Below are 54,803 nucleotides of genomic sequence, written 5' to 3'. Positions count from 1 at the left end.
AGATGTGTATAAGAGACAGCCCGCCGATCGGCGAATCGGTGGACAACCGCCCCCTCCACAGCCCTGTGTAGACGGCACGCCGTTCCTCCCGTTCACCTGGTCCGAAACACGGCGTACCGTATTCATCGCCGGTTGCTCGACGAGGCCATCAGCCTCGGGAGGCGCCGGTGGACGACAACCGAAAAAGGGATGACATGTCTGAACAACGCAGCAATCGCCTGACGAGTGAGAACGACCACGTACCGACGCCGACACCCGCGATGAGGCGTCGAGTCCTCGGATTGGCGATCGCGGCGGCGGTCGGCGGCTTCCTCTTCGGCTTCGACTCGTCGGTGATCAACGGTGCTGTGGACTCCATCCAGGAGCACTTCGCGCTGAATGCGTTCGTGAAGGGCTTCGTCGTCGCGATCGCACTGCTCGGCTGCGCCCTCGGCGCCTACATCGCCGGCCGCCTCGCCGACCGGTGGGGGCGGCTCAAGGTGATGCTGCTCGGAGCGGTGCTGTTCCTCGTCAGCTCGATCGGCGCCGGGCTGGCGTTCTCGGTGTGGGACCTCGGCCTGTGGCGCGTCGTCGGCGGCCTCGGCATCGGCATCGCGTCCGTCGTCGCGCCGGCGTACATCGCCGAGATCTCGCCGAAGCAGTCGCGCGGCGGTCTCGCCTCGCTGCAGCAGCTCGCGATCACGATCGGTATCTTCATCGCGCTGCTGTCCGACGCGCTGCTCGCGGGGGCGGCCGGTGCGGCCTCCAATCAGCTCTGGCTGGGCTTGGAGGCATGGCGGTGGATGTTCCTGGTCGGCGTGATCCCCTCGGTCGTCTACGGCATCCTGGCGCTCACGCTGCCCGAGTCGCCGCGGTACCTGCTCACCACGGGCAAGCGGGACGAGGCGAGGAAGATCTTCACCACCCTCGTGCCCGAGGAGGACGTCGACCGGCAGATCTCCGACATCGAGCACGCCATCGCGGAGGACGAGCAGGGCGCCAAGAGCACCCTGCGCGGCAACAGCTTCGGGCTCAAGCCGATCGTGTGGATCGGCATCATCCTCTCGGTGTTCCAGCAGTTCGTCGGCATCAACGTGATCTTCTACTACTCGACCTCGCTCTGGCAGGCGGTCGGGTTCACCGAGGGCAGCTCGCTCCTCATCACCGTCATCACGTCGGTGACCAACGTGGTCGTGACGATCATCGCCATCCTCCTCGTGGACCGCGTCGGCCGGCGGCCGATCCTGCTCACCGGCTCGATCGGCATGGCGCTCTCCCTGGCCCTGATGGCTCTCGCGTTCACCTTCGCGACGAAGTCCGGCGATGCGGTGTCGCTCCCGAACCCGTGGGGGCCGATCGCCCTGATCGCCGCCAATGCCTTCGTCGTCTTCTTCGGGGCATCGTGGGGCCCGCTCGTGTGGGTGCTGCTCGGCGAGATCTTCCCGTCCCGCATCCGTGGCGCGGCGCTCGGCGTCGCGGCCTCTGCGCAGTGGATCGCCAACTTCCTGGTGACCGTGTCGTTCCCGCCGATGTCGGACTTCTCGCTGCCGTTCACCTACGGCATGTACGCGGTGTTCGCGGCCCTGTCGTTCTTCTTCGTCTTCTTCAAGGTCCCGGAGACGAAGGGCATGGCGCTCGAGCAGGCGGAGACGCTGTTCACGAACGCACGCGGACGTCAGCGCGGCCCGCAGGTGCGGTCGAGCGGGGACTCCGTCTGACCCTCCGGGGCGGGCGGCAGCGTCCGCCCCGGAGCACGCCGTCGCCTGGTATGCTTTCCGAAGCACTCCGCTCGTCGGAGTGACTACGCGTGCCCGGACGCCCCCGAGGGTTCACCCCAGGGGCGGGGCGCGCATCCACCGGTCTCCCTTCCACGCCACGCGGTTCCTCCGCGCGGGGCGAAGGGGAGCGGATGCGCGCGGGGCACCAGGTGCGACGGCCGCCGGCCGCCCGCAGATCAACCGCAGAAATCGCCTCCCGTGCCGTGCGCCGGCGCGGAGGCAGGAGAAGGAGAACGGCAATGGCCGTCGTCACCATGCGCCAGCTGCTCGACAGCGGCGTCCACTTCGGACACCAGACCCGCCGCTGGAACCCGAAGATGAAGCGCTTCATCCTCACCGAGCGCTCGGGCAGCTACATCATCGACCTCCAGCAGTCGCTGGCGTACATCGACAAGACCTACGACTTCGTCCGCGAGACCGTCGCCCACGGCGGCACCATCCTCTTCGTCGGCACCAAGAAGCAGGCCCAGCAGGCGATCGCCGAGCAGGCGACCCGCGTCGGCCAGCCGTACGTGAACCAGCGCTGGCTGGGTGGTCTGCTGACCAACTTCCAGACCGTGTCCAAGCGCCTCGCCCGCATGAAGGAGCTCGAGGAGCTCGACTTCGAGGGCACCACCAGCGGCTTCACTAAGAAGGAGCTGCTGATCAAGAAGCGCGAGCTCGACAAGCTCCACAAGTCGCTCGGCGGCATCCGCAACCTGTCGAAGACCCCGAGCGCGATCTGGGTCGTCGACACCAAGAAGGAGCACCTCGCGATCGACGAGGCGAAGAAGCTGGGCATCCCGGTCATCGCCATCCTCGACACGAACTGCGACCCCGACGAGGTGCAGTACCCGATCCCGGGCAACGACGACGCGATCCGCTCCGTCTCGCTGCTGACCCGCATCGTCGCCGACGCGGCCGCCGAGGGCCTCATCCAGCGCCACCAGAAGCCCGAGGAGGGTGCCGAGCAGGCCGAGCCGCTCGCCGAGTGGGAGCAGGAGCTGCTGCAGCAGTCGGCCGGCGAGGTGCAGTCCAGCGCCGAGACCGAGAAGAACGCGGACGCCGACCTCGCCGAGGCCAAGGCGGACTCCGCCGAGGCGATCGCCGAGGGCGAGGCCGACGCGGACGCGGACGCCGAGTCCAAGTAATCCCGCGAACCACGACACTTCACACGAAAAGGTTCCAGTCAGAACATGGCAAACATCAGCATCGCTGACATCAAGGCCCTGCGCGAGCAGCTCGGCACGGGCATGGTCGACACCAAGAAGGCGCTCGAGGAGGCCGATGGCGACATCGAGAAGGCCACCGAGATCCTGCGCCTGAAGGGTGCCAAGGGCAACGCGAAGCGCGCCGACCGCTCCACCAGCGAGGGCCTCGTCGCCGCCAAGGAGAACGGCAACGGCACCGCGACGATGATCGAGCTCGCGTGCGAGACCGACTTCGTCGCGAAGGGCGACAAGTTCATCGCCCTCGCCGACAAGGTCCTCGACGCGACCGCCGCCGCGGGCGCCACCACGGTCGAGGAGGCGCTGGCCGCCCCCGCCGGTTCGCAGACCGTCGCCGAGCTCATCGGCGACGAGGCCGCGATCCTCGGCGAGAAGGTCGAGCTCCGCCGCATCGCCGTCGTGAACGGCGAGCACTTCGCGATCTACCTGCACAAGACCTCCAAGGACCTGCCCCCGCAGGTCGGCGTGGTCGTCGGCTACACCGGCGACGACGCGGAGACCGCCCGCAGCATCGCGCAGCACATCTCGTTCGCGAACCCGACCTACCTCAGCCGCGAGGACGTCCCGGCCGACGAGGTCGAGAACGAGCGTCGCATCGTCGAGGAGATCTCGCGCAACGAGGGCAAGCCGGAGGCCGCGCTCCCGAAGATCATCGAGGGCCGCCTCGGCGCCTACTTCAAGCAGGTCGCCCTGCTCGAGCAGGAGTACGCCCGCGACAACAAGCTCACGATCAGCCAGGTGCTCAAGGAGTCGGGCCTCACGGTCACCGGCTTCGCCCGGTTCAAGGTCGGGGCCTAGCCCATCGAGAAGGAGTCCGGATCGTTTCGATCCGGACTCCTTTTCTGTGCGCGAGGGTCCGCACGCGGTCCCGCCACGCACTAGCGTTAACGAAACACACGGAAGGACTCACATACGCATGTCGGCAGCAAACTCGAGGCGCAGGGTCCTCCTCAAGCTTTCCGGTGAGGCCTTCGGCGGTGGCCAGCTCGGCGTCAATCCCGACATCGTCAGCAGCATCTCGCGTGAGATCGCGCAGGCCGCGGAAGACGTGGAGATCGCGATCGTCGTCGGCGGCGGCAACTTCTTCCGCGGCGCCGAGCTGTCGCAGCGCGGCATGGACCGCGGCCGCGCCGACTACATGGGCATGCTCGGCACGGTGATGAACTCGCTGGCCCTGCAGGACTTCCTCGAGCAGGCCGGCGCCGAGACGCGCGTCCAGTCGGCCATCTCGATGACCCAGGTCGCCGAGCCCTACATCCCGCGGCGGGCGGAGCGCCACCTCGAGAAGGGGCGCGTGGTCATCTTCGGCGCCGGCGCCGGCCTGCCGTACTTCTCGACCGACACGGTCGCCGCCCAGCGTGCGCTGGAGATCAACGCCGACGTGGTGCTCGTCGCCAAGAACGGCGTCGACGGCATGTACGACGACGACCCGCGCACCAACCCGGCCGCCCGCAAGATCGACCAGATCTCGCACCAGGAGGCCCTCCAGCAGAACCTGAAGGCCGTGGACTCCACCGCGCTCAGCCTCTGCATGGACAACGGCATGCCCATGCGCATCTTCGGCATCGAGCCGGCCGGCAACGTCACGGCGGCGCTCCTGGGCGCAGAGATCGGCACGCTGCTCGGCTGAGGTGCCGGGCCGTAGACTAGACACCACCCATCGATCTGAAGGAGAAACCGTGATCGCGGATGTGATTTCCGATGCCCGCCAGCGCATGAGCAAGACCGTGGACGCGGCGAGGGAGGACTTCGGCACCGTGAGCGCGGGCCGGGCGAACCCGGCTCTCTTCCAGAAGGTGATGGTCGACTACTACGGCTCGCCGACGCCGCTCGCGCAGCTCGCCGGGCTGCAGAACCCGGAGGCGCGCGTCCTCCTCGTCACGCCCTACGACAAGTCGGCCCTCAAGGACATCGAGAAGGCCATCGTCAACATGCCGAACCTCTCGGCCAACGTCGGCAACGACGGCGAAATCGTGCGCGTCACGCTCCCCGAGCTGACCGAGGACCGCCGCAAGGAGTTCGTCAAGATCGTCCGCGGCAAGGGCGAGGATGCCAAGGTCGCGCTGCGCAACATCCGGCGCAAGGCCAAGGACGACCTCGATGCGCTCAAGGGCGAGGTCGGCGACGACGAGGTGGCTCGTGGCGAGAAGGAGCTGGAGTCCCTCACGCGCACGCACGTCGACGCCGTCGACGAGGCGCTCAAGCGCAAGGAAGCCGAGCTTCTCGAGGTCTAGCGGATGACCGAGGGCACTGGTCCCGGAGCACCGAACCCCCCGGTGCCGGAGGCCACGCCGACAGCGAGGCGGCGGGGGAAGCCCCGTTCGCGCGAGGAGTTGCGCGCCCAGGTGCAGGCGACCCGCGCCGACTTCGAGCGCCAGGTGCTCGCCAGGAAGGCGCAGCTCGACGCGACGAACGAGAAGATCGCCGCGCGCACGGGCCGCAACCTGGTGCTCGCGATCCTGATCGGGCTGGTGGCCGGCGGGCTCGTGCTGCTGAGCCTGATCTTCATCAAGCAGCTGTTCCTGCCGTTCGCGATGGCGATCGCCGGGTTCGCGGCGTTCGAGCTCGCCCAGGCGTTCCGCGACGCCGGGCGCCGGGTCCCGCGCATCCCGACCGTCGCGGCGGCGCTGGCGATCATCCCGGTGACGTTCTTCCTGCACGCGGGCGGCCAGCTGGTCGCACTCTCGGCGGGCGTCGTGCTCGTGGTGCTGTGGCGGCTGGTGGAGGAGCTGGTCGTGCCCCCGGGTCGCCGTCGCCGTGCCGGCGGCGCCGCGCTCGGCCGCGACCTCACCTGGAGCGTCTTCGTCCAGCTGTACGTGACGCTGCTGGCCAGTTTCGCCATCCTGCTGCTGGCCGAGCCGGGCGGCGAGTGGTGGGTGCTCGCGTTCCTCATCCTGGTCGTCGCTGTCGACACGGGCGCGTACGTGAGCGGGCTGTCGTTCGGCAAACACCCGATGGCGCCGACGATCAGCCCCAAGAAGACCTGGGAGGGTTTCGCGGGGGCCGCCGCCGCCGCGGTCATCGCCGGCGTGCTGCTGTCGGTGTTCATGATCGGGCAGCCATGGTGGTTCGGCGTCGTCTTCGGCATCGTGCTGCTGCTCACCGCGACCGCCGGCGACCTGGTGGAGTCGCTGATCAAGCGCGACCTGGGCATCAAGGACATGAGCTCGTGGCTGCCGGGGCACGGCGGCTTCCTCGACCGGCTGGACTCCATCCTCCCGTCGGCGGCGGCCACCTACGTGCTGTTCCTGATCTTCCGATGACAGAATGGGGGAGTGAGCACCTTCCCCCGGAGCCCCAAGTCGAAGCTCGGATACGACGTCGAGCAGGTCGACGCCTTCCTCGAGTCCGCGCGCACCGCCTATGACGACTCGAGCTCGTCGAGGCTCACGGCGGCCGACATCCGCCACACCGCGTTCTCGATGCAGAAGGGCGGCTACTCGACCACGCACGTCGACGCGGCCCTGGAGCGGCTGGAGGACGCCTTCGCGGCACGGGAGCGGGAGGCCGCCCGCGGCGCCAAGGGCGAGTCCACCTGGCTCGAGGAGGCGCGCACGACCGCGCAGGTGATCCTCAACCGTCTCGACCGGCCGGTCGGCCAGCGCTTCGACCGGGTCAGCATCCTCACCCTGGGCTACAACCGGCAGGATGTCGACCGGTTCGCGAACCGGCTGGTGAAGTACTTCCAGGACGGCCGTCCGATGAGCGTCGACGAGGTGCGCACGGTCACGTTCCGGGAGCAGCGCGGAGGCTATCGGGAGGTCCAGGTCGACCTCCTGCTCGACAGCGTGACCGACGTCATGCTGGCCGTGCGCTGACCTGGCGATTGCCTGAGTGCCGTGACGGTTGCTTTGGAAACTCGGCCGATCTCCGTTATCGTCTTGTGATCGTGGGTAGACCAGCAGCAGAGATCGTTCCGCTGACCCCGGCCAACCCGGTCGGAGTCGCCTTCAAGCGTCCCCGCCGCCCGCACATCCGTTCGCGGGCGGCGATCTACGGCTTCGCGTTCACCGCGGCCGTCGGCTTCGCGCTCGTCAACGTCGTCGACCCGTACTCCGGGTCCGCCGCGACGCCCGCCTACGCGGAGGCGATGCCGCAGCTGCCGACCACCTCACGGTTCGGCGACGCGCCCGTGCAGAGCCTCACCGCCCCCGACTCCTACACCGCCACGGTCACCCGCGAGGAGCTGACCGTGAAGCCGAAGCCCACGCCGACCCCCACCCCGACGCCGACGAAGGCGCCGGTCGCGGAGGAGAGCGACGACGAGTCGGGTTCCGTCTCGGCCGCGCCGCCCGCCGGCACCCCCGACCCGGGTTCTGCGAAGGCGATCGCGTACGAGATGCTGCAGGCGCGCGGGATGGGCGACGACGAGTACAGCTGCCTCGTCTCGCTCTGGAACCGCGAGTCCGGCTGGAACGTCTACGCGCACAACTCCTCGAGCGGCGCGTACGGCATCCCGCAGGCGCTGCCCGGCAGCAAGATGTCGTCGGCCGGCCCCGACTGGGAGACGAACGCCGCCACCCAGATCACCTGGGGCCTCGGCTACATCACCGGCCGCTACGGCACCCCGTGCGGCGCGTGGAGCCACTCGGAGTCCTCCGGCTGGTACTGAGCCGCTTCAGCCCGTCGCGCGCTCATCCGACGCGCTCGTCGGGCCCGTCCGAGGTGTCCAGCGGCCGGTAGTGCCGCCACATCCCCAGGAACGTGCGGTTGCCCAGGATCACCGAGACGGTCGCGTAGGCGATCGCGGCGACGCCGCCCAGCATCAGGCACGGATCGACGGCCACGCCCGCGGTGAACAGCACCGCGCCGACCAGGACGCCCACCAGCGCGGCGTTCACCACGCTCATGAACAGCATGCTGCTGCCCAGGAACTGGCTGGCACTCCGCCGGCCGAGGAAGTAGTAGGTGTGCTGGATCCCGGCACGGTCGTCGTGCCGGGAGGCCATGAGGTACGGCTCGATCTCGGGGGCGATCGACACGTAGGCGCTCCGGAGGCGGTTCATCGCGATCACGTACATGAGGTCGTCCATCCCGGCGTTGAAGACGCGGATCTGCGTCATGACCCCGACGACGGTCACGAGCCCGAGGAGGACGTCGGCGAAGACCGGGAAGAAGCCGGAGAACCCCGTGGCCTGCCCGACGAGGGCGATGCTGACGAGCACCGCCGACATCAGCGTGAGCAGCATCCCGATGCGCACCAGCACCTCGCTCTGCGTCGTGGAACGGGACGCGAGGAGGCTCCAGTGCTCGGTGGCGAGCAGCTGGGCCTGCAGGGCAGGATCGGTGCGAGCGTCGTCGCCCATGCGGCGATGGTAGCGCTGCCTCGACCTAGACTGGAGACATGCCTCGCTCCAACCGTCCCCGTGGCCGCCACGGGCGCACGCAGCGCGAGGAGGAGCAGGAGACCGGGTTCGACCGCCTGCTGACCGGCTGGCGCCGGACCGAGGTCAAGCGCGGCGGCACGTGGAACGTGCAGCCCGTCTCCGCCGCCCAGGCGCAGAAGGCCTACGTCTGCCCCGGCTGCGGCGGAGACATCGAGCCGGGCGTCGCCCACGTCGTCGCGTGGCGCGCCGACGGCGTGCTCGGCGACGCCGCCGACCTGGCGGCCCGCCGACACTGGCACGCCGCCTGCTGGAAGATCGCCTGACGGCTGCGGACGCAGCTCGACGAGCACGACGAGGAGAACCCGTGATGACGACCACCGAGATCCGCGGCGGCGTGGAGCTGCCCGCCCGGCGCGAGGACATCGAACTGCACACGCAGGACGGCCTCACCCTCGTCGGGGAGCTGGCGGCGCCGCTCGACCGGGAGCCGGTGGCGACGCTCGTGACGCTGCACCCCCTGCCGACCGGGGGCGGGTTCATGGACTCGCACATCCTCCGCAAGGCCGCCGGCCGCCTCCCGGCGCTGGCGGACATCGCGGTGCTGCGCTTCAACACGCGCGGCACGTCGTCGCCGCGCGGACGCAGCCAGGGGGAGTTCGGCCACGGCATCGACGAGCGCTACGACGTGGAGGCCGCGATGGCCTTCGTGGCCGAGCGCGGCCTCCCGCACCCGTGGCTGCTCGGCTGGTCGTTCGGCACCGAGCTCGCGCTGATGTACGGGAGGGAGTGCCCGGTCGACGGCGTCATCCTGCTGTCACCGCCGCTGCACCGGGCGAAGCCGGAGCACCTTGCCGCGTGGGCGGGGGACCGCCGTCCGATCGTCGCGCTCATCCCCGAGCACGACGACTACCTGCGGCCCGCAGAGGCCGCCCAGCGCTTCGCACCGCTGCCGCAGATCGAGCTGATCGACGTGGCCGGTGGCAAGCACCTGTGGGTGGGGGAGAACCAGACCAGGACGGTCCTGAACGAGATCGTCGCGCGGCTCAACCCGGCCGCGCTGCCGCTGCCGACGGAGTGGCCGCCGCCCGCGGCCTCCTGAGGCGCCGCCGCTACAGCTCGTTCTGGCGCGGGATGACGACCTGCTTGACGATGAGCAGGATCGCCGCCGCGAACGGGATGGCGACCAGCGCGCCGAGGATGCCGAGCAGCGTGCCGCCCGCCAGGGCCGCGACGACGACCAGCGCGCCGGGCACCGAGACGGCGCGGTTCATGATGCGCGGGCTGAGCACGTACGCCTCCACCTGCATGTACACGAGGTAGTAGATCGCCGCGGCGATCGCCGTGGGCGGGCCGGAGAGGAAGCAGACGGCGACGATGATCACCGAGCCCGTGATCGTGCCGACCAGCGGGATCAACGAGAAGAAGAAGGCGATCGACGCGAGCAGGATGGGGAACTTCGCGCCGATGACGGTGAGGAAGATCGCGCTCAGGAGGCCGTTGACGAGCGCCAGCGCGACCTGACCCATGACGTACTTGCCGACGGAGTCCGTGATCTGGTCGCCGAGGTCGGCGACGCGGGCCCGGCGTGAGGCGGGCACCAGCTGGTAGGCGGCGCGCTTGATGCTCGGCAGGGACGCCGTGAAGTAGATCGTCAGGATGACGACGATGATCACGCCGAACGCGCCCTGCACGATGCCGATGCCGGTCTGCAGCACCTTCGAGGTGATGTCCGGGAGGTTCTGCTGCAGCCACTTGGTGACCGCGTTGATGTTGGTGTCGTTGATGACGCCGGGGAACTGGTGCTGGAGGCTGAGGAACCACTTCTCGGCGTCGCCGTCGTTGACCCAGTTGATCGTGTTCTGGACCAGCTGGCTGGCCTGGTCGACGGCGACCGGGACGATGGCCCAGACGAGGCCCACGAAGGCGCCGATGATGATCACGAGCGTGACGATCAGGGCGAGCCAGCGCGGGAACCGGCGCCGCTCGAGGAACGCGATCAGCGGCTCGATGCCGAGCGCCAGGAACAGCGCGGCGCCGATGTAGGTGATGATCGTCGACAGGCTGACGATCGACGTCAGGATGAGGACGCCGAGCCCGACTCCGAGGGTGCCGATGAGGCCGAGGCGGAACGGGTTCTGGATCTTCATCGGTGCCCCCTTTGCGCCGGAGCGCGTGGTCGGTCAGTCGTCAGTCTTCGTGCGCGGTCACCTTCTCGGCCTGCTGCAGGACTCCGCGCAGATTCTCGAAGTAGCCGGCGACGGCCTCGCGCTCAATCCTAATCTGGGCCAGCCGCTCCTCCGCGTCGGCCACCAGGCGTTGCGTGCGCTGCTCCGCCTCCTCGACGAGGGCCGCCGCGCGCTCCTCCGCGTCGCGGACGATGCTCGCGGCCGTGCTCTCGGCCTCATTGCGGGCCCTCTTGACCGTCTCGCGCGCCTCGGTCTCGAACGTCTCGGCGTCGGTGCGGGCCTGCGCGGTGCGCTTGACCGCGTCGGCCAGCTGGACGTTGGCCTCGTCGAGGTACTTCTGGGTCTGCGCGACCGCCTCCTGGTGCCGGGTGAGGTACTCCTGCTCGGCCTCGTCGCGGCGGGCCTTGAGCTCGACGTCGAGGTCGATGCGGGCTTGCTCGATCTCGTGGCGGCGCGTCTCCAGGTCTTCGAGGGTCGTGGTGCGCAGGTCCGAGAGCTCGCGGTCGAGGGCGGCGCGGCGCTGGGCGGCCTCCTGCTCGAAGGCGGCGGTGCGCTCGGCGATCTCGGCCTCGAGCGCGGTGCGCGCCTCGGCGGCCTCGGCGGCCAGCGCGGTGCGGACCTCCGCCGCCTCCTTCTCGAGCGCCAGGCGGGCCTGCTGCGTCTCGTCGGCGAGGGTGACGCGCGCGGTCTCGGCCTCGCGCTCCAGCTCGATGCGCTGCTGCTCCCGGTCGTCGGCCAGCTCGTTGGCGGTGGAGGCGCGCTGGGCCGCGAGCTCGGTGGAGGTGCGGCGCACGTCCTCCTCGAGGGTGCTGCGGGTGCGCTCGGTCTCCTCCGCGAGCCGCGAGCGGGTCTGCTCGGACTCGGCGGCGAGGGCGGACTTCGTCTGCTCCACTTCGGCGGCGAGGGCGGCCTTGGTGGTGGTGACCTCGGTCTCGAGGGCGGACTTGGTCTGCTCGACCTCGGCGGCGAGGGCGGCCTTGGTGGTGGTGACCTCGGTCTCCAGGGCCGACTTCGTCTGCTCGACCTCCGCGGCCAGGGCGGCCGTGGTCGACTCGACCTCGGCCGCGAGCTGCGCCCGCGTCTCGGTGACCTCGGCGGCGAGGGCGGTGCGCTCCCTGGTCAACTCGTCGTCGAGCGCGCGGCGGGCGGCGTCGACCTCCGCGGCCAGCTCGGCGCGCAGCTCGGTCGCCTCGGCGTCGAGCTCGCGGCGCTGCCGGTCGGCCTCGGCGGCGAGCCGCGCGCGCGTCTGCTCGACCTCCGCGGCCAGCTCGCCGGCGGTGCGCTCACGGTCGGCGGCCAGGCGGGCGGCGGTCGCCTCGCTCTCGGCCTGGAGGGTGCTGCGGGTCTCCGTCGTCTCGCGCTCCAGCGTGGTGCGCGTCTGCACGATGTCGTCGGCGAGCTCTGAGCGGGTGCGCTCCTCCTCCTCGGTGAGGGCGGACCGGGTGCGGGTGACCTCGTCCTCCAGCTCGGCTCGGGTGCGGGTGACCTCGTCCTCGAGGGCGGAGGTGGTGCTCGCGACCCGGTCGGCGAGCTCGGCGGTGGTGCGCTCCACCTCGTCCGCGAGCCCGGCCCGGGTGGAGGTGACCTCGTCGGCCAGCTGCGCACGCGTCTGCTCGACCTCGGCGGCGAGGGAGGCCCTGGTCTGCTCGACCTCGGCGGCCAGCGCCTTCGTGGTCTGCTCGACATCGGTCGCGAGCTTCTGACGGGTGGTGACGTCCTCGTGGGAGAGGTCGGCGCGCACCTGCGCGGTCTCGGCGGCGAGGGCGGCGCGCTGGCGCTCGACCTCGTCCGCCAGCTCGGCGCGCGCCTGGGCGATCTCGGCGGTGAGGGCGGCGCGTGCGGCCGCCTCCTCCGCGGCGAGGCGGTCGGCCGTCTCGGCGACCTTCTTGTCGAGCTCCAGGCGGGTCTGCGCGGTCTCGCGCTCGAACGCGGCCCTGTCCTCGGCCAGGGCGTTCTCGAGCTCGGCGCGGCGCGCGGCGATCGTGCGGTCGAGGTCGGCGGCCTCGGTGCGGGCCGCCTCGGCCTCGCGCGACGCCACGGCCTTCAGCTCGGCCGCCTCGCGGTCGGCCTCCGCGCGGACCGCCGCCGCCTCGCGCCGGCTGGTCGCGCGCAGCTCGGCGGCCTCGGTGGCGACGGCGCCGCGGATGGCGGCCGCCTCGCGCATGGCGTCGTTGAGCAGGGTCTCTTTGTCGGAGCGGGTCTTGGCCAGCAGCTCGGTCGACTCGATCTGCGCGTCCTCGAGCATGGTGGTCGCCCTGGCCGTGGCGTCGGCGATGATCCGCTCGGCCTGCTGGGCGGCGCTGCGCTTGACCTTCTCGATCTCGGCGGAGACGCCGGCGCGCAGCTTCTCCGCGTCGATGTCGGCCTGCGCGATGAGGCGGGTGGACTGCTCCTCGGCGACGCGCAGGGTGTTCTCGAGCTTGGTGCCGAGGCCGGAGTAGGTGGGGCTGCCGACCTCCTCCAGCTCGGCGTCGAGCTCCTCGATGCGGGCCTGCAGCCGCTTGATCTCCTTGGACGCGTCGGCCGCCTGCGTGTTCGCCTTGATCAGGTCTCTGCGCAGCTCCTGGAGGGTCTTGTCGACCTCGTCCTTGTCGTAGCCGCGGAAGACCTGGGTGAAGTTCGTCTCATCGGTCGCCACTTGAAGTCACTCCTGGGATGTCTCGGCGAGCCGCTCGCGCGCCGCGGACAATCTTACATTTGGACCCCGATCACCCGCATGGGGGACTACGGTGGCGTGCAGATAACGGTTAGATGCCTTTCAGGGTGCTCCAGTATCGTTGTGTGATCTGTGCCGGACCCCCATCCCGGCGCACAAGGAGTTTGCTTGCGTTTCGTCCTCGCCATCGTCGCCTTCGTCGTGGCCGCCGTCATGATCGTCGCCGGGATCGCCCAGCGGACGGTCTTCGCACCCCCCTCGCAGCTGACGGCGAGCGCCACGATCCCCGGCGACGCCAAGTACGTGGTCATCGCGGGCTCCGCGCTCAACGCGAACCCCGGCCAGCAGACGCTGACGCTGGGCGATGCGCCGGACCCGTCCAAGCAGGTGGTGGCCCTCGGCCGCACCGCCGACGTGACGGCCTGGCTGAAGGGCGAGGAGTACGTGGCGGTCCGCTGGGACGCCAAGACCGGCACGCTCGTCACGCGCACGGTGGGGGCGGGCGACTCGTCGTCCGGCTCCACCGCGACACCGGCGCCGACCGACGGCGCCACCGGAGACGCGGGCGGCGGTGACGCGACCGCGCAGAGCGCGAACCCCGCGGGCTCCGACCTCTGGCTCGAGGAGTACGACGGCGCCGACGCGACGAAGACCAGGATGAACATCCCGGACGACGTCAGCGTGCTCGTCGCCTCCGACGGCGCCTCGCCTGCGCCGAGCTCGATCGTCCTGACCTGGCCCGTCGACACCAGCACCCCCTGGGCCTTCCCGCTGATCATCGCGGGGCTCGTGCTGCTGGTGATCGGCATCGCCCTCTACCTCTGGGGGCTCTACACTCACCGCAGGTCCCGTGGACCGCGGAGGAAGAGCGGACCGAAGATGCCCAAACTGCCCAAGGCTCCGAAGTACAAGCCGACCGCGGCCGTCGAGGCCACCCCGCGCGGGAGGCGCTCGTCGCGCCGGGCGCGCGTCATGGTGCCCGCCGTGCTCGCCGGCGCCCTCACGCTGAGCGGACTCGGCACCGGCGCGGCCGTCGCCGACCAGACGCCGGCGCCGACCCCGTCGCCGACCGCGACCGGCGGCCAGGCCGCCGACCAGCTGCCTCCCGCGGTCACCGTGCCGCAGCTGGAGCGGATCGTGAAGCGGATCTCCGCCGCGGCCGCGGACGCCGACGCGAAGGCCGACCCGAACCTCGCCGCGCAGCGCTTCACCGGCCCGGCCCTCCAGCTGCGCCAGGCGAACTACGCCATCCGCGCCAAGAAGTCCGACGAGCCGGCGCTTCCCGCCATCCCGGCCAGCCCGATCGTGCTCTCGCTCCCGCAGGCGACGGACACCTGGCCGCGCACGGTGATCGCCGTCGTCGAGACCCCGAAGGACGCGCAGGGCAACGCGCAGGCGCCGCTCGCGCTCACCCTCGTGCAGGACAACCCGCGCGCCAACTACATGGTGGAGTACGCGATCTCGCTGGAGCCGAAGGCGAAGGTGCCGAACCTCGCGCCGGCCAGCATCGGCGCCGCGGTCGTCCCGCCGGACTCCAAGCTCCTCAAGCTGCCGCCGGAGAAGGTCGCGGCTGCCTACGGCGACGTGCTCATGAACGGCGACGCCAGCCAGTACGCCTCGCTGTTCAGCAAGGAGGGCGACACCCTCCGCACGGCCGTCGGCGCGGAGTGGAAGGCGAAGCAGATCGCCGACCTGCAGGCCAAGTACGGCGCGACCTCGTCGCTGACGTTCACGTCGGCCGTCGGCCAGGGCCGCGACACGGCCATGGCGACCAACGACTCGGGCGCCATCGTCTGGACCGACCTGCAGGAGTCGCAGGTGCTGAAGGTCGTGGAGGCCGGCGCCGAGGTGAACGCGGGCAACACCGCGGCCGCGCTCAGCGGCGTCGCCACGTCGAAGACCGGCATCGAGTCGACGTTCGGCTACCAGCTGGCCTTCTACGTGCCCCCGGCGGGCTCCGACGCCGAGATCACGCTGCTCGGCTTCGCCCAGGGCATGGTCTCCGCCAAGGAGATCCCGTAGTCGCGATCCGCGCGATAGCCGCGATGCCGTCCACACCCGTACAGGAGGACCGATGAGCAACATCCCGCCCACGCCCACGAACCTGCGTGGCGCCGTCGACCTCAGCGCGCTCGTGAGCCGCCCGGCGCCCGGTGCGGCGGCCCCCGGTGCCGGCTCGCCTGCCGACGCTCTGGGAGGCGCAGGCGAGGCGCTCGCGCTGCCCAGCCTCTACTTCGAGGGCACCGACGCGAACTTCAACGACTTCATCGAGCTGTCGATGCGGGTGCCGATCGTGGTCGACCTGTGGGCCGAATGGTGCGAGCCGTGCAAGCAGCTCTCGCCCATCCTGGACCGCGTCGTCGCCGACTACGCGGGCCGGCTGGTGCTCGTGAAGATCGACGTGGACGCCAACCCGCAGCTGTCCCAGGCGTTCCAGGCGCAGTCCATCCCCACGGTCGCCGCGATCGTCGGCGGCCGGCCGGTGCAGCTGTTCGTCGGCGCCATGCCCGAGCCGCAGGTGCGCGACGTGTTCGAGCAGCTGCTGCAGCTCGCCGCGCAGAACGGCGTCACGGGCACGGTGTCGGTGGACGCCGACGCGGGCCTCGTCGAGGGCGAGGAGGCGGAGCCGCAGCCCGAGCCGCTGCCGCCGCATCACCAGGCCGCGTACGACGCCATCGATCGCGGCGACTTCGACGCCGCGATCGCCGCCTACAAGACCGCCATCGCGCAGGATCCGCGCGACACGATGGCGGTCGCCGGGCTCGCCCAGGTCAGCCTCCTGGCCCGGCTGGCCGGCAAGTCCCTGGACGAGCTGCGATCGGCCGCCGCCGCGAACCCCCGCGATGCGGACGCGCAGCTCGGCGTCGCCGACCTGGACCTCTCCGGCGGGCACGTCGAGGACGCCCTCGACCGCCTCCTCACGCTCTTCCCGACGCTCGACGCCGCCGGCAAGGACACGGTCCGCGCGCGGCTGCTGGACTATTTCGAGATCGTCGGCGTGGACGACCCGCGGGTCGTGCGGGCGCGGGCTAGGCTCGCGTCGCTGCTGTACTGAGTCGCCGGACCAGCTGAGCCACTCCCTCTGAGCGCGGTGCGGCGGCGACACCCCACGTCAGCCCCGAAAGGCCCGCCATGTCCCGTGTGCTCGTCGTCGGCGGCACCGGCCTCGCCGGTCGCGCCGTCACCGCAGAGGCCGTCGATCGCGGCCACGACGTCGTCGTGGCCTCCCGGCGAACCCCCGACGACGACGCCGACGCCTTCGTCCCCGGCGCCGCCTACGTCACGACCGACCTCGTGACCGGGCTGGGACTGGAGGAGGCGGTGGACGGCGCCGACGTCGTGATCGACGCGAGCAACGGCGTCGGGCGGCAGGCGGCGCATGTCTTCGCGATCGGCGCCCAGAACCTCCTGCACACCGCGGCGCGGTTCGGCGTGAATTCGGCGGTGCTGCTGTCGGTCGCCGGGATCGACGGCTCCGGCTACGCGTACTACCGGGCGAAAGCGGCGCAGGAGCGCGCCTACCTCGACTCCCCGCTGGAGACGCGGATCGTGCGGGCAACGCAGTTCCACGACTTCGTCACGGCGATCTTCGAGCGCGGCCGGCCGTTCGGCGCGCTGCTGGCGCCGTCGCGCACCCGGTTCCAGCCCATCTCCGTCGCCGATGTCGCCCGCGTGCTCGTGGACGCCGCCGAGGGCGCGGGGGAGCCGGGCATCCGCACGGTCGCCGGACCCAGGATCGAGTCGGCGCGCGAGCTCGCCGAGCAGTGGAAGCGGCACAGCGGCAGCCGTCGGCCGGTCGTCCCCGTGCGGCTGCGCGGCCCGCTCGGCGCGACCTGGCGAGCGGGCCACCAGCTCGCGCCGGAGCACGCGATCGACGGCGTCGGCTACGGAGCCTGGCTCAGCTCGCGCGCGGCTTGAGCCACAGCGCGCCCAGCGGAGGCAGGTTCACCACCGCCGAGGCCGGGCGACCCATCCACGGCTCATCGGCCGCGGTCACCTGGCCGAGGTTGCCGACACCCGAGCCGCCGAACGCCTCCGCGTCGGTGTTGAGCAGCTCCTCCCACTCGCCGGCGAGCGGCAGCCCCACCCGGTAGCCCTCGTGCGGGGCGCCCGAGAAGTTCAGCAGCACGGCGATGGGGGAGCCGTCGCGGTCCTTGCGGAGGAAGGCGATGACGTTGCCCGCGGCGTCGGAGCCGTCGAGCCACTCGAAACCGGCGGGGTCGTTGTCGAGCGCCCACAGCTGCGGGTGCTCGCGGTACAGCGCGTTGAGCTGCGCGACGAGGTCCCACAGGCCGCGATGGGTCGGCTGGTCGAGGATCCACCAGTCGAGCCCGCGCTCCTCGCTCCACTCGGACGGCTGGCCGAACTCCTGACCCATGAACAGCAGCTGCTTGCCCGGGTGCGCCCACATGAACGCGAGGAACACCCGCAGGTTCGCCAGCTGCTGCCAGTGGTCGCCGGGCATCTTGCCCAGCAGCGAGCCCTTGCCGTGCACGACCTCGTCGTGGCTGATCGGCAGCAGGAAGTTCTCGCTCCACGCGTACACGAACGAGAACGTGAGCTCGCTGTGGTGGTAGCTGCGCCACATCGGGTTCTCGTGGATGTACTGCAGCGAGTCGTGCATCCAGCCCATGTTCCACTTGAAGCCGAAGCCGAGGCCGCCCGACGCCGTCGGCTGCGTGACGCCGGGGTAGCTCGTGGACTCCTCGGCGATCATCACGGTGCCCGGATTGCGCTTGTAGGAGGTGGCGGTCACCTCCTGCAGGAACGAGATCGCCTCGAGGTTCTCGCGGCCGCCGTGGATGTTCGGCTCCCACTCGCCCTCGTTGCGGGAGTAGTCGAGGTAGAGCATCGAGGCGACGGCGTCGACGCGCAGGCCGTCGACGTGGAACTCCTCCAGCCAGTACAGCGCGTTGGCGACGAGGAAGTTGCGCACCTGCGAGTTGCCGTAGTCGAAGATGTAGGTGCCCCAGTCCTTGTGCTCGCCGCGGCGGGGGTCCGAGTGCTCGTACAGCGGCCTCCCGTCGAACCGGGCGAGCGCCCAGTCGTCCTTGGGGAAGTGGCCGGGCACCCAGTCCATGATCACGCCGATGCCGGCCTGGTGGAGGCGGTCGATCAGGTAGCGCAGGTCGTCGGGCGACCCGAAGCGGCTGGTCGGGGCGAAGTAGCCGGTCACCTGGTAGCCCCACGATCCGCCGAACGGGTGCTCGGCGAGCGGCAGGAACTCGACGTGGGTGTAGCCGAGCGCTCCGACGTAGTCGATCAGCTGGTCGGCGGCCTCCCGGTAGCCGGTGCCCGGCCGCCAGCTGCCCAGGTGCAGCTCGTAGACGCTCATCGGGCCGCTGTGCGGGTCGGTCTCATGGCGGCGGCGCATCCACTCGTCGTCGCCCCACTCGTGGCGGCTGACGGTGATGCGCGAGGCGGTGGCGGGCGGGGTCTCCGCCAGCTGCGCCATCGGGTCGATCTTGCGCACCCAGCCGCCGTCGGGCGTGAGGATGTCGTACTTGTAGATCTCGCCCTCGCCGAGCCCGGGGACGAAGAGCTCCCAGACGCCGGAGCCGCCCATGCTGCGCATCGCGTGCAGGGTGCCGTCCCACCCGTTGAAGTCGCCGACGACGCGCACGGCGCGGGCGTGCGGCGCCCACACGGTGAAGGCCGTGCCCACGACGCCGCCGAGGTCGCGGACGTGCGAGCCCAGCGCCTCCCACAGCTGCTCGTGCCGGCCCTCGCCGATGAGGTGGAGATCGAGGCTGCCGATGGTGGGGGCGAACCGGTACGGGTCGTCCGCCGTCCAGGTGCTGCCGTCCTGGTAGCGCGCCTCGATCAGGTAGGCGCCGGGGCCGACGATGTCGATGCCCTGCCAGATGCCGTGGGCGAGGTGGGCGAGCTCGATGTGCGCACCGTTCGGGAGCACGGCGAAGACCGCCTCCGCGAGCGGCCGCAGGGCGCGGATGACCGTGATCGGGTCGGCGACCCCCGGCGCGTTGACCTGGTGCTGGCCGAGCACCGTGTGCGGGTCGTGGTGGGCGCCGGTCGCGACCGCGTGGAGCGTCGCGTCGTCGAGCTCTGGCAGGGCGACGGCGGCTGCGCCTTCGGGGATCGGGGTCATCGGATTCCTTTCGAGGGCGGTGCGGTGGGACGGGTGGTGCGTGCGGCCGGCGTCGCGGGCGTCAGAGCGGCTTCACCACCAGGATGTGGACCGGCTGATCGAACGCGTCGAGGCGGACGTAGTCGTCGGCGCCCCACACCCAGCGCTGGCCGGTCACGGCGTCCTTCACCTCGAAGCTCGCGCCCGGCTCGATGCCGAAGGCCGTGACGTCGAGGTGGACGATCGTCTCGCGCACCGAGTGCGGGTCGACGTTGGCGACGACGATGACCGCGTCCGGCTTGCCGCTGCGGGTGAACCGGCCGGGCAGGTACTTCGAGTAGACGAGGATCGCGTCGTCCTCGCTGGAGTGGATGCGGAGGTTGCGCAGCTGGCGGAGCGCCGGGTGTTCGCTCCTCGTACGGTTGAGCATCGTCAGGTAGGGCGCGAGCGAGCGGCCGAGGTTCTGAGCCCTCGCGTAGTCGCGCGGGCGGTACTCGTACTTCTCGTTGTCGATGTACTCCTCGGCGCCCGGGCGCGCGACGTTCTCGTACAGCTCGAAGCCGGAGTACACGCCCCAGGTCGGAGCGGCGGTGGCGGCGAGGGCCGCGCGGATCTTGAACGCCGCAGGGCCGCCGAACTGCAGGTACTCCGTGAGGATGTCCGGCGTGTTCACGAACAGGTTCGGGCGCAGGAAGTCGGCCGTGTCGGACGCGAGCCCGGTGAAGAACTCCTCCAGCTCCTCCTTGGTGTTCCGCCAGGTGAAGTAGGTGTACGACTGCTGGAACCCGGCCTTCGCGAGCGTGTGCAGCAGGGCGGGCCGGGTGAACGCCTCGGCGAGGAAGACGACGTCGGGGTCGGCGGCGTTGACCGTGCGGATCAGCCACTCCCAGAAGTGCAGCGGCTTGGTGTGCGGGTTGTCGACGCGGAAGATGCGGACGCCGAGGGACATCCAGTACCGGACGATCCGCAGCACCTCGGTGCGCAGGCCCTCGTAGTCGTTGTCGAAGTTGATCGGGTAGATGTCCTGATACTTCTTCGGCGGGTTCTCCGCGTAGGCGATGGTGCCGTCGGGGAGGGTCGTGAACCACTCCGGGTGCTCCTTCACCCAGGGGTGGTCGGGCGAGGCCTGCAGCGCGAGGTCGAGCGCGACCTCCAGGCCGGCCTGCTTGGCCTTGCCGACGAAGTGGACGAAGTCCTCCTCGGTGCCGAGGTCCGGGTGGATGGCGTCGTGACCGCCCTCGGCCGACCCGATCGCCCACGGCGAGCCGGGGTCGTTCGGTCCGGCCTCCAGCGAGTTGTTGGGGCCCTTGCGGAAGGTGCGGCCGATCGGGTGGATGGGCGGCAGGTAGACGACGTCGAAGCCCATCGCCGCGATCTCGGTGAGCCGTGCGGCCGCGGTGCGGAAGGTGCCGGACTGCCATGACCCGTCCGGCAGCTTCTTGGCGCCCTCCGACCGCGGGAAGAACTCGTACCAGCTGCCGACGCCGGCGCGGGTGCGCTCCACCTGGATCGCGCGGGTCTCCGAGAGCGACGGGAGGCTCACCACCGGCCGCTCGGTCAGGATGCGGACGATGCGGTCGTCGATGGCGGCGGCGAAGCGCTCCTCGACCGGCTTGGCGGTGTCGGCGGCGGCCTTCGCGGCGGCGTTCAGGTGCCGGCGCTCGGCCGGGCTGCGGCGCTTGTCCTTGGCGGCGCCGGCGAGGAGGTCGTGGCCCATCCGCAGCATCAGCTCGACGTCGATGCCGGCGGGCACCTTCACCTCGGCGTTGTGCCGCCAGGTTCCGTAGTCGTCGGCCCAGGCCTGCACGCGGTACCGCCACAGGCCCTCGGTCTCGAGCTGCACCTCCACGCCCCAGCGGTCGGTGCCCGGTTCGAGCGCGTGCATGCGGTGCTCGGTCTGCTCGCCGGCGGGGTCGAGCAGGATGAGGTCGACGCCGATGCGGTCGTGGCCCTCGCGGAACGCGGTGGCCCGGAACGGCACGACCTCGCCGCTGAACGCCACCGCGGGCCAGTGGCCCTCGTCGACCTGCGGGGAGAGCTGGAGGACCGGGATGCGGGTCAGCAGGGGCTCGTACGCCGGCGGTTGCGCGGCGGCCGGCTGTTGCGCGGCCGGCTGCTGTGCGGCCGCCTGTTGCGCGGCGGGCGGCTGGACCACCGTGGTCGCGGCCTGCTGCGCGGCCTCGGCGGAACGGGTGCTGGTCGGAGCCTTCTTTCCCACCCCACGAACGTACACTCATTCACCCGGCCGTCATCAGGCTCCTCTAAGGTGGGCCGGGTGAAGGCCATCCGTAGATTCTCCGTCCGCGCCGTCCTCCCCGAGAACCTGTCCGCTCTGCAGGAGATCGCGGGCAACCTCCGCTGGTCGTGGCATGAGCCGACCAAGGAGCTCTTCGCCCGCATCGCGCCGGAGCTGTGGCAGCAGCTCCAGCACGACCCGATCGCGCTGCTCGGCGCGGTCGAGCCGTCGCGGCTGGCGGAGCTGGCCGCCGACCACGGCTACGTGGAGTGGGCGAACCGCGTGCGGGACGACCTGCGCGAGTACCTGCAGGAGCCGCGCTGGTACCAGTCGCTCGGCGAGCAGGCGCCGCGCTCGATCGCGTACTTCTCGCCCGAGTTCGGCATCGCGGCCGCGCTGCCGCAGTACTCCGGCGGCCTCGGCATCCTCGCCGGCGACCACCTCAAGGCGGCGAGCGACCTCGGCGTCCCGCTGGTGGGCGTCGGGCTGTTCTACCGCGCGGGCTACTTCTCGCAGGCGATCTCGCCCGACGGCTGGCAGCTGGAGAGCTACCCGGCGCTCGACCCCGACGGGCTGCCGCTGAGCGTGCTCCGGGAGGCGGACGGCACCCCGGTGCTCATCACGCTGGCGCTGCCCGACGGGGAGCTGCACGCGCGGGTCTGGCAGGCCGCCGTCGGCCGGGTGCGCCTCCTCCTGCTCGACACCGACATCCCCGAGAACGAGGAGCGGCTGCGCTCGGTGACGGACCGCCTGTACGGCGGAGGCGGCGAGCACCGCCTGCTGCAGGAGCTGCTGCTCGGCATCGGCGGCGCTCGCGCGGTGAAGGCGTGGACGACCCTGACCGGCGCGCCGGACGCGGAGGTGTTCCACACCAACGAGGGCCACGCGGGCTTCCTGGGTCTCGAGCGGATCTCCGACCTGGTCGGGGAGGGGCTCACCTTCGACCAGGCGCTGCAGGTCGTGCGCGCCGGCACGGTGTTCACCACCCACACGCCGGTGCCGGCCGGGATCGACCGGTTCGACCGGTCCCTCGTCGAGCGCTACTTCTCGACCTCCCTGCTGCCCGGCATCGACGTTAAGGCAGTGCTCGCGCTCGGCGCGGAGGACTACCCGGGAGGCTCGGCCGACGTCTTCAACATGGCGGTCATGGGGCTGCGTCTCGGCCAGCACGCGAACGGCGTCTCGCAACTGCACGGCGAGGTCAGCCGGCGGATGTTCGGCGGCCTCTACCCGGGCTTCGAGCCCCAGGAGGTGCCGATCGACTCGGTGACGAACGGCGTGCACGCGCCGACCTGGACCGATCCGATGCTGCGGGCGCTCGCGATCGAGCGGCTCGGCACCGACGACACGACGCACGCGAACTGGGCGGACGCGCACGCGGTCACCGACGCGGACCTGTGGTCGGTGCGCAACCGGATGCGCGAGCAGCTCGTGCAGGACGCCCGCCACCGCGTCGCCGCGGCTTGGGAGCGGCAGAACCCGGGCGGGGTCGCGCCGGCCTGGATGGCCGACCTGCTCGACCCCAACGTGCTGACCATCGGGTTCGCGCGCCGCGTCCCGACCTACAAGCGGCTCACGCTGATGCTGCACGACCCCGACCGGCTGCGCCGCATCCTGCTCTCGCAGGACCGGCCGGTGCAGTTCGTCATCGCGGGCAAGTCGCACCCGGCAGACGACGAGGGCAAGCGGCTCATCCAGAAGCTCGTGCACTTCGCCAACCAGCCCGACGTGCGCGGGCGGATGGTGTTCCTGCCCGACTACGACATCGGCATGGCGCAGCTGCTGTACCCGGGCACCGACGTGTGGCTGAACAACCCGCTGCGCCCGCTGGAGGCGTGCGGCACCTCCGGCATGAAGGCGGCGCTCAACGGCGCGCTCAACCTGTCGATCCTCGACGGCTGGTGGAACGAGTTCTACGACGGCGAGAACGGCTGGGCGATCCCGTCGGCCGACGCGGCCGGCGACAGCGCCGAGCGCGACGCCCTCGAGGCGGAGGCGATGTACGACCTGATCGAGCACCAGATCGCGCCGCGGTTCTACGACCGCGACGCGGACGGCGTCCCGACCGCCTGGGTGCGGCAGATCCGGCACACCCTCGCGACGCTGTCGTCGCCGCTGAGCGCGGAGCGGATGGTGCGCGAGTACGTCGAGCGCCTCTACCTGCCCGCCGCAGGCTACGAGCACCGGCTGACCGCCGATGACTTCGCCGCGGCCCGCGGCCTCGCCGACTGGAAGGAGCGGGTCCGCCGCGCCTGGCCGCAGGTCTCGGTCGCCCACGTCGACGCTGGCGGGGTGGACGACATCCCGCAGGTCGGCGACGAGCTGCACGTGCGCGCGCTCGTGCACCTGGGCGGGCTGCGGCCGGAGGACGTGCGCGTCGAGCTCGCCTACGGGCGCAGCCACGACGACGAGCTCGCCGGCATCGCCCTCCAGGAGCTGACCGTCGATCGGGAGGTGCCGGGAACGGACGGCGCGGGGACGGACGGTGCGGCGACGGCCTACGAGTTCGTGGGCACGGTCCGGCTGGCGTGGGCGGGCTCGTTCGGGTACACAGTCCGCGTGGTGCCGGTCAACGACCTCCTGCTCACCCCCGCCGAGCTGGGCCTGATCGCCGTCGCCTCCTGACGGCCGGCAGCCGCCGAGCACAGGAAAAACGTCGCTTATCCGGCCGCCGGGCGTCGTTTTTCCTGTGCTCGGCGGCCAGTGGCCGGCCGCCGGGGTCAGCGGGCGATGGGGGCGTAGGTGGCGGCCGTCGCCTGCACGAGGTCGGCAGGTGCGAGCTCGATGTCGAAGCCGCGGCGGCCTCCCGAGACGAAGACCGTGTCGAACAGCTGCGCGGTCTCGTCGACGACGGTGACGTGCCGGGTCTTCTGGCCGATCGGGCTGATGCCGCCCACCACGTAGCCGGTGCGGCGCTCCGCCACGGCGGGATCGGCCATCGTCGCCCGCTTCGCGCCGACCGCGGCGGCCAGCGCCTTGAGATCCAGCATCCCGGTCACCGGGACGACCCCGACGACGAGGCCCAGGTCGGTGTCGGCCAGCAGCGTCTTGAACACGCGGTCCGGCTCCACGCCGAGCGCCTCCGCCGCCTCCAGCCCGAACGACGCGGCCGCCGGGTCGTGCTCGTACGGATGCGCGGCGAACGGGATGCCCGCCGCGGTCAGCGCGACCGTCGCCGGGGTTCCGGAGGCCGCACGCTGCTTCGCCATCAGCGGGCCTCCCCGCCGCGCACGTCCTCCTCGACGCGTGGGCCGTTCGCCCGGTACAGCTGCATCGACGTGCCGCCGACGAGGCGGACGGTGCCGGGCGGCAGCTCGGTCGGGTCCTCCGCGATCGGGACCTCGGTCGCGCTGTCCCACAGCAGCTGGTAGGAGGTGACGCCCGGCGCCGCGGGCAGCGACACCTCCACGTCGTCCTCCACCCCGTGCACGATGAGGAGGATGCGGTTGAACTCCTCCTTGTCGGGGGTCGACGCCGCGAGGTACTGCAGGGTGCGGTTCTCGGGCGAGTTCCAGTCCTCGTCGTCCATCCGCGTGCCCGTGGCGTCGTACCAGTCCATGTGGCTCGCGTTCGGGGTGTGCTCGCCGTCGACCGCGTACCGGCTCGGTCGCAGCGCGGGGTTGGTGCGCCGCAGCTCCAGGAGGCGCCTGGTCGTCGCCTCCATCTCGCGCTGCTCCCTGGTGCGCAGCCAGCTCAGCCAGGTCAGCTCGCTGTCGTGGCAGTACGCGTTGTTGTTTCCGCGCTGGCTGCGCCCGTACTCGTCGCCGGCGGTGATCATCGGCACACCGGCCGAGAGCAGCAGCGTCCCCATCAGGTTGCGCATGGCCTTGTGCCGGTCGAGGAGGATGCGCTCGTCGACCGTCGGACCCTCCACGCCGTGGTTGAACGACCGGTTGTTGTCGGTGCCGTCGCGGTTGTCCTCGCCGTTGCCGAGGTTGTGCTTCACGTCGTAGGCGGTGAGGTCGGCCATCGTGAAGCCGTCGTGCGCGGTGACGAAGTTCACCGACGCGAGCGGGCCGCGCTCGGGCGAGAACGTGTTCGACGACCCCGCCAGCCGCGTCGCGAACCCGCCGATGCCGACCGGGGCGCGCCCGTTGCGGCGCGCCTCCGCGATGTCGGCCAGCCAGAAGTTGCGCACACGGTCGCGGTAGCGGTCGTTCCACTCGCTCCAGCCGTCCCGCTCGGCGGTGCCGCCGGGGAAGTTGCCGGTCTGCCACCCGCCGAGGCCGACATCCCATGGCTCGGCGATGAGCTTGACGTCGCGCAGCGCGGGGTCGGCCAGCGCGGCGTTGAGCAGCGGATGGTCGCGGCTGTACGACGCGTCGGCGCCACGCCCCAGCGTCGCCGCAAGGTCGAACCGGAACCCGTCGATCTGCACCTCCTGCGCCCAGTAGCGCAGCGAGTCGAGCACGAGCCGCTGCGGCACCGGGTCGCCGAAGTCGACCGTGTTGCCGCAGCCGGTCACGTCGATGTAGGCGCCGTGCTCGTCCTGCCGGTAGTAGGTCGCGTTGTCGATGCCGCGGAAGCTCGTGCGCGGGCCGCCCAGCCCCTCCTCGGCGGTGTGGTTGTAGACAACGTCGAGGATGACCTCGATCCCCGCCAGGTGGAGGAGCTTCACCATCCCCTTGAACTCGGCCAGCACCGCCTGCGGACCGGCCGCCTGCGCCGACCGCGACGCATACGGCGCGTGCGGGGAGAAGAAGTTCAGCGTGTTGTAGCCCCAGTAGTTGGTGAGGCCCTCCCGGATCAGGCGCTGCTCCGACACGAACGCATGCACGGGCAGCAGCTCGACCGCCGTCACGCCCAGGTCCTTCAGGTACCGGATGGTCGACTCGTGCGCGAGGCCGGCGTACGTGCCGCGCAGCTCCTCCGGGACCTCCGGGTTCAGCCGGCTGATGCCGCGCACGTGCGCCTCGTAGATCATCGTGTGGTCCAGCGGGATGGCGGGCTTGCGCACGTCGCCCCAGTCGAAGTCGTCGGACACCACCGTCGACCGCCACTGGTCGACACCCACCCGCGTCAGCCCGCGCGCGTACGGGTCGAGCAGCAGCGTCTCGGGGTTGAAGACGTTCTGCGGGGACGCCGGCCCCGACACCCGGACCGCGTACCGCCGGCCCGGTGTCAGCGACCGCGAGCGGCCCACCCACACGCCGTTCGCATCCCGCGTCATCGGGATGCTGCGGACCAGCCAGTCCGGGTCGCGCTCGTCGAACAGGCACAGCTCCATCGCGTCGGCGTGCGCCGAGAAGACCCTCAGCTCGCCCCCGTTGTGACCGATGCGGACGCCCAGATTGCGCAGAGGATCGGCAGAGGTCATGCGATCTAGAGTAATGACATCCGTCTGTGCACCCGCTCAGGCGGCAGGCACGGACGAGGGGAGCGGACATGCCCGTGTACCTCGACCACGCCGCCACCACCCCGATGCGCCCGGAGGCCGTCGCCGCCTTCACCGAGGCCCTCGGCGTCGTCGGCAACCCGGCCAGCATCCACAGCCAGGGTCAGCACGCCCGCCGGCTGCTCGAGGAGGCGCGCGAGACCGTGGCGGCCACCCTCGGGTGCGACCCCATCGAGGTCGTCTTCACCTCTGGAGGGACCGAGGCGATCAACCTCGCCGTGAAGGGGCTCTACTGGGCACGCAACGCCACCGCACCGCGCCCGCGCCTCCTCGTCCCCGGCGGCGAGCACCACGCGACCGTCGACACCGTCGAGTGGCTCGAACGCGCGGAGGGCGCCCGGCCCGTCTGGCTGCCCATCGACGCCGAGGGACGCATCGACGTGCCGGCCGCCGTCGACCCCGACACCTCCCTCCTCACCTTCCTGGCCGTCAGCAACGAGGTCGGCACCGTGCAGCCGGTGACGGCGCTCGCCGCGGTGGCGCGCGAGGCAGGCGTACCGGTGCACGTCGACGCCGTGGCCGCCTACGGCCACCTGCCGATCGACTTCGCCGGGCTCGGGGTGGACGCGCTGAGCGTCTCCGCCCACAAGATCGGCGGACCGGTCGGGATCGGCGCGCTCGTGCTGAGCCGCACCTCCACGGTCGTGCCGCTGATCCACGGCGGCGGGCAGCAGCGGCAGGTGCGCAGCGGCACGCAGGACGTCGCTGCCGCGGTGGCGTTCGCCGCGGCCGCGCGGGCGACCGAGGCCGAGCGCGAGGCGGAGGCCGTGCGGCTCGCCGGGCTGCGCGACCGGCTGATCCGGGGGCTGAGGGAGGCGGTGCCGGAGGCGGTGCTGAGCGGACCCGATCCGTTCGTCGCTCCCGAGGACCGGGTCGCGTCGAACGTGCACGTCACCTTCCCGGACGCGCAGGGCGACTCCCTGCTGCTCCTGCTCGACATGGCGGGCATCTCTGTCTCGACCGGATCGGCGTGCCAGGCGGGCGTGCCGGAGCCGTCGCACGTGCTGCTCGCGATGGGACGCAGCGAGCGGGAGGCGCGCAGCGCGCTGCGGTTCACGCTGGGCCGGACGACGACGGTCGACGACATCGACGCGCTGCTGGCGGCGCTGCCGGGCGCGTACGCGCAGGCGGCGCGGGCGGGCCGCGCGGACCGCCCCTCGCGCCTCCGCTCCTGACCCGCGCCGGCTTCATCGAATTGGCGCAACACGCCGTCTCGGCCCGCCGTCAGGCGGCGAGTCGCGCCAAGTGGATGACGGTCTCGGCGAGTGGTCGGGGTGGGCGTCGTAGAATTCCGGGGTGAAGGTTCTGGCGGCGATGAGCGGGGGAGTGGACTCCGCGGTGGCGGCCGCGCGCGCGGTCGAGGCGGGGCACGACGTGGTGGGCGTCCACCTGGCGCTCAGCCGGATGCCCGGCACCCTGCGGACCGGCAGCCGCGGCTGCTGCACCATCGAGGACTCGATGGACGCGCAGCGCGCCGCGAACGTGATCGGCATCCCGTACTACGTGTGGGACTTCTCCGAGCGGTTCAAGCTCGACGTCGTCGACGACTTCATCGCCGAGTACTCGGCCGGCCGCACCCCGAACCCCTGCATGCGCTGCAACGAGCGGATCAAGTTCGCGGCCCTCCTCGAGAAGGCGCTCGACCTCGGCTTCGACGCCGTCTGCACCGGCCACTACGCCAGCATCGTCACCGACGCGGAGGGGAACCGCGAGCTGCACCGCGCCTCCGACTGGGCCAAGGACCAGTCCTACGTGCTCGGGGTGCTCACCGCCGAGCAGCTCGCGCACGCGATGTTCCCGCTCGGGGCGACGCCGTCGAAGGCGGAGGTCCGGGCTGAGGCCGCGGCGCGCGGCCTCAGCGTCGCCAACAAGCCCGACTCGCACGACATCTGCTTCATCCCCGACGGCGACACCCGCGGCTGGCTCGCGGAGCGCGTCGGCACGGCGACCGGTGACATCGTCGACCGCGAGGGCAACCGCCTCGGCAGCCACGAGGGCGCGCACGCCTACACGGTGGGCCAGCGGAAGGGCCTCAACATCGGCTACCCGTCGCCGGACGGCCGCCCCCGCTTCGTGCTGGAGGTGCGCCCGGTCGAGAACACGGTCGTGGTCGGCCCGAAGGAGGCGCTCGACATCGCCGAGATCGCGGGCTCCCGGTTCACGTGGGCCGGCCTCCCGCCCGCCGACGCCGCGACCCCGTTCGCGTGCGAGGTGCAGATCCGCGCCCACGCCGACCCGGTGCCCGCGACGGCCCTGGTGCACGAGGGCGAGCTGGTCATCCGGCCGGACGAGCCGCTCAACGGCGTGGCGCCTGGGCAGACGGCGGTCGTCTACGTCGGGACGCGCGTGCTCGGCCAGACGACGATCGACCGGACGGTGTCCGCGGTTCCGGTGTGATCGGCGCTCCGGTTTGACCTGCGCTCCGGTGTCGGGCCGCGGCGCATGTCGGCCGCCCTCCGTACAATCGGAGCGTGACGGAGATCTCTGAGACGCCAGCCGCCGCCGACCTCGTCGGGCTCGACTTCGACGCGGCGCGGGCCGAGGCCGAGCGGCTCACGCAGCGCATCGAGGCCGCGCGGGTGGCGTACTACGGCGACGGCACCTCCACACTCTCCGACGCCGAGTACGACGCCGACTTCCACCGGCTGGAGGCGCTGGAGCGGGCATTCCCGGAGCTCGCCGGGCAGGACAGCCCGACCCAGCAGGTCGGCGCGGCGGTCGTCTCCGCCGGGTTCCCCGAGCACGAGCATGCCGAGCGGATGCTCAGCCTCGACAACGTCTTCTCCATCGACGAGTTCCGCGACTGGGCGGCCAAGACCGCCGCGGCGGCCGGCCGGCCCGTGCGATGGCTGACCGAGCTCAAGATCGACGGCCTCGCCATCAGCCTCGCCTACCGAGACGGCGTGCTCGAGACCGCCACCACCCGCGGCGACGGGCGCGTCGGCGAGGACATCACCGAGAACGTCGAGCTGATCCCGGCCATCCCGACGCGGCTGAGCGGCACGGGCTACCCGCCGTTCTTCGAGGTCCGCGGCGAGGTGTTCCTGACGACCGTCGACTTCGAGGCGCTCAACGACCGGCAGCGCGCCCTCCAGGCCGCGTTCGAGGCCGAGGAGCGCGCGAAGGGCAAGGCCGAGGAGGCCATCAAGACCCGGTTCCCCGAGTTCGCGAACGCGCGCAACACCGCCGCGGGCAGCCTCCGCCAACGCCGCGAGAACAAGAGCGCGACCGAGCTGGAGCTGATGCGCGAGCGGCTCGGCCGGCTCTCGCTGTACCTGCACGGGATCGGCGCGTGGCAGCACCCGGAGGTCTCCGCGCAGTCCGAGATCTACGAGCTGCTCGCCGGCTGGGGCCTTCCGGTGTCGCCGCACTCGCGCGTCTTCGACACCGTGGACGAGGTCGCGGGCTACATCGCCGAGCGCGGCGAGCACCGGCACGACGTCGAGCACGAGATCGACGGCATCGTCGTGAAGGTCGACGAGCTGGCGCTCCACGACGAGCTCGGCGCCACCAGCCGCGCACCCCGCTGGGCCATCGCCTACAAGTACCCGCCCGAGGAGGTGCACACGAAGCTGCTCGACATCGTCGTCAGCGTCGGCCGCACCGGCCGGGCCACGCCGTTCGCCGTGATGGAGCCCGTGAAGGTCGCCGGCTCCACGGTCCGGCAGGCCACGCTCCACAACCAGCAGGTGGTGCGCGCCAAGGGTGTCCTCATCGGCGACACGGTCGTGCTGCGCAAGGCGGGCGACGTCATCCCGGAGGTGCTCGGCCCTGTGGTCGAGCTGCGCGACGGCACCGAGCGCGAGTTCGTCATGCCGGAGGGGTGCCCGGCGTGCGGCACGACGCTCGCGCCCGCCAAGGAGGGCGACATCGACCTCCGCTGCCCGAACTCCGAGTTCTGCCCGGCGCAGGTGCACGGCCGCGTCGAGCACATCGGCTCCCGCGGCGCGCTCGACATCGAGGCACTGGGGGAGGTCGCGGCGTCGGCCCTCACCCAGCCGCGCGTGCCCGAGGTGCCGCCGCTGCCGACCGAGGCCGGCCTCTTCGGGCTGACGGTCGCCGACCTCTTCCCCATCGAGGTGGTCGTGCGCGACGCCGAGACCGGCCTCCCGAAGCTGACCGAGACCGGCGAGGAGAAGGTGGTGGCGCCGTTCCGCCGCCGCCGGTCCGCCAAGGACGGCCCCTTCGACCCCGACGCGGACGAGTTCGCCGGAGACGCGCTGTCCGTGCCATCGAAGGCCGCGGTCGACCTGATCGGCAATCTCGCGGCGGCGCGCACCAAGCCGCTGTGGCGCATCCTGGTCGCCCTCAACATCCGGCACGTCGGGCCGGTCGCCGCGCGTGCTCTCGCCGACCACTTCGGCTCTCTGGACGCCATCCGCTCCGCCTCGCGCGACGAGCTCGCCGCGGTCGACGGCGTGGGCGGCATCATCGCCGACGCCGTGCTCGCCTGGTTCGAGGTGCAATGGCACCGCGAGATCGTCGAGCGCTGGGCCGCCGACGGCGTGCAGTTCACCACCCCCGGCCACCCCGGTCCCGGCCACGCGGCGGCGCAGGGCGGCGTCCTCTCCGGCCTCACCGTCGTCGCGACCGGCTCGCTCGAGGGGTACAGCCGGGAGGGCGCGCAGGAGGCGATCATCGCGGCCGGCGGGAAGGCGGCCTCCAGCGTCTCCAAGAAGACCGACTTCGTTGCGGCGGGGCCCGGCGCAGGGTCGAAGCTCGCGAAGGCGGAGGAGCTCGGCGTGCGCATCCTCGACGCCGCGCAGTTCAAGATCCTCGTCGAACAGGGTCCCGACGCGCTCTGAACCGCCGAAACCGGTCCGCCAAAGCACGGACAGGGCGAATATTCTCCCCCTGAAGCGGGGGTAGAACGCGCGGCCGTCGGCCATCCGTCTCGCGTACATTGGGGGTGTGCGCTCGCCCGGTGCGCACGCGCAAGGGCTTAGCTCGCTCGCTGCCTTCTCGGAGGGACCCGGACGGAGTGCTGGTCGGCTTTGCAACGCTATTGACTGTGACCTCGGTCGTCTCCGGACTGACCGGGGCCTCCGGCATGCCCGCAGAGCTCCCGCCGATCCCCGCCGCCGTGTCGGCGATGACCGCCTCCGCGGCGACCGTCGTCACGACGACCGCCTCGACGACGACCGCCTCCACGCCGACCGCCTCCACGACCGCCTCCCTCGCCACCGCGCTCGGCGACGCCCCCGCCGGCTCGACGCCCGCGCAGACGGCCGCCATCGCCGGGACCGCGCTGGGCCGCGTCGCCGCCCTCGACGCCACCGCCGTGCGCTCCTACGTGAGCACCCACCCGACCGACCTCGCCCGCCTGCTGACCGACCCTCCCGCCGCCGCCGACGTCGACCGGGTGTGGAGCCTGCTCGGCGCCGAGAAGCAGTCGGTGCTGCTCCGCGAGGCGCCGCACGTCGTCGGCAACCTGGAGGGCGTCCCGTACAGCGTGCGCGGCGCAGCCAACGCGCTCGACCTGAAGCAGACGATCGCCGGGGCGAAGAAGGCGCTCAGGACCGAGCACGGCAAGGCCGCCCGCATCGCCCTGCAGCACCGGCTCACCACCCTCGGCAACGTCGAGAAGGCGCTGAAGAAGAAGGACGGCGTCACCCGCACGCTCGTGGCGCTCGACAGCTCCGCCGACGCCAAGGCCTCGATCGTGGTCGGCGACCTCTCCACCGCGAAGTACGTGAGCGTGCTGGTGCCCGGCATGTACATGTCGGTCGGGGAGCAGATCGAGGCGTGGGCGGAGGTCGCGCAGGATCTGCACGACCAGCAGACCGACTTCCTGCACCGGTTCCTCGGCCCGCGCGGCAAGCAGGGCGGACCCGGCGTCGCGGTGGTCGCGTGGATCGGCTACCAGACGCCGGTGCTGACGAACATCGGCGGCCTCCAGCTGGCTCAGGAGGGTGCAGACAGCCTGGAGCGCACGCTCGCCGGGATCGAGTCCCTGCGCGCCGCCGACCCGCCCTACCTCAGCGTGCTGGCCCACTCCTACGGCTCGACCGCCGCGCTGCTCGCGCTGGAGCGCGGCACCGTCACGGTCGACGCGCTGGCCCTGATGGGCTCCCCGGGCAGCGACGCGCAGTCGGTCGCCGACCTGTCGGTGCGCGGCGGCAACGTCTTCGTGGGGGAGGCGCCCATGGACCCGATCGTGGACAGCGCCTTCTTCGGCAGCGACCCCGGCTCGCCCGCGTACGGCGCCCAGCACATGAGCGTCGACGGCGCGGTGGACCCCATCACGCACAGGACGCTCGCCGGTTCCAGCGGACACAACGAGTACTTCACCGCGGGCACGGAGTGCATGCGCAACCTGGCGCTGATCGGCATCGACAAGGGCGGCCTGGTCCTCTGACCGGGCGGACCGGGCGGACGGCGCCGACCGAGCGGCCCGGCGGCCGCGTGGGATGATGGGCGGGATGGACGGGGAGACTAGCAGCGACGACCGCGCCGACGAGGCAGCGCGCCGCGGCTCCTCCCGCCGCAACTTCCTGAAGGGCGCCGGGCTGTTCGCCGCGGGCGCCGTCGCCGGGGGAGCGGCGGGCGGAGCGGCCGGAGCCGCCGTCGCGGGCGGGATCGCGGCCCAGCGCCCCGCCGAGGAGGAGGGCGAGGAGTACCCGCCGCTGCCCGCCCGGTCGCAGCCCGGCTTCGACCACCTGGTCGTGCTGATGTACGAGAACCGCTCGTTCGACAACCTGCTCGGCTACCTCTACGACGAGAAGACGCTCCCGGCCGGCAGGCGCTTCGAGGGGCTCGCGTTCGGCGACCACAGCAACCCGGACCCGGCGGGCGGCCCCGACATCCGGGCGCACCCGTACCAGGGGACGACCGACCGGATCATGCGGCAGCCGTCTCCTGACCCCGGCGAGGTGTACCCGCACGTCAACACGCAGCTGTTCGGGATCATCGACCCGCCCTCCAACGAGGACGCGCTGGTGCGCGACATGAAGCCGCCCTACAACGCGCCTCCCGCCGGCATGACGCCGACGATGAAGGGCTTCGTGAAGGATTACATCGGCGTCCTCCGCAAGGACTCCGGCGGCCGGGAGCCGACCGCGGAGGAGTACCGGACCGTGATGGGCTCGTTCACGCCCGAGATGCTGCCGGTCCTCTCGACGCTGGCCCGGCAGTTCGCCGTGTACGACAACTGGTACTGCGCGGTGCCGTCGCAGACGCTGTGCAACCGTTCCTTCTTCCACGCCTCCACCTCGCACGGCTACGTCGACAACGCGGGCGAGGAGGGGCTGCGCAAGTGGTTCGACCCGAAGAACGCGTCGCCCACGATCTTCAACCGGCTGGAGGAGGCGGGCCGCACCTGGCGCGTCTACTACGACGACCGCCAGCTCGTGTCGCTGACCGGCTTCATCCACGCGCCGGTGCTGGAGCAGTTCTGGAAGACGAACTTCCGCACGATGACGCAGTTCTACAAGGACGTCGCCGAGGGCACCCTCCCGGACTACGCCTTCATCGAGCCGCGGCTGCTCTACGACCACAACGACATGCACCCGCCGGGCGGACCGATGACGGCCGAGGACGTCGACGGGGAGGAGATCGTCGGCGGCGCGATCTCCGACGTCCGCGCCGGCGACCTGCTGCTGCACGAGGTGTACTCGGCCATCCGCTCCTCCCGCAGCGCAGAGGGCTCGAACGCGCTCAACACGATGCTGCTCGTCACCTTCGACGAGCACGGCGGCACCTACGATCACGTCCCACCGGGGAAGGCCGTTCCGCCCGACGACAGCGGGCCGGGGGAGAACGGGTTCGGCTTCGACCGGCTCGGCGTGCGCGTGCCCGCCATCGCCATCTCGGCCTACACCGCGCGCAGCACGATCATCCACGACGAGATGCACCATGGGGCCGTCATCGCCACGCTGGCGAAGAAGCACCGCCTGCCGCACCTGACCGACCGCGACCGCGGGGCCCGCACGATCGAGAACGCCGTCAACCGGACGACGCCCCGGCAGCCGGGGACCTGGCCCGACACGCACCCGCAGTACCTGCCGGCGAACCCGGAGGCCGACGCGCCGGCTCCCGGCGACGAGGACCGACCGCTCAGCCCGCCCGGCATCGGCCTCATGGGACTGCTCATGGCCAGGTACGGCGCGCCGGGCGAGACCGAGCCGAAGACGTACCGGCAGGCCTGGGACGCCGTGCACCGGCATGGCCTCGGCCTGTTCGGCGGGCAATAGAATCGGTAGTGGTCGCGCGCGCAGCGCGGCCCGTCCATCCCGGAACAGCAGAACCAGCACGGAGACGTATGCCTGAAATCAGCGCAGAGCAGGTCGCGCACCTCGCGAACCTCGCCCGCATCGACCTGAGCCCCGACGAGCTCGAGAGCCTGACCAGCGAGCTCGGCCAGATCGTGGAGGCGGTGGCCAAGGTGCAGGAGGTGGCCGGCCCCGACGTGCCGGCGACGAGCCACCCGCTGCCGCTGACCAACGTGTTCCGGCCCGACGAGCCGCGGCCGTCGCTGACGGTGGACCAGGCGCTCTCCGGCGCGCCCGCGCGCGAGGGCGACCGCTTCAAGGTCGCCACCATCCTGGACGAGGAGTAGGCGAGACGATGACAGACCTGACCCGCCTCCCCGCCGCAGAGCTGGCCGACCTCCTCGCCGCCGGCGAGGTCTCGTCGGCCGAGGCCACCCGCGCGCACCTCGACCGCATCGAGGCCGTCGACGCCGACGTGCACGCCTTCCTCCATGTCGCCGCCGAGAAGGCGCTGCGCACCGCCGCCGAGATCGACGGCCGCCGCGCCGCCGGCGACCCGCTCGGCCCGCTCGCGGGCGTGCCTGTCGCGATCAAGGACGTGCTCGCGACGAACGACATGCCGTCGACCTCCGGCTCGAAGATCCTCGAGGGCTGGCTTCCGCCGTACGACGCGACCGTCGTGGGTCGGCTGCGCGAGGCCGATCTGGTGCCGCTCGGCAAGACCAACATGGACGAGTTCGCGATGGGCTCCTCCACGGAGCACTCCGCGTACGGCCCGACCCGCAACCCGTGGGACCTCGAGCGCATCCCCGGCGGCTCCGGCGGCGGCTCGGCCGCGGCGGTCGCGGCCTTCGAGGCGCCGTTCGCCCTCGGCTCCGACACCGGTGGCTCGATCCGCCAGCCCGCCGCCGTCACCGGCTCGGTGGGCGTCAAGCCGACCTACGGCGGGGTGAGCCGGTATGGCGCCATCGCGCTGGCGAGCTCGCTCGACCAGGTCGGCCCGGTCTCCAGGACCGTCCTCGACGCGGGCCTCCTGCACGACGTCATCGCCGGGCACGACCCGCTCGACTCCACCTCGCTCTCGGACACCTGGCCGTCGATGGCCGACGCCGCCCGCGCCGGGCACCGCGAGGGCGCCCTCCGCGGCGTGCGCGTCGGCGTCATCCGCGAGATCGCGGGCGACGGCTTCCAGGCCGGCGTCAAGCAGCGCTTCGACGAGGCTCTCGCGGTCCTGCAGGAGGCGGGCGCCGAGGTCGTCGAGGTCTCGGCCCCGAGCTTCGAGTACGCCGTCGCCGCGTACTACCTGATCCTCCCGGCGGAGGCGTCGAGCAACCTGGCGCGCTTCGACTCGGTGCGCTTCGGCCTCCGCGTCGACCCGGAGCAGCCTCCCGTCACCGTCGAGCGCGTGATGGCCGCGACCCGCGACGCCGGCTTCGGCCCCGAGGTCAAGCGCCGCATCATCCTCGGCACCTACGCGCTGAGCGCCGGTTACTACGACGCCTACTACGGCAGCGCGCAGAAGGTGCGCACGCTCATCCAGCGCGACTTCGCCGCCGCCTTCGAGAAGGTGGACGTGCTGGTCAGCCCGAGCGCACCGACCACGGCGTTCAAGCTGGGCGAGAAGCTGGCCGACCCGATGGCGATGTACCTCAACGACATCACCACCATCCCGGCGAACCTCGCCGGTGTGCCGGGCATGGGCCTGCCGATCGGGCTGGCGCCCGAGGACGGCCTCCCCGTCGGCATGCAGCTGATGGCGCCCGCGCGCGCCGACGCCCGCCTCTACACGATCGGCGCCGCCCTCGAGCGGCTGCTGGAGCAGAAGTGGGGGCGGACGCTGCTCAGCCAGGCGCCGGATCTGAGCGCCACCGAGATGTTCGCGAGCGAAGAAGGGGCCGTGTGATGGCCAAGGCGGAACTGATGGACTTCGACGAGGCGCTCGAGCTGTTCGAGCCCGTCCTCGGCTTCGAGGTGCACGTCGAGCTCAACACCAGGACCAAGATGTTCTGCGGGTGTGCGAACGAGTTCGGCTCCGGCGCCAACACGAACACCTGCCCGACCTGCCTGGGCCTCCCGGGCGGCCTGCCGCAGGTGAACCAGAAGGCGATCGAGTCGAGCATCCGCCTCGGCCTCGCCCTCGGCTGCGACATCGCCGAGTCGAGCAGGTTCGCGCGCAAGAACTACTTCTACCCGGACCTGGCGAAGAACTTTCAGACCTCGCAGTACGACGAGCCGATCGCGCACGACGGCTCGGTCACGATCGAGCTGGAGAACGGCCGCGAGCTGACCATCGAGATCGAGCGCGCGCACATGGAGGAGGACGCCGGCAAGCTCACGCACGTCGGCGGCGCCACCGGCCGCATCCAGGGCGCCGACTACTCGCTGGTCGACTTCAACCGCGGCGGCGTGCCGCTGGTCGAGATCGTCACCAAGATGATCGAGGGCGCCGAGAAGGACGCCCCGGAGGTCGGCCGCACCTACGTGCGCGCGATCCGCGACCTGGTGAAGGCGCTCGGCGTCTCCAACGCCCGGATGGAGGAGGGCAACGTGCGCTGCGACGCCAACGTCTCCCTCCGCCGCCGCGGCAGCTCCGAGCTGGGCACCCGCACCGAGACGAAGAACGTGAACTCGCTCCGCTCGATCGAGCGCGCGGTCCGCTACGAGATCCAGCGCCAGGCGGCCATCCTCGCCGCGGGCGGCACCATCGTGCAGGAGACGCGGCACTGGCACGAGGACACCGGCACGACCTCCGCGGGCCGGCCCAAGTCGGACGCCGACGACTACCGCTACTTCCCGGAGCCGGACCTCGTGCCCGTGGCCCCGAGCCGGGAGTGGGTGGAGGAGCTGCGCGGCACCCTGCCCGAGCAGCCGGCCGCCCGCCGCAAGCGCCTCGCCGCCGAGTGGGGCTTCACGGCCCTGGAGTTCCAGGACGTCGCCAACGCCGACCTCCTCGACGAGGTGGAGGCGACCATCGCCGCCGGAGCGTCCCCGGCCGCCGCGCGCAAGTGGTGGACCGGCGAGATCGCCCGCCTCGCCAACGCGCAGAACGTTCCGGCCGGCACGCTCGTCAGTGCGGCGCACGTCGCCGAGCTGGCCGCGCTGGTCGACGCCGGCACGCTGACCGACCGGCTCGCCCGCCAGGTGCTCGAGGGCGTCGTCGCGGGCGAGGGCGGCCCGCAGGAGGTCGTGGACGCCCGCGGCCTCGCGGTCGTCTCGGACGACGGCGCGCTGATCGCCGCGATCGACGAGGCCCTCGCCTCCCAGCCCGACGTGCTCGCGAAGATCCGCGACGGCAAGGTGCAGGCCGCCGGCGCGATCATCGGCGCGGTGATGAAGGCGATGAAGGGCCAGGCCGACGCGGCCCGCGTTCGCGAGCTGGTGCTGGAGCGGGCCTCCGCCGCGGAGCCCGCGGAGTAGCGCGTGGGCGTCTTCACCCTCGGCGGTCTGACGACCGAGCCCGCCGCCTCCCGGACCGACCTGCTGGCCCCGGCCACGCGGGCGGCCGTGGAGGCGCTGGGGTGGCTCGACCGCGTCGGCGTGGTCGAGATCGACCCGGCGGTGTCGGACACCGCGGCGACGCAGGAGCGGTTCGGGCTCGAGGCCTCGACGCTCGCGAACTGCGTCGTGGTCGGCGGCAAGCGCGAGGGTGCCGAGCGGATCGCGGCGTGCGTGGTGCTCGCCACCACCCGGGCCGACGTCAACGGCACGGTCAAGCGGATGCTCGACGTGCGTAAGGCGTCGTTCCTGCCGATGGACCGCGCGGTCGAGCTGACCGGCATGGAGTACGGCGGCATCACGCCGATCGGGCTGCCCGCCGGGTGGCCGGTGCTGGTGGACGCCCGCGTCGCCGCCTCCGACGTGCTGATCATCGGATCGGGTGTCCGGCGGTCGAAGATCCTGCTGCCGGGTGCGCTGCTCGCCGAGCTGCCTGGCGCGCAGGTCGTCGATGGACTGGGCGTGGAGGCCGTACCGCGGTGACCGCCGTCCGCGGCGTCGACCGGATGCTGGGGCCCGTGCGGTCCCGGCTGATCGAGACGCTCGCGGGCCGCTCCGACGAGGTGCCCGCGTGGGTGCTGCGGCTGGAGGAGGGCGACGACGAGGGCTTCTTCGCGCCGGAGAGCGCCGCCTGGGCGGTGCACGGCGGCATGCCGACGCTCGTGGCCGGGGTGCGCGCGCTGCTGCTGCAGGCGCTGCATCCTGGCGCGCTCGCGGGTGTGCGCGACCACTCGCGGTTCCAGGAGGACCCGCTCGGGCGGCTGGCGAACACGATCCAGTGGATCCACACGGTCACCTTCGGCAGCCGGGAGCAGGCGGTCGCATCCTCGGAGATGGTGCGGAGCCTGCACCGCCGGGTCGTCGGCACGTACGTCGACGGCCACGGCGTCGAGCGCCCCTATGCCGCGAACGACCCCGACCTCGCCCGCTGGGTGCATCTGGCCTTCACCGACGCGTTCCTGACCGCGCACGAGGGCTGGGGTGGGCCCATCCCCGGCGGCGCCGACGGGTACGTCGCCGAGTGGGCGATCGCGGGCGAGCTGATGGGGGTCGACGACCCGCCGCGCTCGGCCGCCGAGCTGCGCGCCGCGATCGACGCCGTCACCGACGCGGGCGACCTGCGCGGCGGCCCGGAGGTCGACGAGGTCGTGCGGTTCATCCGCCGCGCGCCGCTGCGCCGGATGCTGCGGCCGTCGTACCGCATCGCGTTCCGCGCGGCGGTGTCGACGCTGGAGCCGCGGCACCGGGCGCTGCTCGGGCTCCCGCCGACGACGGCCGAGCGCCTCCTGCCCCTCCACGCCGCCACGGGCGCGGTGCTGCGCGGCGCGCGGGTGCTGCTCGGACCGCAGACCCAGGCCGAGCTCGCGGCGCGCCGACGGCTGGAGCGGCTGGGCCGCCTGGACACCTCCGGAGGGGAGACACCGTGAGCGAACGCACCCGCGTGGTGGAGTGGGAGGACCCGGCGCCCGGCGTCGCGGTCATGCCCACCATGACCGGGCTGGAGTACCTGCGCAGGATGATCGCCGGGCACCTGCCGCCGCCTCCCATCACGGTCCTGATGCGGATGACGCTCACCGAGGCCGAGGAGGGCCGCGTCGTCTTCGTGTGCGAGCCGGACGAGTCGCACTACAACCCCATCGGCACCGTGCACGGCGGCCTGCTCTGCACCCTCCTGGACTCCGCCCTCGGCTGCGCGGTGCAGTCGACCCTGCCGCAGGGGATGGGCTACACGTCGATCGAGATCAACGTGAACTACCTGCGGCCCGTCTACACGCACACCGGGCCGCTGCACTGCACGGCGACCGTGACCAAGCCGGGCAAGCGGGTCGCCTTCGCCGACGGCGTGGTGACCGACGCGTCGGGCAAGACCGTCGCGACCGCGACCGGTTCGCTGCTCGTGTTCCCGATCGGGCCCGGCGCCGCGGAGGCGTCCGGCTAGCCCTGCGGCTGCTGCGCGAGCAGCTGGTCGCGCACCTTGCGGCGGATGACCTTGCCGACGATCGACCGCGGCAGCTCGTCGACCGGGATGACGCGCTTGGGCACCTTGTACGCGGTCAGGCAGTCGCGGGCGTAGGCGCGGATCGCATCCTCGTCGAAGGAGGCGCCCGGCTCCATCACCACGGCCGCCACGACGTCCTCGCCGCCGCGACGGTGGGGGAGGCCGACGACGGCGACGTCGGCGATGCCCTCGTACGAGCGGAGGGCGTCCTCCACCTCGGTCGGGGAGACGTTGAAGCCGCCGGTGACGATGAGCTCCTTGATGCGGTCGACGATGCGGACGAAGCCGTCCTCGTCCATCGTGACGATGTCGCCGGTGCGGAACCAGCCGTCGGGGGTGAGCACCTTCGCGGTCTCGTCGGGACGGCGCCAGTAGCCGGAGAACACCTGCGGTCCGCGGGCGAGGAGCTCGCCCTCCTCGCCGAACGCGCGGTCGACCGCTGGGTCGTCGGGGTCGGCGACGCGCAGCTCGGTGCTCGGCAGCGCCAGGCCGACCGTGCCCGCCTTGCGGGTGGCGCCGACCGGGTTCGCCATGAGCACGGGCGAGCACTCCGAGAGGCCGTAGCCCTCGACGAGGTAGCCGCCGGTGCGCTCCTCCCAGAGGTCGACGATGCTCTGCGGGAGGCTCATGGCGCCGGAGATCGCGATGTCGATGCCGGCGAGCGACACCTTCCGCTTCTCCGCCGCCTGCACGAGCCGCTCGTAGATCGGCGGGACGGCCGGGAGGAAGGTCGCCGGATGCTTCTTGACCACGTCCAGCACGAGGTCGGGGTCGAACTTGGGGAACAGCACGAGCCGGGCGCCCATGCTCATCGCGAAGGTGAGGCACAGGGTGAGCCCGTAGGCGTGGAAGAGGGGAAGGACGGCGTAGACGACCGATGTCCCGCGGGCGACCGTGGGCACCCAGGCCCGCGACTGCGCCGCGTTCACGTTCAGGTTGCCGTGACTGAGCATCGCGCCCTTCGGCAGCCCGGTCGTGCCGCTGGTGTACTGGATGAGCGCGAGGTCGCCGGTCTCCGGCCGCGGGTACGTGTCCTTGATCCGGCGGGAGGCGGTGAGCTCCTCCCAGCGGATGGTCCCGGTCACCTTCGCGGTCAGCTGCTGCCGCGCCTTCCGTGCCGCCGGCACCGGGAGCGTCAGGGCGAACCGCTTGCTCGCGGGCATCGCCCTGGTGATGTCCACGGAGACGATCGTCGTCACCGCGAGGTCGGCCGGCAGCTCCTGCACGGTCGCGGCGACCTTGTCCCAGACGATCGCGACGGTCGCGCCGTGGTCCTCGAACTGGTGGCGCAGCTCCCGCGGCGTGTACAGCGGGTTGTGCTCGACGACGACCGCGCCCAGCCGGAGCACCGCGTAGAACGCCACCACGTGCTGCGGGCAGTTGGGCAGCACCAGCGCCACGCGGTCGCCCTTGCGGACGCCGCGCTTGCGGAGCCCCTCCGCGACGCGGGCGATCTGGTCGCCCAGCTCGCCGTACGTGGTGGTCGCGCCGAAGAATTCGAGCGCCACGTTCTTGCCGTACGTGCGCACCGACCCGTCGATGAGGTGCGCGAGGGATCCGGCGGGGACGTCGACGTCGGCGGGCACGCCGGGGGCGTAGCCGCGAACCCAGGGACGATCGCTGTAGCTGGTCACGACCGCAAGCCTACGCGGACGGGCATGCCGGGAGCGCGCAGACGTCCCTCGAAAAGCGCAGGGCCGCGGGGCGTCAGCCCGCGGTCGCCTGCCGCACCGCCTCCTCCAGCGGGGTGTCGCCGGCGACGACCTCCCACTGGTGCCCGATCGTCGCGGGCTCGCCGATGCAGAGGGCGATGAGCCGTGCGACGTCCTCGCGGGAGATGCTGCCGCGCGGCACGCTGTCGCCCAGCGTCACGCGGCCGGTGCCGTCGTCGGAGGTGAGGCCGCCCGGCCGGAGGATCGTCCAGTCGAGCCCGGAGTCGCGCAGCGCCGCGTCGGCGTCGCGCTTGGCCTCGACGTAGGCGCGCCACTGCGGGTCGGCGTCGGCGTCGACGGGCGCGTCCGTGCCCCAGGCCGACACCTGGACGAACCGCCGGATGCCGGCCGCCTTCGCCGCGTCGGCCGACTTCACCGCGCCGGCGTAGTCGACGGTGCGCTTGCGCTCCACACCCGACCCGGCGCCCGCGCCCGCGGTGAACACGACGGCGTCGCATCCCGCGAACGCCTCGGCCAGCTGGTCGGAGGACGCGCGCTCGATGTCGAGCAGGACGCCCTCGCCGCCCAGCCGGTACACGTCCTCCGCGTGCTCCTCGTTGCGGACGATGCCGACGAAGTCGTCGCCCCCGTCGTAGAGGACCCGCATCAGCTGCTGGGCGACTTTTCCATGGGCTCCGACGATCGCAACACGAGTCATGCCTCCATCCTGCACCCGCACGGCACGGATGCGCTCAGGGCGAACGGCGCTGGGCCGCGGATGCCGTGGTCTGTTAGCGTCGACCCCGTGCACACCCTCCTCGACCTCCTGACGCGCACCATCGCGTCCGTGCTCGGGTCGGTGTGGAGCGCCTCCGGCCCGGCCGGGACGCTCGCCCTCGTCGGCGTCGCCGGAGCCATCGGCCTCGTGGCCGTCGTCGCGCTCGCGTCGCTGCGGTCGGTCGCCGCTCTGGCGGCGTCGCTCACCTCGCGCGTCGTGTGGTCGCGCCCCGCCGAGCCTCCGGCCGGCTGGCTGGTCGAGAGCGTCGCCGACCCCGACGCCGACGGGCACCCGCGACCGCGGGCGCCCGGGCTCGCCCTGCGGACCGCCTGACGCCGGACCCCCGGGTCCCGCGCGCGGTCAGACGACTCCACCGTCCGTCAGACACGCAGGGAACACACCCATGGACTTCTTCTCCTGGCCGCCGATCGCGGCCGTCCTCGACGCGGCCTACGGCTTCGTCACCGCCCTCTCCGCCGCCGTGCAGCCGTTCGCGGGCACCGCGGCCGGCCTGGTCGCCGTCGTCATCCTGACGATCGTCGTCCGGGCCGTCCTCCTCCCGGTCGGCGTCAGCCAGGTGCGCGCCGAGTTCGTGCGCCGCCGGCTCGCCCCGAAGCTCGCCGAGCTGCAGCGCAGGCACGGCCACGACCGCGAGCTGCTCGGCCGCAAGACCATCGAGCTGTACCAGGAGGAGCGCACCTCGCCGTTCGCCGGGATGCTCCCGCTGCTCGCGCAGATCCCGGTCATCTCGCTCGTGTACGCCGTCTTCACCCATCCGAGCATCGCCGGGCACGGCAACGCGCTCCTCGATGAGCGGGCGTTCGGCGCGCCGCTCGGGACGAGCTTCGTCGGGCTCACCGGTGCGGGGCCGGAGGTGTGGCCCGCCATCGTCGTGTACCTCGTCGTGCTCGCGCTGATCGCGACCGTGACGACGATCTCGCGGAAGGTTCTCGCGCTGCCGCAGCCCGAGGCGACGGGCGCTGCGGGCACCGCGACGCCGCCGGCCGGGATGCTGCGTGCGCTATCCTTCCTGCCGTACGTCACCGTGGTGTTCGCGGCGTTCGTGCCGCTGGCGGCCGCCGTGTACATCCTGACCAGCACCGCCTGGACCGTCATCGAACGCTCGACGCTGCGCCGCCTGCTCGATCCGGAGCGCCGGCGCCCGACCGGAGGAGGCCTGCCATCGACCTCGCACTGAAACCCGTCCCGACGCTCCAGACCGAGCGGCTGCTGCTCGTGCCGCTGGGGCCGGAGCACCTGGAGGGCACCTGGGCGTCCCTCCAGGAGCCCGAGTCGATGCGGCTCACCGGCACGCACGCGACCTTCACCCGCGAGGGCGTCGAGCGCTGGCTCGCCGGGCTGGCCGACCACGACGATCGTGCCGACTGGGCGATCCTGCTGCGCGGCGGCGAGCACGACGATGAGCACGGCGGCGAGCACATCGGGGAGGTCGTGCTCAACGAGCTCGACGAGGACAACCGGGCCGCGAGCTTCCGCATCGCCCTCGGCTCCCCGCGCTGGTTCGGGCAGGGCTACGGGACGGAGGCGACGCGGGCGGTGGTCGAGCACGCGTTCGCGACGGTCGGCCTCCACCGCGTCGAGCTCGAGGTGTACGCCTTCAACCCGCGGGCGCAGCGCGCGTACGAGAAGGCCGGCTTCGTCGTCGAGGGGCGCCGCCGCGACGCGCTGCTCTGGGAGGGCGAGTGGGTCGACGCGATCCTGATGGGATCGGTGAACGATGTTCCAGCGCAGCAGGGCTGACCGGCATCCGGCGGCGGGGCCGCACGGCGGCGGGCTGGGCGTCGGCGTGCAGGTGTGGGTGCGCGAGCACGACGTGCCCTCCGGCGACGACTGGGTCGGCGAGCCGACCGGGGTGATCGTCGCGCGGGGCGAGCGCGGGGTGCGCTCGGTGACCCTCCCGTCCGATCGGCTCACGACCTGGGTGGTCGCCTTCAGCGAGCCGCAGCATCGCCGCGACGGGCGCGGCCCGTACGCGTCGGCCACCATCCCGGCGTCCCTGCTGGTCGCCGCCGAGCCGGCGGACTGACCATGCGCGGCGTCGGGCTGGTCCGCGGCATCAACGTCGGCGCCTCCACGCGCGTCGCCAAGGACGACCTGGCGGCCGCCTTCGCCGACGCCGGCTTCACCGACGTCGTCACGCTCCTGCAGAGCGGCAACGCCGTGTTCGGCGTCGACGCGGAGCCGACCCCCGCCCAGGCGGCGACGGTGGAGGCGGGCATCGATCAGCGCTCGGGGGTCGCGGCGCGCGTCGTCCTGCTGGCCGAGGACCGGTTCCGGGAGGTCGTGGCTGCGAACCCGCTGACCTCCGTCGCCGACGACGACGCCCGCCTCCTGGTGACCTTCCTCGACCATGCGGTGCCTGCCGGGCTCGACCTCCCCGCCGACGCGGACCTCGCCCCGGAGGTGCTGCGAGCGGGGGAGCGGGCGATCTATCAGTGGTGCCCGCTCGGGATCTCGAAGTCCGTCGTGCCCGCCGCGTTCTGGCGCTCGGTCGGTCCGGTGGCGACCGGCCGCAACCAGCGGACGCTGGGCCGGATCCTGGCCGAGCTCGACCGGCGGGCCTGAGTCGCCGGCGGCCACTGTTCCGTGTCGGCGGCCGAACCTACAATGTCGGCATGTTCGTCGAGGGGACCCTTCGATGGCAGGTCACCGAGGACTGTCCCTGGGACCTGCTGATGGCCCTCGCCGTGCGCGACCTGGCCGGGCTGCGCGGCGTCGGCGACCCGGTGCTCCCGCGACTCTCTCCCGAGCCGGAGCCCGCGCTGCACCCGGCGAACGGCACGGCGCCCGCGGTGCGCCGGAATCCGCTGGCGGGGACGGCTCCGCTGTCAGGCCCGGGGGCCGGGGGCGGCACCGCACCCGACGACGGCGCCCTCGCCCGGCAATGGACCGCCTGGTTCGAGCGGGCCGTGCACCGCGACCGCCGTCCGCTCGGCGGCCTGCTGCACCCGCCCCACTTCGAGGCGTTCGACCGGGCGATCGAGCTGCAGGACCTGATCATCGGCTACTACGACGTCGCCGCACGCTGGTCGTCCGAGCGGCACGCGGAGTACGCGCGGACGAGCCTCGAGAAGCACGCGCAGCGCGCCGCCGACATCGTCGACGTCGTGCGGGAGCGCGAGCACGAACTGCGACGGCAGGCCGGCTACTTCCGGCTCGACATCGACGTGCTCCCGCTGGCGGAGCGCGGCGCGTGGATCGTCGGGCCGCACACGGTGGTGGTGAGCGTCAGCCTGCGCGACGACTCGCGCGCGTTCCGCGACTGGTTCCGGGCGCGCGGGGGGGGGGGGGGGGTGGGCGCGGCGCGCGGCCGGGGGGGCGCGCCGCCCCGGCCGGGCCCCGGCGGCACCGGGGCCGCCGGGGGGGGGCCCGGCCCCGCCCCCCCCCCCCCCGGGGGCCCCCCCCCGCGGGGCCCCCCCGGCCGGGCGCGGCCCGGGGCCCCCGCCCCCCCCGCGGCCGGGAGCGCGCTCAGACCGGCCGGCGCTCCGGCGACACGGTCTCCGCGGGGTCGGTCACGGCCACGTCGCCGACCGCCTCGTCGATGCGCGCGAGCACGTCGCCGTCCAGGCGGATGCCCGCCGCAGCCGCGTTCGACTCCACCTGCTCCGGGCGGGAGGCGCCCACGATGGCACCGGCGACGTTCGGGTTCTGGAGCACCCACGCCACGGCCAGCTGCGCCATCGTGATGCCGAGCTCGTCGGCGATCGGGCGGAGGCGTTGCACGGCCTCCAGCACGTCGTCGCGGAGGAAGCTCTTGATCGCGTTCGCCCCGCCCTTCTCGTCGGCGGCGCGCGACCCCGCCGGCGGCTGCTCGCCCGGCGTGTACTTGCCGGTCAGGACGCCCTGCGCCACCGGCGACCAGACGATCTGCGAGATGCCGAGCTCGGCGGAGGCCGGCACCACCTTCTTCTCGATGACCCGCCACAGCATCGAGTACTGGGGCTGGTTCGAGATGAGCTGGAAGCCGAGGTCCTTCGCGAGCGCGTGGCCTGCGCGCAGCTGCTCCGCGGTCCACTCGCTCACGCCGATGTAGAGCGCCTTGCCCTGCCGGACGATGTCGGCGAAGGCCTGCATCGTCTCCTCCAGCGGCGTCTCGTTGTCGTACCGGTGCGCCTGGTAGAGGTCGACGTAGTCCGTGCCGAGGCGCTGCAGCGAGCCGTCGATCGACTCGAGGATGTGCTTGCGCGAGAGGCCGACGTCGTTGTGCCCCTTCGGGCCCGTGGGCCAGTAGACCTTGGTGAAGATCTCGAGCGACTGCCGCCGCTCGCCCTTCAGGGCGTCGCCGAGCACCTGCTCCGCGACCGTGTTCGCGTAGGCGTCCGCCGTGTCGAACGTCGTGATGCCCGCGTCGAGGGCGGCGCGAACGCTCTGCGTCGCCGTGTCGTTCTCGACCTGCGACCCGTGGGTCAGCCAGTTGCCGTAGATGATCTCCGAGATCTTGAGCCCGGACTCGCCGAGGTATCTGAATTCCATGCGGATCACGCTACTCCGCGCGAGCGGGCGCTCCGCGCTGTCGGCCGCGGATGGCAAGCTTATGGAGTGGGACGAGCGGACGGCACGGATCGGCGGGTGACGACCGCCGACGTCGACGACACTGGCGCGCACATCCTGCACGTCGACATGGACGCCTTCTTCGCCTCCGTCGAGCTGCTCGACCGGCCGGACGCGCGCGGCAAGCCCGCCATCGTCGGCCACGCGGGCGGCCGGGGCGTCGTGACGAGCGCGACGTACGAGGCGCGGCGCTACGGCGTGCGCAGCGCGATGCCGATGTCGCAGGCGATGCGGCTGTGCCCGACCGCGATCATCCTGCCGCCGCACTACGAGAAGTACGTGGAGTACTCCACCCGCGTGATGGAGATCTTCCACGAGGTGACGCCGCTGGTCGAGCCGCTCTCGATCGACGAGGCGTTCCTCGACGTGTCAGGGGCCGGGAGGCTGCTCGGCTCGCCCCGGCGCATCGCCGAGCTGGTGCGCTCGCGCGTCGCGGGCGAGACGGGGCTCACCTGCTCCGTCGGGGTCGCCGCGACGAAGTTCATGGCCAAGCTCGCCTCCGGCCGGGCGAAGCCGGACGGGCTGCTGGTCATCCCGCCCGCCGAGACGACGGCGTTCCTGCGCCCGCTGCCGGTCGGCGCCCTGTGGGGCGTCGGCGCGAGCACGCAGGCCGCGCTGGAGCGGATGGGGCTGCGCACGGTCGCGGACCTGGCCGATGCGCCCCTCCACGTGCTGCAGAAGGCGGTGGGCGACGCGAGCGGGCGGCGGCTGCACGAGCTCGCGAACGGCCGCGACCCGCGCCAGGTGGTGACCGAGTCGCGCGAGAAGAGCGTCGGCCACGAGAACACGTTCGCAACCGACGTCGATGACGCCGACACCCTCCGGCGCGAGCTGCTGCGCCTGTCGACGCGGGTGGGGGAGCGCCTGCGCACGCACGGCGTGCTGGGGCGCACGGTCGCGATCAAGGTCCGCTTCTCGGACTTCCACACCATCACGCGGTCGCGGACGCTCGCCGAGCCGACCAGCGTCGGGCGGCGGCTGTTCGAGGAGGCCTGGCAGATCTTCGAGGCGCTGGAGCTCGACCTCCGCCGGACGCCCATCCGGCTCATCGGCGTCCGGGCGGAGCAGCTGGTCGACGCCGGCGGCGACGCGCTCGCGCTGTGGGACCCGGACGAGGAGTGGCGCAGCGCCGAGCAGACGCTCGACGCGGTGAGCGCCCGGTTCGGCCGCGGCGTGATCGGCCCGGCCTCGCTGGTGCGCCGGGCGAAGGAGGCGGACGCCGAGTCCACCGACGGCCGCAACCCCCGCTGGGTCTCCGACTGAAACCGCCGAGTACGCGCATTCTCTGCGTACTCGGCCGTTTCCGGGCGAATTCGCGCCTACTCGGCGGCTGCTAGCGGAGGCCGATCTCGATGCCGCGGTGGTCGCTCCCGTTGTCCGGGAGGACGGTGCTCGTCACCGTGGTGAGCCCGCGGACGAACGCGTGGTCGAGCCGCGCGAGCGGCAGCGCCGCCGGCCAGGTGAACCCGAGCCCCAGCGCGCTGTCCGGGTTCTCCGCCAGCACGTCGGTCAGCGGTGCGAGCGTGCGGTCGGTGGTCGCGGTGTTGAGGTCGCCGACCACCAGCACCCGGTCCGCGTCGTCCGCGCGGACGGTGGCGGTCAGCTCCGCCAGCATCTCGTCGCGCCGCGCGTTCTCACCGGGGCGGACGGAGGCGAGGTGCACCGCGTACACGCTGGTCGGCGCCCCCGGGGTGGCGACGTCGACGCGCAGCGCGCGGTCCCAGCCCAGCCCGAGGGAGAGGCGCTCCTCGCCGCTCACCGGGTAGCGGCTCCACAGCCCGACCGTGCCGACGACCGACCGGTATGGGTAGGCGGCGTCGAGCACGCCCTCCACCGCCGGCAGCGTCGTGTCGTCGAGCTCCTGCAGGGCGATGAGGTCGGGGGAGCGGCCGGCCAGGTCCTGCGCGATGGCCGCGGCGGCGGTGTTGCCCGCGCGCACGTTCTCGCTCACGACGGTGAAGGCGGGCGCGCCGGCGCTCACGGCGGGGAGTGCCGCCGCTCCGAACACCGACCACCAGATCGCGGCCGCCGTGGCCACGGCCAGCCCGGCGAACAGCGACAGCCGCAGCAGCGCACCGAGCCCGAGCAGGACGATCAGCACGCCCGCCCATGGGAGGAACGTCTCCACGAGGGACGCCGTGCCCGCCGCATCCGGCAGCATCCCGTGCCACAGCAGGAGCGCCCCGACGCCGAGCGCCGCGATCCCGGTCACGAGGCCACGGGGGCGGCGGCGGGCGCGGAGGGATGACACGCGTCGATTATTCCGGGCCCGGCGCCGAGAACCCGTGGCGGACGCTGGAGAACGTCTGCGAACTGCCCTGGCCAGCCTGGGAGGCGCGCGGTAGCGTGAGCGCATGACCAGCATGTCGCTCAAGCTCGCCGAGACCATCAGCTCCTCCGGCATCAAGTCCGTCTACGGCGAGCCCGTCGTCATCGACGGCACGACCATCGTCCCGGTCGCGGCCGTGCAGTTCGGCTTCGGCGCGGGCACCGCCGCCGAGGGCGAGGACGCACCGGGCGGCGCGGGAGGCGGCGGCGTCGCCGTCCCGCTCGGCGCGTACGTCAGCGACGAGACCGGGGTGCGCTTCCGGCCGAACCTGATCACGCTGCTCGCGGTCGGCATCCCGTTCCTCTGGGTGGCCGGGCACGCGTGGGCGCGCGTGATCAAGGCGCTGAAGCGTTAGACTGACCTCGAACACGGGAGTCCGGTGAGCCGGGCTGAGAGGAAGCTGCTCCAAGCTTCGACCGTCGAACCTGATCTGGGTCATGCCAGCGCAGGGAGGCATCTCTATATCCCGTGCCCTCTTTTCCTCGAGTGAAAGGGCACGAACAGTGCAGGACACCATCACGTCCACCGGCGCGCGGACGACCGCGCGCGTCTTCCGCTGGCGCGTCGTCGACATCGTCGTCGCCAGTGTCGTCGCCGTCGCCGCCGGCGTCGTCTTCTGGGTCTGGGGTCAGGTGCAGAACCCGATCTCCGGACCGGTCACCGCGGTGCTGCCGGGCTTCCAGGGCATCCTGAACGGCCCGTGGCTGTTCGCGGGAGTGCTCACCGCGCTCATCGTGCGCAAGCCGGGGGCGGCCCTGTACGGCGAGCTCGTCGCGGCAACCGTCTCCGCGCTCATCGGCACGCAGTGGGGCTTCGCCACGCTGCTGTCCGGTCTCGTGCAGGGGCTCGGCGCCGAGATCGTCTTCGCGCTGTTCCTCTACGCGAACTGGAGGCTCGTGCCGGCCCTGCTCGCGGGCGCCGGAGCGGGTCTGGCCGAGTCGATCCTCGACCTCCTCTACTGGTACCCGGGTGCGAAGCCGGAGTTCGCCGTCGTCTACACGATCACGACGGTGATCTCGGGGGTCGTCTTCGCCGGCCTGCTGTCGTGGCTGCTCGTGCGGGCGCTCGCCCGCACCGGCGCACTGAGCCGCTTCGCCGCGGGGCGGGAAGCGACCGGACGGGTCTGACGCCGTGCCGCAGCAAGGACTGCCGGCTCCGGCCGCCGTCCGCGTGGACGGCTGGGGCTGGCGCTACGCGGCCCGGGCCGGCTGGGCGGTGCGCGAGCTGACGCTGCGCGTCGAGCCGGGCGAGCGCGTGCTGCTGCTCGGCGCCTCCGGCGCGGGCAAGAGCACCGTGCTCGCCGGCCTGGCCGGCGTGCTCGGCGGCGACGACGACGGCGAGTCGACCGGATCCCTCCTCGTCGACGGCCGCGACCCGGCGCGGGCGCGAGGCGTGTCGGGGCTGCTCCTGCAGGACCCCGACGCGCAGGTGATCCTGGCGCGGGTCGGCGACGACGTCGCCTTCGGCTGCGAGAACCTCGGCGTGCCGCCGGCGGAGATCTGGCCGCGCGTGCGCGCCTCCCTCGGCGCCGTCGGCCTCGACGTTCCGCTCGACCACCCGACCGCCGCACTCTCGGGCGGGCAGAAGCAGCGCCTCGGCCTGGCCGGTCTGCTGGCGATGCGACCGGGGCTGCTGCTCCTCGACGAGCCGACGGCGAACCTCGACCCGGAGGGCGTCGCGGAGGTCAGGGAGGCGGTCGGCTCGGCGCTCGCGGCGACCGGCGCCACCTTCATCGTGGTCGAGCACCGGGTGTCGGTGTGGCGGGACCTCGTGGACAGGGTCGTCGTCCTCGGAGCCGACGGCGGCGTGCTCGCCGACGGTGCGCCGGACGCGGTCCTGGCCGATGCCGCCGGCGAGCTGCGCGAGGCCGGGGTCTGGCTGCCGGACGCGGTCGCGCCGGAGCCGCCCGTCGTCGCGCAGGGGGAGCGGCTGCTGACCGCGGAGGCGCTCGCCTTCGGCCGCGGCCCCGCGATCGCGAGGCGCCGGCGCCGCCGCTCCGGCCGGGGTGACGGATCGGCGGCGGTCGCAGCCCTTCCGGACCGCGTCGACCTGGTCCTCGCCGAGGGCTCGGCGCTCGCCCTGACCGGGAGGAACGGCGCCGGCAAGTCGACGCTCGCGCTCACGCTCGGCGGCCTCCTGCCTCCCCTCGGCGGCGTCCTGCGGGCAGAGCCGTTGCTCGCCGGCGACGCGGCGCACGACCCGTCACTCTGGCGGTCGCGCGAGCTGCTGACCCGCATCGGCAGCGTGTTCCAGAACCCCGAGCACCAGCTCCTCGCCTCCACCGTCCGGGACGAGCTGGCGGCCGGTCCGCGCGCGCTCGGACTGCCCGACGACGAGGTGCGGCGCCGTGTGGACGACCTGCTCGACCGGCTGCGCCTGGCCGCCCTGGCCGACGCGAACCCGTTCACGCTCTCCGGGGGGCAGAAGCGGCGGCTGTCGGTGGCGACGGTCCTGGCGACGCGTCCGCGCGTGCTCGTCCTCGACGAGCCGACGTTCGGGCAGGATGCGACGACCTGGGCCGGGCTGGTGGAGACGATCGCCGACCTGCGCCGCGAGGGACGTGCCGTCGTCGCCGCCACCCACGATGCGGAGTTCGTCGCCGCCATCGGGGCCGAGCGCCTCCACCTGGGAGCGGCGCAGGGGGTGATCGCGTGACGCTGCTCGAACCGGTGCGGCAGGGCCCGCTCGCGACGCTGAACCCGGTCGCGAAGCTGGGCGCCGCGCTCATCGTGACGGTGGTGCTGCTGATCTCGATCGACCCCGTGTCGGCGCTGGTGGCCCTGGTGCTGGAGCTGGTGCTGCTGGCCTTCGCACGCCTCCCGCTCCGTGTCGTGCTCGCGCGCACGGCTCCGCTGTGGATCGCCGCGCCGCTCGCCGCACTGACCACGGCGCTCTACGGCGCATCGAGCGGGACGGTGTACGTGCAGTGGTGGGCGGTGGAGGTGAGCGACGGCTCCCTCCACCTCGCGCTCGCGACCCTGCTGCGCATCCTCGCGATCGGGCTGCCGGCCGTGCTGCTGTTCGTGACGATCGACCCGACCGACCTCGCAGACGGCCTCGCGCAGCTGCTGCGGCTGCCGGCGCGGTTCGTGCTCGGCGGGCTCGCCGGCCTCCGCCTGGTCGGGCTGTTCGTCGAGGACTGGCGGGCGCTCACCCTCGCCCGCAGGGCACGCGGCGTCGCCGAGAGCGGGGCGCTGCGCCGGCTGCTCGGGCAGTCGTTCGCGCTGTTCGTGCTCTCGATCCGGCGGGGCACGAAGCTCGCCACCGCGATGGAGGCGCGCGGTTTCGGCGCCGCCGGCGCCCGCACGTGGGCGCGGCCGTCGACGTTCCGCGGCCGCGACTGGGTGACGCTGGCGGTCGCGGCGGCGGTGGCGGCCGCCGCGGTCGCCGTGGCCGTCGCGGTGGGGAGCTGGAATGCGTTCGGGCACTGACGCGGTGGGTGCTGCGGTGCAGACCGCCGCAGGGGGCGCCCTGCTCTCCGCCGTCCGCGCGGCGGAGCGGCGCGCGAGTGCGCGGCCCTTGGTCGTCCTGATCGACGGACCGAGCGGCGCGGGCAAGAGCTCGCTCGCCGACGAGCTGGTGGCGGCGTGGCCCGTCGCCGGGGCGCCCCGGCTGGTGCGCATGGACGAGCTCTATCCGGGGTGGGACGGGCTCGATGCCGGATCCGCCGCTCTCGGCGCCGAGCTCCTCGTTCCGCTGCGGCAGGGCGGCACGGGGCACTACCGACGGTGGGACTGGGCACGCGACCGGCCCGGTGAACCGGTGGCGGTCGACGCGGACGAGCCCGTCGTGGTGGAGGGATGCGGCACCCTGGCCGCGGCCAACCTCCCGTACGCCGACCTCACCGTCTGGCTCGACGCGGACGACGCGCTGCGCAAACGCCGCGCTCTCGACCGCGACGGCGAGGTGTTCGCGCGCGAGTGGGACCGCTGGCAGGCGCAGTTCGAGCGGTACGTCGAACGGGAGCGGCCGCGGGAGGCCGCGATGCTGCGGCTGGACGTCACCTCCGCGCCGCTCGGCCGCATCCTCGGCTGACGGTGCCGAGCCGGACGCAGGCTGCGAGTCCGCCGCCCGTCGGCTCCATGATCGGGCGCCGGAGGACTAACGTTGGACGCATGACCGACAGCACCCACTCCGACCCCGAGTACATCGTCGAGTTCGCCGACGGCCCCCTGGCCGGGCAGACGGACCGGCGGTTCCTGGTCGACGGCAAGGTCGACGACCGCATCGGCGTCGTCGCCGCCGTCGAGGGCCTGGAGTCGACGTTCTGGTACGTCGCCGGCGACCAGCGCGACATCGGCGACGAGAAGCACGTCACGTACCACTTCGACGCGCCCGACAGCGACCCGGTCGAGGCCGACCAGGAGGACGAGTCCATCTTCGGCTACGGAGCCTGACGTCGGCGCCTGACTCCGGCGCCCGACCGGCCCGCCCCTCCGCGGCGCGCTACGCCCAGCCGAGCTCGTGCAGGCGCTCGTCGTCGATGCCGTAGTAGTGGGCGATCTCGTGCACGAGCGTGATATGGATCTCCTCGCGCAGCTCGTCCTCGTCGGAACTGATGGCGAGGAGCGGCTCCCGGTACAGGATGATGCGGTCCGGCATCTCGCCGAAGCCGTAGCGGTCGCGCTCCGTGAGCGCGACGCCGTCGTAGAGGCCGAGCAGGTCGAGGGAGCCGTCCTCCGGCCGGTCCTCGACCACGAACACCACGTTGTCGAGCCCGTCGACCATCTCGTCGGGGAGTTCGTCGAGCTCGTCGGTGACGATGGCCTCGAACGCCTCCTCGTCCAGGTCGAGCGCCATGCTCACCAGGCCCCGGCGACGGCCCCGTGCAGGTCGGCCCGCGCGCCCCGGCCCGCCCACGGCCCCCCGCCCCACCCCCCCACGGTGGCGCCCCCGCAGCCGGGCGGGGCGGGCG

The 54,803-nt window shown here is 72.4% G+C and carries 50 protein-coding genes and 1 riboswitch; of the genes, 37 read left to right on the top strand and 13 right to left on the bottom strand.

Annotated elements, in window-relative coordinates; genetic code table 11:
* Window positions 1–194 precede the first annotated feature (194 nt).
* From ACR9ZG_RS03515 to ACR9ZG_RS03480, 8 genes are all read left to right on the top strand, one after another.
* On the top strand, window positions 195–1,697 hold the full coding sequence (locus tag ACR9ZG_RS03515; RefSeq protein WP_481283436.1) for a sugar porter family MFS transporter: 1,503 nt from the start codon (window positions 195–197) through the stop codon (window positions 1,695–1,697).
* A gap of 299 nt (window positions 1,698–1,996) precedes the next feature.
* Window positions 1,997–2,887: a 30S ribosomal protein S2 gene (gene rpsB, locus ACR9ZG_RS03510; protein WP_481283435.1), complete on the top strand. Its 891-nt coding sequence runs from the start codon at window positions 1,997–1,999 to the stop codon at window positions 2,885–2,887.
* A 45-nt stretch (window positions 2,888–2,932) separates the two neighbouring features.
* Window positions 2,933–3,763, top strand: a complete 831-nt coding sequence (gene tsf, locus ACR9ZG_RS03505; protein WP_481283434.1) for a translation elongation factor Ts — start codon at window positions 2,933–2,935, stop codon at window positions 3,761–3,763.
* 118 nt (window positions 3,764–3,881) lie between these two features.
* The gene (gene pyrH / locus ACR9ZG_RS03500) at window positions 3,882–4,595 is read left to right on the top strand and encodes a UMP kinase (RefSeq protein WP_481283433.1); all 714 of its coding nucleotides are present in this window, start codon (window positions 3,882–3,884) and stop codon (window positions 4,593–4,595) included.
* A gap of 49 nt (window positions 4,596–4,644) precedes the next feature.
* Window positions 4,645–5,199 (top strand): ribosome recycling factor, encoded by a 555-nt coding sequence (gene frr, locus ACR9ZG_RS03495; protein ID WP_481283432.1) that lies wholly within the window; start codon window positions 4,645–4,647, stop codon window positions 5,197–5,199.
* A 3-nt stretch (window positions 5,200–5,202) separates the two neighbouring features.
* On the top strand, window positions 5,203–6,228 hold the full coding sequence (locus ACR9ZG_RS03490; RefSeq protein ID WP_481283431.1) for a phosphatidate cytidylyltransferase: 1,026 nt from the start codon (window positions 5,203–5,205) through the stop codon (window positions 6,226–6,228).
* 12 nt (window positions 6,229–6,240) lie between these two features.
* Window positions 6,241–6,783, top strand: coding sequence for a DivIVA domain-containing protein (locus ACR9ZG_RS03485; RefSeq protein ID WP_481283430.1), 543 nt, complete (start codon window positions 6,241–6,243; stop codon window positions 6,781–6,783).
* 71 nt (window positions 6,784–6,854) lie between these two features.
* Complete coding sequence (locus ACR9ZG_RS03480) at window positions 6,855–7,577, top strand: aggregation-promoting factor C-terminal-like domain-containing protein (RefSeq protein WP_481283429.1); 723 nt, start codon at window positions 6,855–6,857, stop codon at window positions 7,575–7,577.
* Between the two features lie 22 nt (window positions 7,578–7,599).
* Here ACR9ZG_RS03480 and ACR9ZG_RS03475 read toward each other — a convergent pair whose 3' ends face one another.
* Complete coding sequence (locus ACR9ZG_RS03475; RefSeq protein WP_481283428.1) at window positions 7,600–8,271, bottom strand: hypothetical protein; 672 nt, start codon at window positions 8,269–8,271, stop codon at window positions 7,600–7,602.
* A 38-nt stretch (window positions 8,272–8,309) separates the two neighbouring features.
* Here ACR9ZG_RS03475 and ACR9ZG_RS03470 point away from each other — a divergent pair, with 38 nt between their 5' ends.
* On the top strand, window positions 8,310–8,615 hold the full coding sequence (locus tag ACR9ZG_RS03470) for a hypothetical protein (RefSeq protein ID WP_481283427.1): 306 nt from the start codon (window positions 8,310–8,312) through the stop codon (window positions 8,613–8,615).
* A 44-nt stretch (window positions 8,616–8,659) separates the two neighbouring features.
* Window positions 8,660–9,391, top strand: a complete 732-nt coding sequence (locus ACR9ZG_RS03465; protein ID WP_481283426.1) for an alpha/beta hydrolase — start codon at window positions 8,660–8,662, stop codon at window positions 9,389–9,391.
* A gap of 10 nt (window positions 9,392–9,401) precedes the next feature.
* Here the strand turns inward: ACR9ZG_RS03465 and ACR9ZG_RS03460 are convergent, their stop codons facing one another.
* Window positions 9,402–10,439, bottom strand: coding sequence for an AI-2E family transporter (locus ACR9ZG_RS03460; protein WP_481283425.1), 1,038 nt, complete (start codon window positions 10,437–10,439; stop codon window positions 9,402–9,404).
* A gap of 40 nt (window positions 10,440–10,479) precedes the next feature.
* A complete protein-coding gene (locus ACR9ZG_RS03455; protein ID WP_481283424.1) occupies window positions 10,480–13,116 on the bottom strand; it encodes a hypothetical protein in 2,637 nt (878 codons plus the stop codon).
* A gap of 186 nt (window positions 13,117–13,302) precedes the next feature.
* Here ACR9ZG_RS03455 and ACR9ZG_RS03450 point away from each other — a divergent pair, with 186 nt between their 5' ends.
* The 3 genes from ACR9ZG_RS03450 to ACR9ZG_RS03440 all read left to right on the top strand — a co-directional run bounded on the left by ACR9ZG_RS03450 (window position 13,303) and on the right by ACR9ZG_RS03440 (window position 17,052).
* Window positions 13,303–15,156, top strand: a complete 1,854-nt coding sequence (locus ACR9ZG_RS03450) for a DUF8094 domain-containing protein (protein WP_481283423.1) — start codon at window positions 13,303–13,305, stop codon at window positions 15,154–15,156.
* 52 nt (window positions 15,157–15,208) lie between these two features.
* On the top strand, window positions 15,209–16,189 hold the full coding sequence (locus tag ACR9ZG_RS03445; protein WP_481283422.1) for a tetratricopeptide repeat protein: 981 nt from the start codon (window positions 15,209–15,211) through the stop codon (window positions 16,187–16,189).
* Between the two features lie 77 nt (window positions 16,190–16,266).
* Entirely contained in the window at window positions 16,267–17,052 is a 786-nt protein-coding gene (locus ACR9ZG_RS03440; protein ID WP_481283421.1) for an SDR family oxidoreductase, read from the top strand.
* On the opposite strand, the gene glgB is transcribed toward ACR9ZG_RS03440, so the two are convergent.
* Window positions 17,033–19,243: a 1,4-alpha-glucan branching protein GlgB gene (gene glgB, locus ACR9ZG_RS03435; protein WP_481283420.1), complete on the bottom strand. Its 2,211-nt coding sequence runs from the start codon at window positions 19,241–19,243 to the stop codon at window positions 17,033–17,035. The genes ACR9ZG_RS03440 and glgB overlap by 20 nt on opposite strands.
* A 61-nt stretch (window positions 19,244–19,304) precedes the next feature.
* Window positions 19,305–21,275 (bottom strand): alpha-1,4-glucan--maltose-1-phosphate maltosyltransferase, encoded by a 1,971-nt coding sequence (locus tag ACR9ZG_RS03430; protein ID WP_481283438.1) that lies wholly within the window; start codon window positions 21,273–21,275, stop codon window positions 19,305–19,307.
* 222 nt (window positions 21,276–21,497) lie between these two features.
* Here ACR9ZG_RS03430 and glgP point away from each other — a divergent pair, with 222 nt between their 5' ends.
* On the top strand, window positions 21,498–24,083 hold the full coding sequence (glgP, locus tag ACR9ZG_RS03425) for an alpha-glucan family phosphorylase (RefSeq protein ID WP_481283419.1): 2,586 nt from the start codon (window positions 21,498–21,500) through the stop codon (window positions 24,081–24,083).
* Window positions 24,084–24,178: 95 nt separating this feature from the next.
* On the opposite strand, the gene ybaK is transcribed toward glgP, so the two are convergent.
* Both ybaK and glgX read right to left on the bottom strand, forming a co-directional pair.
* On the bottom strand, window positions 24,179–24,667 hold the full coding sequence (ybaK, locus tag ACR9ZG_RS03420) for a Cys-tRNA(Pro) deacylase (RefSeq protein WP_481283418.1): 489 nt from the start codon (window positions 24,665–24,667) through the stop codon (window positions 24,179–24,181).
* Window positions 24,667–26,775: a glycogen debranching protein GlgX gene (gene glgX / locus ACR9ZG_RS03415; RefSeq protein ID WP_481283417.1), complete on the bottom strand. Its 2,109-nt coding sequence runs from the start codon at window positions 26,773–26,775 to the stop codon at window positions 24,667–24,669. The genes ybaK and glgX overlap by 1 nt, the downstream gene beginning before the upstream one ends.
* A gap of 68 nt (window positions 26,776–26,843) precedes the next feature.
* Here glgX and ACR9ZG_RS03410 point away from each other — a divergent pair, with 68 nt between their 5' ends.
* The 11 genes from ACR9ZG_RS03410 to ACR9ZG_RS03360 all read left to right on the top strand — a co-directional run bounded on the left by ACR9ZG_RS03410 (window position 26,844) and on the right by ACR9ZG_RS03360 (window position 40,497).
* A complete protein-coding gene (locus ACR9ZG_RS03410; protein ID WP_481283416.1) occupies window positions 26,844–28,028 on the top strand; it encodes a cysteine desulfurase family protein in 1,185 nt (394 codons plus the stop codon).
* 121 nt (window positions 28,029–28,149) lie between these two features.
* Entirely contained in the window at window positions 28,150–29,250 is a 1,101-nt protein-coding gene (mnmA, locus tag ACR9ZG_RS03405) for a tRNA 2-thiouridine(34) synthase MnmA (RefSeq protein WP_481283415.1), read from the top strand.
* Window positions 29,251–29,324: 74 nt separating this feature from the next.
* A complete protein-coding gene (gene ligA, locus ACR9ZG_RS03400) occupies window positions 29,325–31,658 on the top strand; it encodes an NAD-dependent DNA ligase LigA (RefSeq protein WP_481283414.1) in 2,334 nt (777 codons plus the stop codon).
* Window positions 31,659–31,864: 206 nt separating this feature from the next.
* Complete coding sequence (locus tag ACR9ZG_RS03395; protein ID WP_481283413.1) at window positions 31,865–33,211, top strand: alpha/beta hydrolase; 1,347 nt, start codon at window positions 31,865–31,867, stop codon at window positions 33,209–33,211.
* A gap of 64 nt (window positions 33,212–33,275) precedes the next feature.
* Window positions 33,276–35,045: an alkaline phosphatase family protein gene (locus tag ACR9ZG_RS03390; RefSeq protein ID WP_481283412.1), complete on the top strand. Its 1,770-nt coding sequence runs from the start codon at window positions 33,276–33,278 to the stop codon at window positions 35,043–35,045.
* Window positions 35,046–35,113: 68 nt separating this feature from the next.
* Complete coding sequence (gatC, locus tag ACR9ZG_RS03385) at window positions 35,114–35,410, top strand: Asp-tRNA(Asn)/Glu-tRNA(Gln) amidotransferase subunit GatC (RefSeq protein ID WP_481283411.1); 297 nt, start codon at window positions 35,114–35,116, stop codon at window positions 35,408–35,410.
* 8 nt (window positions 35,411–35,418) lie between these two features.
* Window positions 35,419–36,966 (top strand): Asp-tRNA(Asn)/Glu-tRNA(Gln) amidotransferase subunit GatA, encoded by a 1,548-nt coding sequence (gatA, locus tag ACR9ZG_RS03380; protein WP_481283410.1) that lies wholly within the window; start codon window positions 35,419–35,421, stop codon window positions 36,964–36,966.
* Window positions 36,966–38,480, top strand: coding sequence for an Asp-tRNA(Asn)/Glu-tRNA(Gln) amidotransferase subunit GatB (gatB, locus tag ACR9ZG_RS03375; RefSeq protein WP_481283409.1), 1,515 nt, complete (start codon window positions 36,966–36,968; stop codon window positions 38,478–38,480). The genes gatA and gatB overlap by 1 nt, the downstream gene beginning before the upstream one ends.
* 3 nt (window positions 38,481–38,483) lie before the next feature.
* A complete protein-coding gene (locus ACR9ZG_RS03370) occupies window positions 38,484–39,041 on the top strand; it encodes a YbaK/EbsC family protein (protein WP_481283408.1) in 558 nt (185 codons plus the stop codon).
* Between the two features lie 23 nt (window positions 39,042–39,064).
* A complete protein-coding gene (locus ACR9ZG_RS03365) occupies window positions 39,065–39,985 on the top strand; it encodes an oxygenase MpaB family protein (RefSeq protein ID WP_481283437.1) in 921 nt (306 codons plus the stop codon).
* Window positions 39,982–40,497 carry a PaaI family thioesterase gene (locus ACR9ZG_RS03360; RefSeq protein WP_481283407.1) on the top strand — a complete coding sequence of 172 codons (516 nt, stop codon included), beginning with the start codon at window positions 39,982–39,984 and terminating at the stop codon, window positions 40,495–40,497. The genes ACR9ZG_RS03365 and ACR9ZG_RS03360 overlap by 4 nt, the downstream gene beginning before the upstream one ends.
* On the opposite strand, the gene ACR9ZG_RS03355 is transcribed toward ACR9ZG_RS03360, so the two are convergent.
* Window positions 40,494–42,191, bottom strand: a complete 1,698-nt coding sequence (locus tag ACR9ZG_RS03355) for a long-chain-fatty-acid--CoA ligase (RefSeq protein ID WP_481283406.1) — start codon at window positions 42,189–42,191, stop codon at window positions 40,494–40,496. The genes ACR9ZG_RS03360 and ACR9ZG_RS03355 overlap by 4 nt on opposite strands.
* A 73-nt stretch (window positions 42,192–42,264) precedes the next feature.
* Window positions 42,265–42,927, bottom strand: a complete 663-nt coding sequence (locus ACR9ZG_RS03350) for an SDR family oxidoreductase (protein WP_481283405.1) — start codon at window positions 42,925–42,927, stop codon at window positions 42,265–42,267.
* A gap of 87 nt (window positions 42,928–43,014) precedes the next feature.
* Here ACR9ZG_RS03350 and ACR9ZG_RS03345 point away from each other — a divergent pair, with 87 nt between their 5' ends.
* The 5 genes from ACR9ZG_RS03345 to ACR9ZG_RS03325 all read left to right on the top strand — a co-directional run bounded on the left by ACR9ZG_RS03345 (window position 43,015) and on the right by ACR9ZG_RS03325 (window position 45,573).
* Window positions 43,015–43,320: a DUF6412 domain-containing protein gene (locus ACR9ZG_RS03345; protein WP_481283404.1), complete on the top strand. Its 306-nt coding sequence runs from the start codon at window positions 43,015–43,017 to the stop codon at window positions 43,318–43,320.
* A gap of 70 nt (window positions 43,321–43,390) precedes the next feature.
* Window positions 43,391–44,185 (top strand): YidC/Oxa1 family membrane protein insertase, encoded by a 795-nt coding sequence (locus ACR9ZG_RS03340; RefSeq protein ID WP_481283403.1) that lies wholly within the window; start codon window positions 43,391–43,393, stop codon window positions 44,183–44,185.
* A 38-nt stretch (window positions 44,186–44,223) separates the two neighbouring features.
* Window positions 44,224–44,748: a GNAT family N-acetyltransferase gene (locus tag ACR9ZG_RS03335; RefSeq protein ID WP_481283402.1), complete on the top strand. Its 525-nt coding sequence runs from the start codon at window positions 44,224–44,226 to the stop codon at window positions 44,746–44,748.
* Entirely contained in the window at window positions 44,726–45,034 is a 309-nt protein-coding gene (locus ACR9ZG_RS03330; protein WP_481283401.1) for a hypothetical protein, read from the top strand. The genes ACR9ZG_RS03335 and ACR9ZG_RS03330 overlap by 23 nt, the downstream gene beginning before the upstream one ends.
* Before the next feature lie 2 nt (window positions 45,035–45,036).
* On the top strand, window positions 45,037–45,573 hold the full coding sequence (locus ACR9ZG_RS03325; protein WP_481283400.1) for a DUF1697 domain-containing protein: 537 nt from the start codon (window positions 45,037–45,039) through the stop codon (window positions 45,571–45,573).
* 263 nt (window positions 45,574–45,836) lie between these two features.
* Here ACR9ZG_RS03325 and ACR9ZG_RS03320 read toward each other — a convergent pair whose 3' ends face one another.
* Both ACR9ZG_RS03320 and ACR9ZG_RS03315 read right to left on the bottom strand, forming a co-directional pair.
* Window positions 45,837–46,220, bottom strand: a complete 384-nt coding sequence (locus tag ACR9ZG_RS03320) for a hypothetical protein (protein ID WP_481283399.1) — start codon at window positions 46,218–46,220, stop codon at window positions 45,837–45,839.
* A 256-nt stretch (window positions 46,221–46,476) separates the two neighbouring features.
* Window positions 46,477–47,481, bottom strand: coding sequence for an aldo/keto reductase family protein (locus tag ACR9ZG_RS03315; RefSeq protein ID WP_481283398.1), 1,005 nt, complete (start codon window positions 47,479–47,481; stop codon window positions 46,477–46,479).
* A 96-nt stretch (window positions 47,482–47,577) separates the two neighbouring features.
* On the opposite strand from ACR9ZG_RS03315, the gene ACR9ZG_RS03310 reads away from it, so the two are divergent.
* Complete coding sequence (locus ACR9ZG_RS03310; protein ID WP_481283397.1) at window positions 47,578–48,822, top strand: DNA polymerase IV; 1,245 nt, start codon at window positions 47,578–47,580, stop codon at window positions 48,820–48,822.
* A gap of 70 nt (window positions 48,823–48,892) precedes the next feature.
* On the opposite strand, the gene ACR9ZG_RS03305 is transcribed toward ACR9ZG_RS03310, so the two are convergent.
* Window positions 48,893–49,810 carry an endonuclease/exonuclease/phosphatase family protein gene (locus ACR9ZG_RS03305; RefSeq protein WP_481283396.1) on the bottom strand — a complete coding sequence of 306 codons (918 nt, stop codon included), beginning with the start codon at window positions 49,808–49,810 and terminating at the stop codon, window positions 48,893–48,895.
* A gap of 103 nt (window positions 49,811–49,913) precedes the next feature.
* On the opposite strand from ACR9ZG_RS03305, the gene ACR9ZG_RS03300 reads away from it, so the two are divergent.
* From ACR9ZG_RS03300 to ACR9ZG_RS03275, 6 genes are all read left to right on the top strand, one after another.
* A complete protein-coding gene (locus ACR9ZG_RS03300; protein WP_481283395.1) occupies window positions 49,914–50,243 on the top strand; it encodes a GerW family sporulation protein in 330 nt (109 codons plus the stop codon).
* A 12-nt stretch (window positions 50,244–50,255) separates the two neighbouring features.
* A riboswitch (TPP riboswitch) is annotated at window positions 50,256–50,357 on the top strand.
* 34 nt (window positions 50,358–50,391) lie between these two features.
* On the top strand, window positions 50,392–51,015 hold the full coding sequence (locus tag ACR9ZG_RS03295; protein ID WP_481283394.1) for an ECF transporter S component: 624 nt from the start codon (window positions 50,392–50,394) through the stop codon (window positions 51,013–51,015).
* Between the two features lie 4 nt (window positions 51,016–51,019).
* A complete protein-coding gene (locus ACR9ZG_RS03290) occupies window positions 51,020–52,543 on the top strand; it encodes an ABC transporter ATP-binding protein (protein WP_481283393.1) in 1,524 nt (507 codons plus the stop codon).
* Complete coding sequence (locus ACR9ZG_RS03285; RefSeq protein WP_481283392.1) at window positions 52,540–53,319, top strand: energy-coupling factor transporter transmembrane component T family protein; 780 nt, start codon at window positions 52,540–52,542, stop codon at window positions 53,317–53,319. The genes ACR9ZG_RS03290 and ACR9ZG_RS03285 overlap by 4 nt, the downstream gene beginning before the upstream one ends.
* Complete coding sequence (locus ACR9ZG_RS03280) at window positions 53,303–53,923, top strand: nucleoside/nucleotide kinase family protein (RefSeq protein ID WP_481283391.1); 621 nt, start codon at window positions 53,303–53,305, stop codon at window positions 53,921–53,923. The genes ACR9ZG_RS03285 and ACR9ZG_RS03280 overlap by 17 nt, the downstream gene beginning before the upstream one ends.
* An 80-nt stretch (window positions 53,924–54,003) precedes the next feature.
* Complete coding sequence (locus tag ACR9ZG_RS03275; protein ID WP_481283390.1) at window positions 54,004–54,285, top strand: hypothetical protein; 282 nt, start codon at window positions 54,004–54,006, stop codon at window positions 54,283–54,285.
* 49 nt (window positions 54,286–54,334) lie between these two features.
* Here ACR9ZG_RS03275 and ACR9ZG_RS03270 read toward each other — a convergent pair whose 3' ends face one another.
* Window positions 54,335–54,688, bottom strand: coding sequence for a metallopeptidase family protein (locus ACR9ZG_RS03270; protein ID WP_481283389.1), 354 nt, complete (start codon window positions 54,686–54,688; stop codon window positions 54,335–54,337).
* Window positions 54,689–54,803 lie beyond the last annotated feature (115 nt).

Source organism: Leifsonia sp. KNZ12-8B, from assembly GCF_056755495.1.
The sequence above is the reverse complement of the archived record's forward strand: the minus strand, read 5'-3'. Positions and strand labels throughout refer to the sequence as shown.

Excerpts from the sequence above, each read along its gene's own strand:
- tsf (WP_481283434.1), top strand. The coding sequence starts at position 2,933 with ATGGCAAACATCAGCATCGCTGACATCAAGGCCCTGCGCGAGCAGCTC.
- ACR9ZG_RS03350 (WP_481283405.1), bottom strand. The coding sequence starts at position 42,927 with ATGACTCGTGTTGCGATCGTCGGAGCCCATGGAAAAGTCGCCCAGCAG.
- glgX (WP_481283417.1), bottom strand. The coding sequence starts at position 26,775 with ATGACCTCTGCCGATCCTCTGCGCAATCTGGGCGTCCGCATCGGTCAC.
- ACR9ZG_RS03325 (WP_481283400.1), top strand. The coding sequence starts at position 45,037 with ATGCGCGGCGTCGGGCTGGTCCGCGGCATCAACGTCGGCGCCTCCACG.
- ACR9ZG_RS03445 (WP_481283422.1), top strand. The coding sequence starts at position 15,209 with ATGAGCAACATCCCGCCCACGCCCACGAACCTGCGTGGCGCCGTCGAC.
- ACR9ZG_RS03280 (WP_481283391.1), top strand. The coding sequence starts at position 53,303 with ATGCGTTCGGGCACTGACGCGGTGGGTGCTGCGGTGCAGACCGCCGCA.
- ACR9ZG_RS03475 (WP_481283428.1), bottom strand. The coding sequence starts at position 8,271 with ATGGGCGACGACGCTCGCACCGATCCTGCCCTGCAGGCCCAGCTGCTC.
- ybaK (WP_481283418.1), bottom strand. The coding sequence starts at position 24,667 with ATGGCGAAGCAGCGTGCGGCCTCCGGAACCCCGGCGACGGTCGCGCTG.
- ACR9ZG_RS03365 (WP_481283437.1), top strand. The coding sequence starts at position 39,065 with ATGCTGGGGCCCGTGCGGTCCCGGCTGATCGAGACGCTCGCGGGCCGC.
- ACR9ZG_RS03275 (WP_481283390.1), top strand. The coding sequence starts at position 54,004 with ATGACCGACAGCACCCACTCCGACCCCGAGTACATCGTCGAGTTCGCC.
- ACR9ZG_RS03490 (WP_481283431.1), top strand. The coding sequence starts at position 5,203 with ATGACCGAGGGCACTGGTCCCGGAGCACCGAACCCCCCGGTGCCGGAG.
- ACR9ZG_RS03440 (WP_481283421.1), top strand. The coding sequence starts at position 16,267 with ATGTCCCGTGTGCTCGTCGTCGGCGGCACCGGCCTCGCCGGTCGCGCC.
- ACR9ZG_RS03515 (WP_481283436.1), top strand. The coding sequence starts at position 195 with ATGTCTGAACAACGCAGCAATCGCCTGACGAGTGAGAACGACCACGTA.
- rpsB (WP_481283435.1), top strand. The coding sequence starts at position 1,997 with ATGGCCGTCGTCACCATGCGCCAGCTGCTCGACAGCGGCGTCCACTTC.
- ACR9ZG_RS03470 (WP_481283427.1), top strand. The coding sequence starts at position 8,310 with ATGCCTCGCTCCAACCGTCCCCGTGGCCGCCACGGGCGCACGCAGCGC.
- ACR9ZG_RS03300 (WP_481283395.1), top strand. The coding sequence starts at position 49,914 with ATGACCAGCATGTCGCTCAAGCTCGCCGAGACCATCAGCTCCTCCGGC.
- ACR9ZG_RS03270 (WP_481283389.1), bottom strand. The coding sequence starts at position 54,688 with ATGGCGCTCGACCTGGACGAGGAGGCGTTCGAGGCCATCGTCACCGAC.
- ACR9ZG_RS03315 (WP_481283398.1), bottom strand. The coding sequence starts at position 47,481 with ATGGAATTCAGATACCTCGGCGAGTCCGGGCTCAAGATCTCGGAGATC.
- glgB (WP_481283420.1), bottom strand. The coding sequence starts at position 19,243 with ATGACCCCGATCCCCGAAGGCGCAGCCGCCGTCGCCCTGCCAGAGCTC.
- gatC (WP_481283411.1), top strand. The coding sequence starts at position 35,114 with ATGCCTGAAATCAGCGCAGAGCAGGTCGCGCACCTCGCGAACCTCGCC.
- ACR9ZG_RS03330 (WP_481283401.1), top strand. The coding sequence starts at position 44,726 with ATGTTCCAGCGCAGCAGGGCTGACCGGCATCCGGCGGCGGGGCCGCAC.
- gatB (WP_481283409.1), top strand. The coding sequence starts at position 36,966 with ATGGCCAAGGCGGAACTGATGGACTTCGACGAGGCGCTCGAGCTGTTC.
- ACR9ZG_RS03390 (WP_481283412.1), top strand. The coding sequence starts at position 33,276 with ATGGACGGGGAGACTAGCAGCGACGACCGCGCCGACGAGGCAGCGCGC.
- ACR9ZG_RS03410 (WP_481283416.1), top strand. The coding sequence starts at position 26,844 with ATGCCCGTGTACCTCGACCACGCCGCCACCACCCCGATGCGCCCGGAG.
- ACR9ZG_RS03340 (WP_481283403.1), top strand. The coding sequence starts at position 43,391 with ATGGACTTCTTCTCCTGGCCGCCGATCGCGGCCGTCCTCGACGCGGCC.
- ACR9ZG_RS03465 (WP_481283426.1), top strand. The coding sequence starts at position 8,660 with ATGACGACCACCGAGATCCGCGGCGGCGTGGAGCTGCCCGCCCGGCGC.
- ACR9ZG_RS03460 (WP_481283425.1), bottom strand. The coding sequence starts at position 10,439 with ATGAAGATCCAGAACCCGTTCCGCCTCGGCCTCATCGGCACCCTCGGA.
- pyrH (WP_481283433.1), top strand. The coding sequence starts at position 3,882 with ATGTCGGCAGCAAACTCGAGGCGCAGGGTCCTCCTCAAGCTTTCCGGT.
- gatA (WP_481283410.1), top strand. The coding sequence starts at position 35,419 with ATGACAGACCTGACCCGCCTCCCCGCCGCAGAGCTGGCCGACCTCCTC.